This window comes from Paenibacillus riograndensis SBR5, from assembly GCF_000981585.1.
In the GTDB taxonomy this organism is placed as follows: domain Bacteria; phylum Bacillota; class Bacilli; order Paenibacillales; family Paenibacillaceae; genus Paenibacillus_AQ; species Paenibacillus_AQ riograndensis.
Genome location: NZ_LN831776.1, coordinates 1,110,760 through 1,168,430, shown reverse-complemented (window position 1 = coordinate 1,168,430; position 57,671 = coordinate 1,110,760). Strand labels below are relative to the sequence as shown.

General features: G+C 53.1%; 35 protein-coding genes, 15 tRNA genes and 3 rRNA genes (1 of these 53 running past the window's edge). 7 read left to right on the top strand and 46 right to left on the bottom strand.

Features of this window, described 5'->3' with window-relative positions:
• On the top strand, positions 1-916 hold the 3' portion of the coding sequence (gene glgP, locus PRIO_RS05080) for an alpha-glucan family phosphorylase (RefSeq protein ID WP_020426045.1). It extends 701 nt beyond the left edge of the window; the window shows 916 of its 1,617 coding nt (coding positions 702-1,617); the start codon falls outside the window, past its left edge; it ends in the stop codon at positions 914-916.
• A gap of 54 nt (positions 917-970) precedes the next feature.
• On the opposite strand, the gene PRIO_RS33705 is transcribed toward glgP, so the two are convergent.
• The gene (locus PRIO_RS33705) at positions 971-2,209 is read right to left on the bottom strand and encodes a GGDEF domain-containing protein (RefSeq protein WP_020426046.1); all 1,239 of its coding nucleotides are present in this window, start codon (positions 2,207-2,209) and stop codon (positions 971-973) included.
• 206 nt (positions 2,210-2,415) lie between these two features.
• On the opposite strand from PRIO_RS33705, the gene katA reads away from it, so the two are divergent.
• The gene (katA, locus tag PRIO_RS05070) at positions 2,416-3,876 is read left to right on the top strand and encodes a catalase KatA (protein ID WP_020426047.1); all 1,461 of its coding nucleotides are present in this window, start codon (positions 2,416-2,418) and stop codon (positions 3,874-3,876) included.
• 145 nt (positions 3,877-4,021) lie between these two features.
• Here the strand turns inward: katA and PRIO_RS05065 are convergent, their stop codons facing one another.
• The 30 genes from PRIO_RS05065 to PRIO_RS35920 form a co-directional block, all read right to left on the bottom strand.
• Complete coding sequence (locus tag PRIO_RS05065) at positions 4,022-4,975, bottom strand: helix-turn-helix transcriptional regulator (RefSeq protein WP_020426048.1); 954 nt, start codon at positions 4,973-4,975, stop codon at positions 4,022-4,024.
• 419 nt (positions 4,976-5,394) lie between these two features.
• Positions 5,395-5,465: transfer RNA gene (locus tag PRIO_RS05060), tRNA-Gly, on the bottom strand.
• 12 nt (positions 5,466-5,477) lie between these two features.
• Positions 5,478-5,551 (bottom strand) — tRNA-Pro (locus PRIO_RS05055).
• 6 nt (positions 5,552-5,557) lie between these two features.
• Positions 5,558-5,634 (bottom strand) — tRNA-Arg (locus tag PRIO_RS05050).
• 10 nt (positions 5,635-5,644) lie between these two features.
• Positions 5,645-5,719, bottom strand: a tRNA-Gly gene (locus tag PRIO_RS05045).
• 7 nt (positions 5,720-5,726) lie between these two features.
• Positions 5,727-5,810 (bottom strand) — tRNA-Leu (locus tag PRIO_RS05040).
• Between the two features lie 16 nt (positions 5,811-5,826).
• A tRNA-Lys gene (locus tag PRIO_RS05035) sits at positions 5,827-5,902 on the bottom strand.
• A 7-nt stretch (positions 5,903-5,909) separates the two neighbouring features.
• Positions 5,910-5,984: transfer RNA gene (locus PRIO_RS05030), tRNA-Gln, on the bottom strand.
• A 197-nt stretch (positions 5,985-6,181) separates the two neighbouring features.
• Positions 6,182-6,259: transfer RNA gene (locus PRIO_RS05025), tRNA-Asp, on the bottom strand.
• Between the two features lie 75 nt (positions 6,260-6,334).
• Positions 6,335-6,408: transfer RNA gene (locus PRIO_RS05020), tRNA-Met, on the bottom strand.
• Positions 6,409-6,442: 34 nt separating this feature from the next.
• Positions 6,443-6,518, bottom strand: a tRNA-Val gene (locus tag PRIO_RS05015).
• Between the two features lie 31 nt (positions 6,519-6,549).
• Positions 6,550-6,624: transfer RNA gene (locus tag PRIO_RS05010), tRNA-Glu, on the bottom strand.
• A 173-nt stretch (positions 6,625-6,797) separates the two neighbouring features.
• Positions 6,798-6,887, bottom strand: a tRNA-Ser gene (locus tag PRIO_RS05005).
• Between the two features lie 3 nt (positions 6,888-6,890).
• Positions 6,891-6,966: transfer RNA gene (locus PRIO_RS05000), tRNA-Asn, on the bottom strand.
• Between the two features lie 3 nt (positions 6,967-6,969).
• A tRNA-Ile gene (locus PRIO_RS04995) sits at positions 6,970-7,046 on the bottom strand.
• 55 nt (positions 7,047-7,101) lie between these two features.
• Positions 7,102-7,218, bottom strand: a 5S ribosomal RNA gene (rrf, locus tag PRIO_RS04990).
• 79 nt (positions 7,219-7,297) lie between these two features.
• Positions 7,298-10,225: ribosomal RNA gene (locus PRIO_RS04985) — 23S ribosomal RNA — on the bottom strand.
• A 417-nt stretch (positions 10,226-10,642) separates the two neighbouring features.
• Positions 10,643-12,193, bottom strand: a 16S ribosomal RNA gene (locus PRIO_RS04980).
• Together the 16S, 23S and 5S rRNA genes with 14 tRNA genes alongside form the textbook arrangement of a ribosomal RNA operon.
• 786 nt (positions 12,194-12,979) lie before the next feature.
• Positions 12,980-15,733, bottom strand: coding sequence for an alpha-mannosidase (locus PRIO_RS04975; protein ID WP_020427466.1), 2,754 nt, complete (start codon positions 15,731-15,733; stop codon positions 12,980-12,982).
• Between the two features lie 28 nt (positions 15,734-15,761).
• The gene (locus PRIO_RS04970) at positions 15,762-18,935 is read right to left on the bottom strand and encodes an alpha-amylase family protein (RefSeq protein ID WP_020427467.1); all 3,174 of its coding nucleotides are present in this window, start codon (positions 18,933-18,935) and stop codon (positions 15,762-15,764) included.
• A complete protein-coding gene (locus PRIO_RS04965) occupies positions 18,932-20,251 on the bottom strand; it encodes a glycoside hydrolase family 125 protein (RefSeq protein WP_020427468.1) in 1,320 nt (439 codons plus the stop codon). The genes PRIO_RS04970 and PRIO_RS04965 overlap by 4 nt, the downstream gene beginning before the upstream one ends.
• Before the next feature lie 847 nt (positions 20,252-21,098).
• Entirely contained in the window at positions 21,099-24,293 is a 3,195-nt protein-coding gene (locus PRIO_RS04960; protein ID WP_046501309.1) for an alpha-mannosidase, read from the bottom strand.
• Positions 24,280-26,808, bottom strand: a complete 2,529-nt coding sequence (locus PRIO_RS36575; RefSeq protein ID WP_020426135.1) for a glycoside hydrolase family 3 N-terminal domain-containing protein — start codon at positions 26,806-26,808, stop codon at positions 24,280-24,282. The genes PRIO_RS04960 and PRIO_RS36575 overlap by 14 nt, the downstream gene beginning before the upstream one ends.
• A 29-nt stretch (positions 26,809-26,837) precedes the next feature.
• Positions 26,838-27,755: a carbohydrate ABC transporter permease gene (locus tag PRIO_RS04950; protein ID WP_020426136.1), complete on the bottom strand. Its 918-nt coding sequence runs from the start codon at positions 27,753-27,755 to the stop codon at positions 26,838-26,840.
• Positions 27,756-27,778: 23 nt separating this feature from the next.
• Positions 27,779-28,699: an ABC transporter permease gene (locus tag PRIO_RS04945; RefSeq protein WP_039785508.1), complete on the bottom strand. Its 921-nt coding sequence runs from the start codon at positions 28,697-28,699 to the stop codon at positions 27,779-27,781.
• An 84-nt stretch (positions 28,700-28,783) separates the two neighbouring features.
• Positions 28,784-30,280, bottom strand: coding sequence for an ABC transporter substrate-binding protein (locus PRIO_RS04940; protein WP_020426138.1), 1,497 nt, complete (start codon positions 30,278-30,280; stop codon positions 28,784-28,786).
• Between the two features lie 177 nt (positions 30,281-30,457).
• Positions 30,458-31,984: a response regulator transcription factor gene (locus tag PRIO_RS04935; protein WP_020426139.1), complete on the bottom strand. Its 1,527-nt coding sequence runs from the start codon at positions 31,982-31,984 to the stop codon at positions 30,458-30,460.
• Positions 31,977-33,803, bottom strand: a complete 1,827-nt coding sequence (locus PRIO_RS04930) for a sensor histidine kinase (RefSeq protein WP_020426140.1) — start codon at positions 33,801-33,803, stop codon at positions 31,977-31,979. The genes PRIO_RS04935 and PRIO_RS04930 overlap by 8 nt, the downstream gene beginning before the upstream one ends.
• Before the next feature lie 1,082 nt (positions 33,804-34,885).
• Positions 34,886-36,385 (bottom strand): TROVE domain-containing protein, encoded by a 1,500-nt coding sequence (locus PRIO_RS04925; RefSeq protein ID WP_020426141.1) that lies wholly within the window; start codon positions 36,383-36,385, stop codon positions 34,886-34,888.
• Positions 36,386-36,713: 328 nt separating this feature from the next.
• A tRNA-Lys gene (locus PRIO_RS35920) sits at positions 36,714-36,793 on the bottom strand.
• Positions 36,794-36,964: 171 nt separating this feature from the next.
• On the opposite strand from PRIO_RS35920, the gene PRIO_RS04920 reads away from it, so the two are divergent.
• From PRIO_RS04920 to PRIO_RS34675, 3 genes are all read left to right on the top strand, one after another.
• Entirely contained in the window at positions 36,965-38,287 is a 1,323-nt protein-coding gene (locus tag PRIO_RS04920) for a helix-turn-helix transcriptional regulator (RefSeq protein WP_020426143.1), read from the top strand.
• Positions 38,274-39,101 (top strand): WYL domain-containing protein, encoded by an 828-nt coding sequence (locus PRIO_RS04915; RefSeq protein ID WP_020426144.1) that lies wholly within the window; start codon positions 38,274-38,276, stop codon positions 39,099-39,101. The genes PRIO_RS04920 and PRIO_RS04915 overlap by 14 nt, the downstream gene beginning before the upstream one ends.
• Positions 39,102-39,203: 102 nt before the next feature.
• Positions 39,204-39,329, top strand: a complete 126-nt coding sequence (locus tag PRIO_RS34675) for a DUF4023 family protein (protein WP_020426145.1) — start codon at positions 39,204-39,206, stop codon at positions 39,327-39,329.
• A 79-nt stretch (positions 39,330-39,408) separates the two neighbouring features.
• On the opposite strand, the gene PRIO_RS04910 is transcribed toward PRIO_RS34675, so the two are convergent.
• From PRIO_RS04910 to PRIO_RS04900, 3 genes are all read right to left on the bottom strand, one after another.
• A complete protein-coding gene (locus PRIO_RS04910) occupies positions 39,409-40,125 on the bottom strand; it encodes a stalk domain-containing protein (protein ID WP_020426146.1) in 717 nt (238 codons plus the stop codon).
• Between the two features lie 127 nt (positions 40,126-40,252).
• Positions 40,253-40,777 carry a GNAT family N-acetyltransferase gene (locus tag PRIO_RS04905; protein ID WP_020426147.1) on the bottom strand — a complete coding sequence of 175 codons (525 nt, stop codon included), beginning with the start codon at positions 40,775-40,777 and terminating at the stop codon, positions 40,253-40,255.
• Between the two features lie 99 nt (positions 40,778-40,876).
• On the bottom strand, positions 40,877-41,785 hold the full coding sequence (locus tag PRIO_RS04900; RefSeq protein ID WP_020426148.1) for a hypothetical protein: 909 nt from the start codon (positions 41,783-41,785) through the stop codon (positions 40,877-40,879).
• A 330-nt stretch (positions 41,786-42,115) separates the two neighbouring features.
• Between PRIO_RS04900 and PRIO_RS04895 the strand changes: the two genes are divergently transcribed.
• Positions 42,116-43,657, top strand: coding sequence for an acetate--CoA ligase (locus PRIO_RS04895; RefSeq protein WP_046506442.1), 1,542 nt, complete (start codon positions 42,116-42,118; stop codon positions 43,655-43,657).
• 100 nt (positions 43,658-43,757) lie between these two features.
• On the opposite strand, the gene PRIO_RS04890 is transcribed toward PRIO_RS04895, so the two are convergent.
• The 6 genes from PRIO_RS04890 to PRIO_RS04865 form a co-directional block, all read right to left on the bottom strand.
• Positions 43,758-44,642: a CPBP family intramembrane glutamic endopeptidase gene (locus PRIO_RS04890; RefSeq protein ID WP_020426150.1), complete on the bottom strand. Its 885-nt coding sequence runs from the start codon at positions 44,640-44,642 to the stop codon at positions 43,758-43,760.
• Positions 44,643-44,715: 73 nt separating this feature from the next.
• Positions 44,716-45,312 carry a hypothetical protein gene (locus PRIO_RS04885; protein WP_020426151.1) on the bottom strand — a complete coding sequence of 199 codons (597 nt, stop codon included), beginning with the start codon at positions 45,310-45,312 and terminating at the stop codon, positions 44,716-44,718.
• A gap of 90 nt (positions 45,313-45,402) precedes the next feature.
• Positions 45,403-45,843, bottom strand: coding sequence for a HEAT repeat domain-containing protein (locus PRIO_RS04880; RefSeq protein WP_020426152.1), 441 nt, complete (start codon positions 45,841-45,843; stop codon positions 45,403-45,405).
• Between the two features lie 108 nt (positions 45,844-45,951).
• Positions 45,952-46,899 carry a phosphotransferase family protein gene (locus PRIO_RS04875; protein ID WP_020426153.1) on the bottom strand — a complete coding sequence of 316 codons (948 nt, stop codon included), beginning with the start codon at positions 46,897-46,899 and terminating at the stop codon, positions 45,952-45,954.
• 24 nt (positions 46,900-46,923) lie between these two features.
• Positions 46,924-48,159, bottom strand: a complete 1,236-nt coding sequence (locus PRIO_RS04870) for an MFS transporter (RefSeq protein ID WP_020426154.1) — start codon at positions 48,157-48,159, stop codon at positions 46,924-46,926.
• A gap of 420 nt (positions 48,160-48,579) precedes the next feature.
• Positions 48,580-49,362 carry a DUF1186 domain-containing protein gene (locus PRIO_RS04865; protein WP_020426155.1) on the bottom strand — a complete coding sequence of 261 codons (783 nt, stop codon included), beginning with the start codon at positions 49,360-49,362 and terminating at the stop codon, positions 48,580-48,582.
• Positions 49,363-49,628: 266 nt separating this feature from the next.
• Here PRIO_RS04865 and PRIO_RS04860 point away from each other — a divergent pair, with 266 nt between their 5' ends.
• Entirely contained in the window at positions 49,629-50,813 is a 1,185-nt protein-coding gene (locus tag PRIO_RS04860; RefSeq protein WP_020426156.1) for a nucleotidyltransferase domain-containing protein, read from the top strand.
• Positions 50,814-51,849: 1,036 nt separating this feature from the next.
• Here the strand turns inward: PRIO_RS04860 and PRIO_RS04855 are convergent.
• The 6 genes from PRIO_RS04855 to PRIO_RS04830 form a co-directional block, all read right to left on the bottom strand.
• Positions 51,850-53,649 carry an ABC transporter ATP-binding protein gene (locus PRIO_RS04855; protein WP_020426157.1) on the bottom strand — a complete coding sequence of 600 codons (1,800 nt, stop codon included), beginning with the start codon at positions 53,647-53,649 and terminating at the stop codon, positions 51,850-51,852.
• 13 nt (positions 53,650-53,662) lie between these two features.
• Entirely contained in the window at positions 53,663-54,121 is a 459-nt protein-coding gene (locus PRIO_RS04850; protein ID WP_020426158.1) for a lasso peptide biosynthesis B2 protein, read from the bottom strand.
• The gene (locus tag PRIO_RS04845) at positions 54,118-54,423 is read right to left on the bottom strand and encodes a lasso peptide biosynthesis PqqD family chaperone (RefSeq protein WP_020426159.1); all 306 of its coding nucleotides are present in this window, start codon (positions 54,421-54,423) and stop codon (positions 54,118-54,120) included. Before PRIO_RS04845 ends, PRIO_RS04850 begins: the two co-directional genes overlap by 4 nt.
• Positions 54,420-55,361: a hypothetical protein gene (locus PRIO_RS04840; protein ID WP_020426160.1), complete on the bottom strand. Its 942-nt coding sequence runs from the start codon at positions 55,359-55,361 to the stop codon at positions 54,420-54,422. Before PRIO_RS04840 ends, PRIO_RS04845 begins: the two co-directional genes overlap by 4 nt.
• Positions 55,362-55,474: 113 nt before the next feature.
• The gene (locus PRIO_RS35380) at positions 55,475-55,600 is read right to left on the bottom strand and encodes a paeninodin family lasso peptide (protein ID WP_020426161.1); all 126 of its coding nucleotides are present in this window, start codon (positions 55,598-55,600) and stop codon (positions 55,475-55,477) included.
• Positions 55,601-55,629: 29 nt separating this feature from the next.
• The gene (locus PRIO_RS04830) at positions 55,630-57,558 is read right to left on the bottom strand and encodes an asparagine synthase-related protein (RefSeq protein WP_020426162.1); all 1,929 of its coding nucleotides are present in this window, start codon (positions 57,556-57,558) and stop codon (positions 55,630-55,632) included.
• Positions 57,559-57,671: the final 113 nt, after the last annotated feature.

Genomic DNA, 57,671 nt, shown 5'->3' with positions numbered 1-57,671 from the left:
GGAGCGGATCGGCGGCGATCCGTTCAATATGACGGTGGCCGGTCTGCGCCTGTCGCGTATTTCCAATGCAGTAGCCCAGCTCCATGCCGATACTGCAAATAAAATGTGGAAGGAAGTCGCCGGCAGATCGGAGATCATCGGCATCACCAATGCCATTCATACCCCAACCTGGGTGGATGAACGGATGACCCGCGCTTTTGAGGAAGGCGGCGACCTGTGGGCCACTCACAAGGAAATCAAAGGCGAGCTGATCAGCTTCATTGAAGAACGCTCGGGCATCTCGCTGAATGCGGACAATCTGCTCATCGGCTTCTCCCGGCGGGCTGCACCTTACAAACGCAGCGATCTGATTTTCTCCCAGCCGGAGATTATCGAGCCTTATCTGGAGAGCGGACGCATTCAAATCGTCTTCTCCGGCAAAGCCCATCCGCTGGATGACACCGGTAAAAAAATCGTCAGCAACCTCGTGGCGATGATGAAAAAATATCCGAAGAGCGTTGTCTTCCTTGAGAATTACGATATGACGATTGGTGCCATGCTGACACGCGGCTCTGATATCTGGCTCAACAATCCGCGCCGTCCGCTGGAAGCCAGCGGAACCTCCGGCATGAAGGCTGCCATGAACGGCGTGTTGAACTGCTCCATCCTCGACGGCTGGTGGCCGGAAGCCTGCATCGACGGTGAGAACGGCTGGCAGATCGGCGACGGCTTCGAGACTACAGACTTTGCGGTCCTGGATAAGCACGACAGCGATGCCTTGTACGACACCCTTCTGAAACGCGTACTCCCAACCTTCTACAAGGATAAGGATAAATGGGTACAAATGATGCACAAAAGCATCGAAACCACCCGTACCGAGTTCGCGAGCAAACGGATGCTGGAAGAATACTACAACCGGATGTACATCAAAGGTTAACCTGTTAGCCGAAGTCCCGCCTGCAGCTTCTATGGCTGCGGGCGGGGCTTCTTTTTATGTACTGCTGGCGCCGGATACTCTGTTGCGTCCGCCGGTTTTGGCCAAATACAACCCCTTATCGGCGTGTTCCATAAGCTGCGCAATCTCCTCCGGATTTGCAGCTTCGCCTGCGGCTGCGCCAATGCTGACCGTAAGGTGGACGCTAACCTCGGAATACTCATGAGGAACCGCCAACTGCTGAACGCGCGCACGGATTCTTTCACTAAGCTCCATTGCCCCGTCCACTCCGGTATCAAACGCTGCAGCCACAAACTCCTCGCCTCCCAGCCGGGCGGCAAACTGTCCTTCCCCCTTCATTTCCGCTTGAATCGCCTGTGCCACTTCTTTGAGGATCCTGTCCCCTTCAGCATGTCCATAGTTGTCGTTGAACGGCTTGAAATAATCGATATCTATCATGAGAATGGCAACCAGACTGCCAGGTTCTTCATTTTGGCTTAACAATCGCTGCATTTGTTGATCAAAGGCCCGGCGGTTTGGAATTTCCGTCAGCGCATCGGTAAGCGATAACCTCTGCAGCTCCCCGTTTGCCCGGGCCAGCTCCAGATGTACTTTTTCATTACGGATAATTTGCTCCTCCAGCTTCCGGTGGCTGGCTCCCAGCAGAATCCGGTTGTAATAATTGCTGCAGAAGTTCACATACAAAATTCTTGACGCCATCCAGGTAAAAAAAAGGAACACCGTCAGATTGATATAGTGGCCAACCAGCACATCCGAAGACGACTGAAAAAAAGGAAGCCCGATATATAACAGCCCTCCTGAGACTGCATACAGCCGCAGCACCATCTTGTTATTGAAATAAAAAATGACCGAAATCCCCACCAGGTTAATAACAAAAGCCATAACAGCCCCGTAAAGCCGCTGGTCCGACAATGTGACGGCTGTACCCCAGATCACAAATGTATACGCATATACGGTGAACAGCTTCTCATACAACCGGTAGCTGCCCTCCATCAGCTTGGCATCTCTTTCATAGGCGGTGGCTGCAAGCAAAAAAGCCACATTCAGTCCAATCATCAAAACATACATCATAAAGTAAAAGCTGAAGTGAAAGCTGTCATGAAGCTTGGCAATGGATGCTGCCAGATCAGTTACTGCCAAAGCCGATTCAATGCCTATGATGATTCTGGCAAACAGCTTACCCCTGGAAATATTTTCGCTTAACGTAAGCATGCGCAGTTCTCTGCGTTCCTCCTCTGTCAGCGTGAACGGCAGTCTGATCAGTCGGTCCAGCATGTTGTCTCCTCCTCGCCGCATGGGCTGCACGAAACTTCAACAGAATTATTATCGTTCATCCTTAAGCCTGAGCACAACAGAAAAATCAAGCTATTGCAGACTTATTTAAAATAATTCTAAATAAGTATTGATATTTCAAATTTTTTTGATAATATAGTATTTATACTTATTCTAAAATCAAATCCTAATAAGAGGTGGAATTATTCATGAGCGAGAGCCCTAACAAACTTACAACAAGCTGGGGAGCACCTGTAGGTGACAACCAGAACTCCATGACTGCCGGTTCCCGTGGACCAACACTGCTGCAGGATGTTCATTTGCTGGAAAAGCTGGCACATTTCAACCGGGAGCGTGTTCCGGAGCGTGTAGTTCATGCCAAAGGCGCCGGGGCTCATGGTTATTTTGAAGTCACTCAGGATTTATCCAAATATACCAAAGCAGCCTTCTTGTCGGAGGTGGGCAAACGCACGCCGATGTTCATTCGCTTCTCTACAGTAGCCGGGGAGCTGGGGTCTGCCGATACTGTGCGCGATCCCCGCGGCTTTGCCGTGAAATTTTATACCGAAGAAGGCAATTATGATCTGGTCGGCAATAATACGCCTGTCTTTTTTATCCGCGATGCGATTAAATTTCCGGACTTTATTCACACCCAGAAACGCCACCCTCAGACCCATCTCAAAAACCCCAATGCCGTCTGGGATTTCTGGTCCCTTTCGCCAGAGTCGCTGCATCAAGTGACGATTCTGATGTCAGACCGCGGCATACCGGCCACGCTCCGCCACATGCACGGCTTTGGGAGCCACACCTTCAAATGGGTGAATGCCGACGGTGCGGCAGTGTGGGTTAAATATCATTTTAAAACAGAGCAGGGTGTTAAAAATCTCGACGTGAAGCTTGCCGCCCAAATTGCCGGGGAGAACCCGGATTATCACACCGAGGATTTGTTCAATGCGATCGATCAAGGCGATTTCCCTGCCTGGAGACTGTATGTGCAGATTATGCCTGTAGAAGATGCCGATACGTACCGTTTCGATCCCTTCGATGTAACCAAAGTATGGTCGCAGAAGGATTATCCGCTCATTGAAGTAGGCCGCATGGTATTGGACCGCAACCCGGAAAATTACTTCGCGGAGGTGGAGCAGGCTACATTTTCTCCTGGCTCCTTCGTACCGGGAATAGAAGCTTCACCCGACAAAATGCTGCAGGGCCGCCTCTTCGCCTATGGTGATGCCCACCGCTACCGCGTAGGCGCCAACCACAACCAGCTGCCTATTAACCGGCCGGTTGCTGAGGTTAACAATAACCAGCGCGATGGCGCGATGATTCACGGGAACAACGGCGGCGGTTCCGTTTACTACGAGCCGAACAGCTTCGGCGGAGCGGCCGAGTCCCCGGCGCACAAGCCGGCAGCTTTTGACGTCTCGGGGAAAGCCGACAGTGTTCCTTATGATCATGACGATCACTATACCCAGCCCGGTGATCTCTACCGGCTGCTGAGTGAAGAAGAACGTGCACGCCTTGTCCGCAATATCGTTGGTGCCATGACACCTGTTGAGAAGGATGAGATCAAGCTCCGGCAGATCGGCCATTTCTACAAAGCAGATCCTGAATTCGGCCAGCGTGTAGCCGCTGGTCTGGGACTGACAGTACCACAGCAGGGCGAGTAACTCTTTTAGACCTGTTCACGATTACCCCCCGGCCTGATGACCGGGGGGTATTTATGTATGAAATACAGACTCTACGCTATTAATTAGCTTTCCAGCAAGTTCGTATCTGAGATGTATATCGGCCTATGATGCGAATCGGAGCTGCTCACTTTTGATAAAGCCTCATCCACTGCTCCAACTGCACTTTCAGCCCTTCTCTGGCCGAGGCCGGTTCGAGAATTTCCGCGTTCGGCCCATATTGCAGAATCCACTTGGTGAATTCCTTTTCATTATTGACAGTCACTTCAAACAACAGGCTGCCATCATTCTCATCGCTCATCCAGGGATGAACGAACAGCTCCTCTTCTTTAATGTAACGGGCGATTTCGGGATGAAACCGCACCCTGAATTTGATGTTTTTGTTGCCGCGGTCGATGGACCAGGTGTTTTTCAGATATTTTTTTATATTAAAATTCCCTTTATCAAAGCTCCGGTCAGTCACCTCCACCTCCTGAAAACGGCTGATGCGAAAAGTGCGGATCGCCTGCTTCAGATGACAGTACCCAATCAGATAAAAACGCTGGTCCCGCGGAATCAGGTAATACGGATCGATCTCGCGCTGTGTGAGCGCATTGCGGGATTGGGAATGATAGATGGCCCGGATACTCCGCTGCTCCAGAATGGCACCAATAATCGGCTGCAGGAAATTCCGGCTTTTTTTGCGGTATGCAGGTTTGCCCATTTGAATAATATCAGCAATATTTTCAAGTATTCCGTTCTGTTTGGATTTTTCCTTCAGATGGGTGCCCATGACCTTGTCATACGCAGTATGGAATCCTGGGGGGATTTTGTCCTGATTCAGAAATGAGGGTAAAAGAGAGAAGGCCAATGCTTCCTGTTCGGAGAAATCCAGCGGGTAGAGAAAAAACTTTCCCAAAAACTTATAGCCCGTCCCCCTGCCCTCGTTCGTTACAGGTGCAAAATGGCTAATGATCTCCAAATCCCTGTAGACCGTCCTAATGTTCACATCACATCTGATGGCCAGAGCCGAGGCGGTAATTCCGGGATTGGACTGGATGGCGTTAATAATCTTGAAGATTCGAATTACTTTGTCAGTCATTACTGTAAGCTCCTTAATTTCCTGTTATTCATGGTCGTTGTACTCGCCACCATAATAATATCAGTTCCCCCCGCTCCCTGACCGCCAGCAAAAATACAATACAGTGAAAACCATCAATAAAATGAAAAGAAAAAACATATGCATAGACATCTATAGCAAAAACCAGCTATGGCTTTTCAACAAGGCAACTCAAAAACTCAAGTGGAAAAAGTAAACTTAATTCCTACCAATACGGCTTCACTGCCAGTGCTACTTTTTCCCACTATTCCATATTCAGAGGAGCTTTTTAAGCTATTGAAGTAGACTAATTCCACCTCGCTTGCCTGCGGTCCCGCATGATACTACTCTTCCGTTTGCTTACTTCCATCCAACAAAAAAAGAACCCCTGCCCGCTGCAAGGATTCTTTTATTAAGATTTAAGCGGGTGATGGGAATCGAACCCACGCTATCAGCTTGGAAGGCTGAAGTTCTACCATTGAACTACACCCGCACAGGTGTAAAATCGGGATGACACGATTTGAACATGCGACCCCCTGGTCCCAAACCAGGTGCTCTACCAAGCTGAGCTACATCCCGTAATAATGGCGCGCCCTGAGAGATTCGAACTCCCGACCTTTTGATTCGTAGTCAAACGCTCTATCCAGCTGAGCTAAGGGCGCAAAATCTATATGGAGCGGACGACGGGAATCGAACCCGCGACCCTCGCCTTGGCAAGGCGATGCTCTACCGCTGAGCCACGTCCGCAAAAACATGGTGCGCGTGAAGGGACTTGAACCCCCACGTCGTGAAACGCCAGATCCTAAGTCTGGTGCGTCTGCCATTCCGCCACACGCGCACACCTTAGAAAAAAATGGTGAGCCATGAAGGACTCGAACCTTCGACACCCTGATTAAAAGTCAGGTGCTCTACCAACTGAGCTAATGGCTCTCATATATGGCTGGGGATATAGGAATCGAACCTATGAATGACGGAGTCAAAGTCCGTTGCCTTACCGCTTGGCTAATCCCCAACATGAATAATTAGCAAAACTACGGAAAAGTCCGTGCTTCAACGAACCCTTTGATGGATTCTCATCCCTGAAGCAAACTATGATGGCGGAACCGACGGGATACTCTTCACTTCGTTACGAGATTGCGATGTAATCCTTACGAAGCTGATGCTTCAACGAACCCTATAATGGATTCTCATCCCTGAAGTAAATTTTGATGGCGGAACCGACGGGATTCGAACCCGCGATCTCCTGCGTGACAGGCAGGCATGTTAGGCCAACTACACCACGGTTCCAAATTAAGTACTATGGGCTCCCCGGAAAGTAATCGGAATACACTACAAAGCATATCTTTACTTTTTGGGGTTAAATTGCGGGGGCAGGATTTGAACCTGCGGCCTTCGGGTTATGAGCCCGACGAGCTACCGGGCTGCTCCACCCCGCGTCAGTATAAAGCGTATTCTTTTGAAGAAATACTATGGTGGAGGCTGAGGGGTTCGAACCCCCGACCCTCTGCTTGTAAGGCAGATGCTCTCCCAGCTGAGCTAAGCCTCCATATATTTGGTTGTCCTCAAGGGAAAATAATTGGTGACCCGTATGGGATTCGAACCCATGTTACCTCCGTGAAAGGGAGGTGTCTTAACCCCTTGACCAACGGGCCATATCTTCATGCTCCAACGAACCACTGAGGGTTCTCATCCCTATTCAGGGAAGTAACGCTACGGAGAGAGAGGGATACTCTCACTTCGTTCGAGATTGCGAAGTAAACCTAACGAAGCTTATGCTTCAACGAACCACTGAGGGTTCTCATCCCTATTCAGGGAAGTAACGCTACGGAGAGAGAGGGATTCGAACCCTCGAGACGCTTGTGGCGCCTACACGATTTCCAATCGTGCTCCTTCGGCCAAACTCGGACACCTCTCCATATGGCTCCCCGAACAGGACTCGAACCTGTGACAACTCGATTAACAGTCGAGTGCTCTACCAACTGAGCTATCAGGGAAAATGGTGGGCCTTAGTGGACTCGAACCACCGACCTCACCCTTATCAGGGGTGCGCTCTAACCAGCTGAGCTAAAGGCCCTTCTATCTTATGTAGATATTATGGGCAAAAAAAATACCACAGAGTGTGGTTGTCCGCTTGGCGGCGTCCTACTCTCCCAGGACCCTTCGGTCCAAGTACCATCGGCGCTGGAGGGCTTAACGGTCGTGTTCGGGATGGGTACGCGTGGAACCCCTCCGCTATCGCCACCAAACGGGCACTTGCGGTGCAAATGCTTCAGGAATTTGATTGCCTGAAAACTGAATCCGAAACGAAAACTGCATTTTAGTTATTTGGATAAGCCCTCGACCGATTAGTATTGGTCAGCTCCACACGTTGCCGTGCTTCCACCTCCAACCTATCTACCTCGTCGTCTTCAAGGGGTCTTACATGCTGGGAAATCTCATCTTGAGGGGGGCTTCACGCTTAGATGCTTTCAGCGCTTATCCCGTCCGTACGTAGCTACCCAGCCATGCTCCTGGCGGAACAACTGGTGCACCAGCGGTACGTCCATCCCGGTCCTCTCGTACTAAGGACAGCTCCTCTCAAATTTCCTACGCCCACGACAGATAGGGACCGAACTGTCTCACGACGTTCTGAACCCAGCTCGCGTACCGCTTTAATGGGCGAACAGCCCAACCCTTGGGACCTACTTCAGCCCCAGGATGCGATGAGCCGACATCGAGGTGCCAAACCTCCCCGTCGATGTGGACTCTTGGGGGAGATAAGCCTGTTATCCCCAGGGTAGCTTTTATCCGTTGAGCGATGGCCCTTCCATGCGGTACCACCGGATCACTAAGTCCGACTTTCGTCCCTGCTCGACTTGTAGGTCTCGCAGTCAAGCTCCCTTCTGCCTTTGCACTCTTCGAATGATTTCCAACCATTCTGAGGGAACCTTTGAACGCCTCCGTTACTCTTTAGGAGGCGACCGCCCCAGTCAAACTGCCCGCCTGACACGGTCCCCGTACCCGTTTAGGGTACCAGGTTAGAACCTAGATACGATCAGGGTGGTATCCCAACGGCGCCTCCACCGAAGCTTGCGCTCCGGCTTCTACGGCTCCCACCTATCCTGTACAGATCGTACCCAAATTCAATATCAAGCTGCAGTAAAGCTCCATGGGGTCTTTCCGTCTTGTCGCGGGTAACCTGCATCTTCACAGGTATTAAAATTTCACCGGATCTCTCGTTGAGACAGCGCCCAAGTCGTTACGCCATTCGTGCGGGTCAGAATTTACCTGACAAGGAATTTCGCTACCTTAGGACCGTTATAGTTACGGCCGCCGTTTACTGGGGCTTCGGTTCACAGCTTCGGAGTTGCCTCCTAACCGCTCCCCTTAACCTTCCAGCACCGGGCAGGCGTCAGCCCGTATACTTCGCCTTGCGGCTTCGCACAGACCTGTGTTTTTGCTAAACAGTCGCTTGGGCCTTTTCACTGCGGCCCCCTCGGGCTATTCACCCTACCGAGGCACCCCTTCTCCCGAAGTTACGGGGTCATTTTGCCGAGTTCCTTAACGAGAGTTCTTCCGCGCGCCTTAGAATTCTCTTCTCGCCTACCTGTGTCGGTTTGCGGTACGGGCACCTTCTCCTGGCTAGAGGCTTTTCTTGGCAGTGTGAGATCATGACCTTCGCTACTGTAATTTTCGCTCCCCATCACAGCCCAGCCTTACGGTGTGCGGATTTGCCTACACACCAGCCTCACTGCTTGGACGGACATCCATCAGTCCGCGTCACTACCCTCCTGCGTCACCCCATCGCTCATAGCGGATTACGGTGGTACAGTAATTTCAAACTGTTGTCCTTCGACTACGCCTGTCGGCCTCGCCTTAGGTCCCGACTTACCCTGAGCGGACGAGCCTTCCTCAGGAAACCTTGGGCTTTCGGCGGATCAGATTCTCACTGATCTTTTCGTTACTCATACCGGCATTCTCACTTGTATGCGGTCCAGCGCTCCTTACGGTACACCTTCAATCTACATACAACGCTCCCCTACCCCTGATGCAAAGCATCAAGCCATAGCTTCGGTGGTGTGTTTAGCCCCGTTACATTTTCGGCGCAGAGTCACTCGACCAGTGAGCTATTACGCACTCTTTCAATGGTGGCTGCTTCTAAGCCAACATCCTGGTTGTCTGTGCAACTCCACATCCTTTCCCACTTAACACACACTTGGGGACCTTAGCTGATGGTCTGGGCTGTTTCCCTTTTGACAATGGATCTTAGCACTCACTGTCTGACTCCCGGCAAGAAGTCCATGGCATTCGGAGTTTGACTGAGCTTGGTAACCCTTGCGGGCCCCGCACCCAATCAGTGCTCTACCTCCACGACTCCATTCACCGAGGCTAGCCCTAAAGCTATTTCGGGGAGAACCAGCTATCTCCGAGTTCGATTGGAATTTCTCCGCTACCCCCACCTCATCCCCGCACTTTTCAACGTACGTGGGTTCGGGCCTCCAGTGCGTGTTACCGCACCTTCACCCTGGACAGGGGTAGATCACACGGTTTCGGGTCTACGTCCACATACTCAATCGCCCTATTCAGACTCGCTTTCGCTGCGGCTCCGGCTTCTCACCTTAACCTTGCATGTTAAACGTAACTCGCCGGTTCATTCTACAAAAGGCACGCCATCATCCATATAGAGGACTCTGACTTTTTGTAAGCACACGGTTTCAGGTTCTCTTTCACTCCCCTTCCGGGGTGCTTTTCACCTTTCCCTCACGGTACTGTTTCACTATCGGTCGCCAGGTAGTATTTAGCCTTAGCAGATGGTCCTGCCGGATTCATACGGGGTTTCACGTGCCCCGCACTACTCGGGATCCGTCTCGGAGAGAAAGCTATTTGAGCTACAGGGCTTTTACCTCTATCGCGGGCCTTTCCAGACCTCTTCGCCTATACCTTTCCTTTGTAACTCCATGTGAGACGTCCCACAACCCCAAGGAGCAAGCTCCTTGGTTTAGGCTGTTCCGCGTTCGCTCGCCGCTACTGACGGAATCACTATTGTTTTCTCTTCCTCAGGGTACTTAGATGTTTCAGTTCCCCTGGTCTGCCTCTTCACACCCTATGTATTCAGATGTGAGTGACTGCGAATTACCACAGCCGGGTTTCCCCATTCGGACACCCCCGGATCAAAGCTTGCTTACAGCTCCCCGAGGCAGTTTCGTTGTTCGCCACGTCCTTCGTCGGCTCCTGGCGCCTAGGCATCCTCCGTGTGCTCTTATTAGCTTAACCATCACGTAGATCGTTTCGCTTGTTCGCTCCGCTTGAGTTCCGATCCTCTTCACTGCTTACGCAATTCACAAGGGGATTTCCGCCCAAAAGTCGCTGCACAATCGAAAATCTTCGCTTTCAGCATACTAATAACTATTTCAACTTGTTCACACAAGTTTCAGCTAAAAGATGTTCTAAAACGCATTTTCGTTTCGGTATCCAGTTTTCAAGGATCAAGAGTTTCCGGATTTAACTCCGGAAGAAGATCATATCATGTTTCCGAGCGGCTTGGCTACAAGCAAGTTCTGGAAACCAATATGTCCTTTGAGAGCTTAAACTCTCAAAACTGACCAACGAGTGAGTCACAGGCCTAAACCTGAGTTTGGAAGCAAAGCTTCCGATTTGAATGTTCTCATTGCAGAGAACGATTCTCCATAGAAAGGAGGTGATCCAGCCGCACCTTCCGATACGGCTACCTTGTTACGACTTCACCCCAATCATCTACCCCACCTTCGGCGGCTGGCCCCCTTGCGGGTTACCCCACCGACTTCGGGTGTTGTAAACTCTCGTGGTGTGACGGGCGGTGTGTACAAGACCCGGGAACGTATTCACCGCGGCATGCTGATCCGCGATTACTAGCAATTCCGACTTCATGCAGGCGAGTTGCAGCCTGCAATCCGAACTGAGACCGGCTTTGCTGGGATTGGCTCCACCTCGCGGCTTCGCTTCCCGTTGTACCGGCCATTGTAGTACGTGTGTAGCCCAGGTCATAAGGGGCATGATGATTTGACGTCATCCCCACCTTCCTCCGGTTTGTCACCGGCAGTCACTCTAGAGTGCCCAGCCTTACCTGCTGGCAACTAAAGTCAAGGGTTGCGCTCGTTGCGGGACTTAACCCAACATCTCACGACACGAGCTGACGACAACCATGCACCACCTGTCTCAACTTTCCCCGAAGGGCACCTAATGCATCTCTGCTTCGTTAGTTGGATGTCAAGACCTGGTAAGGTTCTTCGCGTTGCTTCGAATTAAACCACATACTCCACTGCTTGTGCGGGTCCCCGTCAATTCCTTTGAGTTTCAGTCTTGCGACCGTACTCCCCAGGCGGAGTGCTTACTGTGTTAACTTCGGCACCAAGGGTATCGAAACCCCTAACACCTAGCACTCATCGTTTACGGCGTGGACTACCAGGGTATCTAATCCTGTTTGCTCCCCACGCTTTCGCGCCTCAGCGTCAGTTACAGCCCAGAAAGTCGCCTTCGCCACTGGTGTTCCTCCACATCTCTACGCATTTCACCGCTACACGTGGAATTCCACTTTCCTCTTCTGTACTCAAGCTGCCCAGTTTCCAGTGCGACCCCAGGTTGAGCCCAAGGTTTAAACACCAGACTTAAGCAGCCGCCTGCGCGCGCTTTACGCCCAATAATTCCGGACAACGCTTGCCCCCTACGTATTACCGCGGCTGCTGGCACGTAGTTAGCCGGGGCTTTCTTCTCAGGTACCGTCACTCCGGTAGCAGTTACTCTACCGGACGTTCTTCCCTGGCAACAGAGCTTTACGATCCGAAAACCTTCATCACTCACGCGGCGTTGCTCCGTCAGGCTTTCGCCCATTGCGGAAGATTCCCTACTGCTGCCTCCCGTAGGAGTCTGGGCCGTGTCTCAGTCCCAGTGTGGCCGTTCACCCTCTCAGGTCGGCTACGCATCGTCGCCTTGGTAGGCCGTTACCCCACCAACTAGCTAATGCGCCGCAGGCCCATCCTTTAGTAGCAGATTGCTCCGCCTTTCATCCCAAACCCAGGAGGGTCAAGGAATTATCCGGTATTAGCTACCGTTTCCGGTAGTTATCCCAGTCTAGAGGGTAGGTTGCCTACGTGTTACTCACCCGTCCGCCGCTAAGCTTACCCCGAAGGATAAACTCCGCTCGACTTGCATGTATTAGGCACGCCGCCAGCGTTCGTCCTGAGCCAGGATCAAACTCTCCAATTGGTATTGAAAAGAGCGATAGCTCATTTTGAATCATCTGACGAGAATTTGCATTCTCTGATGAAATTTCTAAAGCGCGAAACACGCTGTGAAACTCATCTGTTTTGGATCTCACTTACGTGAAATCCCACTCACTCGTTGTTCAGTTTTCAAAGATCAAACTCGTCGTCGGCGATGATTATCTTCTCACCAGCAACTCTTATAATATATCACGTTCGGCCGATTAATGCAAGCTCTTTTTTTTAATTTCTTTTCGAGCTCGGCGTTTAACTTTCATGGCCGGAATAAGAATATACCATGTACAGAGATTCATTGCAAGCATTTTTTAATTCACTCTGTTTCCCGTCAGGTTCGCTATTTTTGTTCAGCAATGAAACTTATCCTAATCACCAGCGTCTAGACTGTATGATGTCCAAGCTCCGATTATTTATGTCTGCTTCCGAAAGAGGTGATCGCTTATGAAGACCCTTCACGACCTCTAGCTTCCCTTCTTAATAAGGAGGGCAGTCCGCCGCTACACATGCGAAACCTCTAATGGCAAATGGTACAGAAAAGTCTACTGCCCTTGGAATATCCGCGATTACAGTTTCTACAAAACGAAGCAGCAGGCGATCCGCGATTGGGAAACGTCTGACTGGGAGCGACATAGAAATCCCACGCTCACTAAGGCTGTTATGGACTGGTATAAGATGTACAAAAGGAAGTAGAAGAGTCAGAGGTAAATCAACAGGATGAATATTTAAAGATCCCCCGGCAGGGAAGCGCCGGGGGATCTTTTGACATATAAGGTTAAGCTCCTAAATGAATCCCGAACGTAGCAATCTCGCAAGGTCCAAGCTCCAGCAGATGCCGGGCATCACCCGAATCCGGCAATGGAGCCGTACTTTCTTCCAGAATGCCTGTGCGGTACAGATGTTCATGAGGCAGCCCCAGTTGTACATCCAGCTGTGCCTGTGAGCCGCTCATGTTATACCAGCGCAGTAGGAGGTCTCCGGTGGTCGCATTCATTTTCATAGAAGAAAATGCGGCTTCTGTGCCTTTCCAGCTCAGTGGTGAATAACCCGAAGTAATGGTGCCGGAGTGGATATCCGTCTGGAAAGTAGTCCACGGAGCCTGAAATTGGTACGCCTGAGCATATGCACCTGAAGTAATACCGTCTCCAGTATGCGGAATCAGCATTAGCTGTACGGTATGCTCGCCGAGGCATTGTGCCTCTGGTGTCGGGAACCAGCCCCAGTCGCCCAGTTCGCCTACGCTGCGAAGCAGGGTAACAGCAATTGTATTACGTCCGTCACGCAGCACCTCATATTCATTCAGGCCGAGATTGGCTACAGTCAGGCCAGCCTCAGCAGTGCTCACATCCACAAAAGACTGCTGATGCTGTGTATTGCTCGGATTCTGCCATTCTGCCGCTGGCTCGTTGTCCCGCTTGGCAATTTCGAACATGGAATCGGCGTGATGCACCGCAGTCTGCAAATCCGTAGGGAACAGCATACGCACACGGTGATCCTTCGCGGTATTGTTGATGGTGGATTCAATATGCAGCCCTTTGCCTTCACGTTCCAGCGAAATCACCGTGCGAAGCTGCAAAATCACCGTCCCGGTGCTGCGCTGTGCCTTGCGCTCCGGATAATAGACCAGCGCCCGCTGTTCTTCGTTCAATCTGGCGTCTGCTGAAGCGGGAATCTCCCAGGCATGTGTAATCTCAATAGCTGCACGAAAAGGGGTATCTTCCAGGACAGCAACCGCTGCATCCAGGCCTTTGGTTGTCAAAGGAAGCTCGCCATCCGGCTGTCTGTACATATATTCGTTGCCGATGTCCCCGGTATTCTCATAGATGCCAAGATCACGGTAGACCGCTCCGCTTTGCTTGTGATGCAGGCTGAAGGAGCCGTCTGCGGCGACTTCAACACGGACTGCTGCATTTTCCAGCACATGCCCGCCGCTCACGAGCGAAGGCGCAGCCGGAGCTGCTGCCGCTTGCTGTGTGGTCCAGGCATAGGCGCGAAGTCCAAGCGCCGGAACTTCAGCCGCTTCAAAGGTAAGCTTGACTCTGCGGCACATGAAAGGCTGGCGGAACTTGTCGTCCGGCAGATCGTAGCCGAATTCTAGACCCAGATCCTCCACGGTGCAGGCAAGTGCCTTACCGCTGTCATCCAGCAATACCCGGCCGGAGAGATCGAATTCCTGCATTCTGCGGGAGGTCTCTTCCAGGCCGTAGCCTTCACGCAGGTACAAGCGGGCGGCATCGAGTTCAATGCTGACAGTGCCCGTGCGGCTCCAGCCTGTAGTGTTCATCACCACAAAAGGAACAGCTTCCGCAGCGCCCGCAAAAACAGAGGTATCAACAGCCCCGGCGATAAATCTGGCGCTGTCTTCAATGATGCTTTCTGCTATGTGGCGGCTTTTATCAAAACGGGTCACCATCTCGCGGTGCACCTCGTCCACACTGCAGCCGCAGATGCTGTCATGCGGATGGTTCTGCATCAGCGTCTTCCAGGCGTAGGTAAACAGATGATGCGGATAGTCTTTGCCGGCAAGCCCCGCGATGGACGCCAGCGGCTCGGCTGCTTTTTCAAGCAGGGCCTGGCCCTTCTGGTTCATCTGCTTCAAATACACACGGGCCGAAGCCGTATTGACAAGCGTGCCCCAGCCGTCGGTCCGCTGGCTCCGCAGCTCGCCTGTAACGGAGGACAGCTCCAGTGTGCCGGACTCCCCTCCCTTTTCCAGTTCAGCATTCAGCGCATCCAGGTAATCCGGGAAGTTCGAATGAACGAACTCCACACCCGGATAAAGCGCCTGCGCAGTGGCAATCGCCTCCGGCAAATCGAGCTGCAGCGGCTGATGGTCACACCCGTTCATGAACAGCAGCTCGCCTGTGGATGCATACTTCTCTGCATCTGCAAGCTTCCGGTCCCAAAACTCCCGCGCAGCAGCTTCGTCCACCGGAACTTCGTTGCCGTTGGAATACCAGTTGGCGAAGAGAATACCAAGAATACGGGAGCCGTCCGGCCCTTCCCAGATCAGCTCGGAGAACGAAGACTCGTAGCCGCCGTCCGATACGGTATTATTAAAGCCGGTAGGCTTCACGCCTCTGCCGAAGAAGGCATTGCGGATGCCGGATTGGAGCATAAGCTGCGGCGTCTGGCCGACGAGGCCGAAGGTATCGGGGAAGTAGCCGATTTTGGACGGCTCGCCGTATTTCAGAGCATCCTGATGGCCGATCTGCATATTGCGCACATTAGCCTCACCGCTCGTAAGAAAAGCATCCTGCAGAATGTACCAAGGGCCAATCAGAATCCGTCCAGCCCGGATATGCTGCTCCAGACGTTGTTTGTTCTCGGGGCGGACCTGGAGGTAATCCTCCAGAATAATCGTCTGGCCATCCAGATAAAAGCTGCGGAAGGCTGTACTGCTGTCTAATTTATCGAGTAACGCATCCACCAGCTGCACCAGACGGACATGATGCTTCTCGTAGGGCAAATACCATTCCCGGTCCCAGTGGGTGTGGGAAACGATATGTGCGGTTTTTTTCTTCGTCATAAGTCCCATCTCTCCCCTTAAATCTTGCTCAGTATGTTGTAACCGCAGTTTCTTCCGCCCTGTACACAGAAGTCAGCTGCCCTTGCTTGTCTGCCGCAAACAGTACGGAACGTTCTTTCTCAAGCCGGAAGCTGTAGCTCACCCCAGTCTGTCGGTCTTTGACTTCAATGTCCGCGTCCCAAGCATATTCCGATACGAAAATGTAAAGCGCTCCTTCGGCAAAATCCAACTTACGCCCGTAGACGCCCGGCATATCGCCCCCGCTGATCCATTCCAGTCCGGCAGAAACGCCTGAGCGTTCCGCCGCATAGCGGTAAAGCTCGGCAATGGGTTCGTCGCGTTCATTCAGTTCCAGCGGAAGCGGGCACCAGATAAGGCGTCCCTTCCCCAGAGGGAGGTCCATTACGGTGTCTCCGGGCTCTGCCGGACGGGCGGCGGCGGTATCCCGCACTTGCACTTCTTTTACCAGTTCAGCAATCCGGCGCTGCCCGTAGGAAACGGCAAAGGTTTTACCGCCAAGCTTCATACGTTCCTCGCGCCGCACATTGCTCAGTTCACGCGTGCCAAGGAGCTCCACAAGACGTTCGGACGGCTGCCAGTAAGCGTTGAGGCCCAGCGTACCCGTCACCAAAAGCACTGCACCAGTGCGTTCCACGAATCCAATCAGTTTGTCCATCGCGCCGTCATCCAGATTATGTGCACTCGGCAGCAAAATCAGTTTCGGCGGCTGGGCTTCCAGCGCTTCCAGGCCATATTCCGAAACTCCACGGAACGGCAGGCGCAGCTGGTAGGACAGAATGCGTGTCAGCCGGGTGGTGGCGTCATAGGCGAGCTTACGGTTAGAAAAATCGTTGGAATACGGGAAAATAACGGCGATATCCTCAAGCTTCCGTCCCGTAAACAAATTCCCCGCCTCCGCTATGAAACGTCCGAAATCATACGAGACATCCGCCTCAGGCTTTTCGGTGCCATCCGCGCGCAGTGCGCCGATCTGCGATTCATTGGCATTATCCATATAAAAGTTGGTGTTCCAGATCCACTGAACCGCTCCCGCTCCACCTGCAGCAAAGGCATAGGCATACTTGCGTTCCAGGATGGAGCGCAGCTCTTCCTCGGTTCTTTTGGCGCGTCCGTCCGGGGTTTCGACATACATAATTCCGGTTTCCTGCACCAGGTTGGGTTTGTTCTCTGTTTTGGCAAAGATCCCGCTCCACAGCAGATTGTCGTTCAGCCACCAACTATGGACGGTTGTGTAATCTACGGCCTGTTCGTAAAAGAACGGCGAAGGTCTTTGCGCGCCCAGCGCTTCGTCCTGGCCTACGGTCACCAGCTGCGCGGGGTTGAGCTCTTTGATTGCTCCATATAACTCCTTGGCCCAAACGTTATGCATGTCCATGGAAAACAGGCAGTAATCGAGCCAGCGGGTTCCGCGTTTCCCGGAATGAATATCCTGGATGCTGAAGTTGATCTCTGCTTGTTCCGGGGGGCGTGCCGATACAAAATCGGGCAGCTCCAGCGGTGTCATGTTCCAGCGCTCCTGAAGAACGGTGATGCTGCCATGACGCTGCTCCAGCCAGGCGGAAAAGGCCTGCTGTTCATGGCTGTCACCCGCAGTGCTCGGTCCGTCCGAGAAGATGCGCGGCGGATCGAACATGGACGGCTCATTAATTAAGTCCCAATCCACATGGGTTGTGTGAACGTGCCGGGCAACAATGGAGCGGATAAACCGTTTTTGGCCCTCTACACTGCGCGGGTCGAGATAAGGATTGCGCCCCTCCCAGGTCTCCGGTGTAAAGGAGAAGAAGGTAAAGGTCACCTGTAGGTCGTGTTTTTTGGCCGTCTGCAGAAAAGCATCAATGGCCCGCATCACCTCTTCGGAGGCATGGCCGTCGACCTGCATGATATTGCGGTAAGCAGTCCAGATGCCGGTGCGGATCCAGTTGATCCCGGCCTTCTTCATCTGTGCCATATCGCGGTTCCATACGGCTGCGTTCGGCAGGAAAAGAAACTTCCGTGCCACATCCGAAGTCATATAAGTCATGCCTACGACCGGCAGCGGACGTCCATTCTTCTGGAAGTAGTCCCTCCCGGCTGTGATAGGCTCGCCTTGCGCAAGCAGTGCGGCATCATAACCCCAGAAGCCCTGGCGCAGCACGCGCTGCTCGCCGTCCTCCGCCTCCGCATGGCAGACCAGATCATACAGGCCCGGTTCAAGCTCTACAGGGATTGGCAGACGGAAAAAGTTCATTTCCGTGCCGGCCATGATCCCGCTGCTGTGCTCGAAGCAAGGGGAGGCCGCTCCGTCCTTCTGCAAGGTAAACTGAAGCTGCCAGTTTTCCTGTCCCGCCCCGGTGCGGCTTAACCGCTGGCTTTGCAGGCTGATCATTGGCCGCTCGCCCTGCTCATAGGAGGCGTAGTTCGGCTTCAGCCACAGCTCGGTGACGCCTTTGGCGGCAAAGGCCGCGCAGGCCGCGAGCAGCTTCAGGCCTTCGTCCCCGCAGTGCTCAGGCGTAAGCTTCTGGCCGATGAAGATCCAGCGCGCTCCGGCGAAGGGGCCGCCGACATGCTCCCACAGCACAGCGGGAGCAGATACCTCACGGCCTTCCGCCGAGATGCCCTTCAGCAGCGGATAGATCCGGGTATCCATGGGGCCGCTTGCGCCCATTTGCTCCGGCAGATCGCTGCTTTTGGTCACGTGCGGCACCAGATTCCAGGTGTCCGCCGGTGCGAGCAGCCTCTCGCGGCCTGCGAACAGAGGGATGTCCGCAAGGGCGGCGTGAGCCTGGACACGCCCGCCGTCCACCCGCAGCGCTTCATGAATATGAAGCTGCCGGTGGTAGGCGGTCTGCTCGGCTTCCGCCTGCCAGACGCCATTGTCGCGGCGCATCGGAACCTTGAACGGTGCGCCGCCGATGTTCAGCAGTCCGCCGCCGCGCTGAAGGTAGGCCAGGATGGAGCCCCAGGCCTCCTTCGGAAAATAGGGGGCGTGCAGGTTGATGAAACATGCGCCAGGCCCGGCGGCATCCAATGCCGCTGCCAGCCGCTCCGCATCGGCAGTATGGACAGCATGGGCACCTTGGGCGCTGGCGGCGCCATGCTGTAATTCACCAAGGCGCTGAGCCTGTTCCTGTATCCGTCCGGCGGATGCAGAATAGCCGGGGAACAACGGGTCGCTGAACAGAATCACATTGCCCGCACTCACAGCTGGCCATCCTTCATCATCCGGTACACCAGCTGGGAGAACAGGCTGTTTGACCAGGCGAACCAGCTGCGGGTGAACACGGACGGGTCATCGGCATGGAAGCCTTCGTGCATGAAGCCGGTATCCGCATCTGTGTTTTCCAGCAGGGCGACCAGTTCCAGCTTTTCTTCCACAGATTGTGCGGTAATTCCCTGCATGGACAGGGCCATATGCCAGATATAATCCTTCGGTGTATGCGGGCTGCCGATGCCTTTGGCTGCTGTTCCTTCATAATAGAAAGGATTTTCTTTACTGAGCGCAAACCTTCTGGTGTTCTGATAGATCAGATCATCCGCAGTGGTATAGCCCAGATACGGAATGGAGATCAGCCCGGGGGTTCCGGCATCATCCATCAGGCAGTAATTGCCGAAGCCGTCTGTCTCATAGGCATAAATCGGCCCGAACTCAGGGTGACGGTAAATTCCGTACAGCTTGATCCCGTAGTCGACCTCGAATTCCAGCTCTTTCAGTTCAGCCAGCAGATCCATGTCCCGGAATACCCACTCGGCGAACTCCTGCATCTGGCGCAGGGCTACAACAGCAAACATATTGCCGGGGATATTGTAGTGGAAATCGCAGGCATCATCGCTGGAGCGGAAGCCGGACCAGATCATTCCTGTATAGTTCACCGGCATGCCGAGGCCCTTGTTGCGCAGCGAGTCCTCAGGAATGCCGTTGTTGCGGGTGAAGCGGTAAGGCGACTGCTCGAAGTGGCGCTGCTCTCTGCGGAACAAATCAATTATCGTACGCAAAGCAGACTTGAACTCCGCATTGAAAAAATCGGTAACACCGGTTTCCTTCCAGTAGGTATAAGCCAGCCGCACAACGAAGCAAAGCGAGTCAATCTCAAACTTCCGCTCCCAGACCCACGGGGACATCTCCGTGACATCGGTGGTGTTCCAGTGCCAGTCATTGGCCGACTCATTAAAAGCATTGGCGTAAGGATCAATGTGGATGTACTGGATATGACGTTTGATCAGGCCGCCGATGATGCGCTGGAGGTCCGGGTCATTTTTGGCTAAGGGGACATAATGAATGACCTGCTCCACAGAGTCGCGCAGCCAGGAAGCCGGGATATCTCCGGTAATGATAAAGGTCGTACCGTCATCAAGCAGCTTGGTGGTCGTCTCCAGAGTATTGGGAAAACAGTTTTTGAACAGCTGCAACAGCTTCGGACGGTGGGCCAGCTTCTTTTCGGCTTCAGCCAGTACCTCCTGTACGGCTTGCGGCAGCGTAAGCTCCGGCATTGGGATTTTCGGTAGTCTGAATTGTTCCAAGGAAGGTACACTCCTTATGTTCATGTAGGTAGAATAGTCATGTAAACTTTACAAACCGGGGAGCCGAGACAGATCAACTGACACGTTCTATGGCCCCCCCCGGCTTAAAGTTGGGTTGCAGGGTGCAGGTACAGCTGGAGTTGCGGTTGCAGTTACAGTTGCAGTTACAGTTACAGTTACAGTTACAGTTACAGTTACAGTTACAGTTACAGTTACAGGTGCAGGTGCAGGTGCAGGTGCGGTTACGGTTGCGATGGCAGCTACGAATGCGGTTGCGGTTCAGTTACCGTTACTGCTGCGGCTACAGCTACGAATGCGGTTGCGGTTGTGGTTGCGGTTCTGACTGCGACTGTGGTTAATCCGCTATGCTAAGTGGAAAAACTCCCACTATTTATTACTGTTGGCCCCTCTATAAATGAATAGTGGGAAAAAGTAAACTTAATCCGCCCTCCCAGGCTAATTAACAATCAATTTCACCGAATTAGGTGGAGTAATTCCCACTAATTGCTGGTGGGCAGCGGTTTTCGGGCAAAATAGATGGAGAAATTCCACTTAGCCACTTACGGGTACACTTGTAGACACACTTGTTGGCAAACTTATAGGCACACTTGTAGACACACTTATAGGCACACTTATGGGCACACTTATGGGCACACTTGTAGGTACACTTGTAGGTACACTTAGCTATTTATGGACGCACTTATAGGCACACTTAGTCACACTTAGGCACTCTTAGCCACTTATGGGCATACTTAGCTACTTATGGACGCACTTATAGTCACACTTAGGCACTCTTAGCCACTTATAGGCACACTTGGGCACCTTATGAGCAAGGCAAAGTATGAGTTTACCGAATGTAAATAGTCTTGATCTCAAACGGAGCAAAATTCAGCTCGAATTCACCTTCGTGGTGGATTACAGGCTCCAGTTCCGCTTCCAGAGCATTCGATATATAAATTTCGCTAAAAGGCTGATTCCAGGCCAGCTTCACGGTTTCGCGCCCGCCGGAGGATTCATAGAGCCGCAGGACACTGCCGCGCCCATCCTCAGCAGGCTTCACTGTATCCAGCACAACATGCTGCCCGTCAAAGCGGATAAAAGATCCGGTGGACGGCAGCTGTCCAGTCGTCTTCCCATCAGCGGCGATGGCCGGAACCTCATGATTCAGCTCTGCGGCCTTGCGCAGCGTATGCGCACTGCGCCAATCCCCGGTGTGAGGATAGAGTGCATATGTGAAGTCATGGGCACCCTGGTCCGCAACCTTATCCGGCCATTTCGGCGCACGCAGCAGAGACAGGCGGATGGTGCTGCCTTGAATATCGTAGCCGTATTTGCAGTCATTGAGCAGGCTGACGCCGTAGCCATGTTCGGATACATCGGCAAAACGGTGCCCGCAGACCTCATATTGCGCCTGCTCCCAGCTGGTATTGCGGTGCGTCGGACGCTCCAGCGCCCCAAAAGGAATCTCGTAGGTCGCTTTGTCTGCAACCACATCGACCGGAAATCCGACCTTCAGCAGCTTGTGGGCTTCGTTCCAGTCCACATGTGTTTTAAAATCGATCCGCCGGTCATGGGCATACAGGATCAAATCCTGTGTGATTTCGGATTGGCCCAGCTTCCAGCGGAATCTCAGCACATCCTGGACTTTGCCGGAGTGAAGCACATACTTCTCCACCAGTTCGGCCTCACCGGCGGGCTGGGCTTCATAACGGCTGTCAATGTCCCAGGCATCCCAGAGCGTCGGACGGTCGTGGAAGAAGTGGAACCGGTTGGCGCGACCGCCCGGCTGCACGACTTCACGGCCTGCCGATTTGTCGAACAGGCTGGTAATTTCGCCCCGTTCATTGAAGGCAAGACGATAATGCGGTGTTTCCCAGCTGTCGTTCAGCTCCCTTCTTTCCGGCATGCTGCCCGTCACGGCCTCATCGACTTGTCTAAGCCATACCGTCTTATAACCAAAGCCCGGAATGGACGGGACATGAATATAAGCAGTGACTTGGCCTGTAGCTTGTTCTGTAGCTCGTTCTATAGATTGTTCTGTTGCTTGTTCTTCACCTTGTTCTGCACCTTGCTCTGCCGCTTCATCCCTAGCGGACAGATCGGCAGCAAGATCCAGATGCAGCGGACTTCCGGCCTCGTCATAAGCCGCCCAGGTCCGGCCTTCCGGCAAGTGAACCGGGACTACGGCATCCCGTTCCCAGCCAAGGCTGTTGAACAGCACGTAAGGTATACCTTCGCCTGCTGCTGCCACTTGGGCTGTCAAGGCTTCCAGCCCCGGCTGGAGCGACGATTCCCCAAGGGCGAAGACCTCGCGGTATTCCTTCTCTGAGGTTTCATAGGCTTCGGTGATGGCCGAGCCGGGAATAATGTCGTGGAACTGGTTGAGCAGCACCAGCTTCCAGCCTTTATGCAGCTGTCCGGCAATGCTGCGCTGCAGCTCTGGCGCTATGGACGAACCTGCCAGCGTCTGCCACAGCTCCGCCTCACGGTACAGAATCTCCGCCTTGCGGTTATTCCGTTTGTTGCGCCCGTGTGTGGTATACGTGCCCCGGTGCAGCTCCAGGTACAAATCACCGCGCCATTCCGGCAGCTGCGGCTGCCGCTCCCCGATGCCGGAGAAGAACCCGGCAGCATTGCTGAACGTGCTGGCAGGCTGGCCGACCATCAGCTCCGCACGGCGGATGTATTCCAGCATCTCGCGGGTCACCCCTCCGCCGCCGTCGCCATGGCCGTAGAGCAGCATCTGCTCGTTGTGGATATTCTTTTCACGGAAGGATTGCCAGTGATCGTGGACATCCTTCGGCAGGGTATTCTCGTTCACCCCATGGTTGAGATAAGACAGCATGGAGGTGCCGTCAATGCCGACCCAATGGAACAGATCGTAGGGGAACACATTGGTGTCGTTCCAGCCGAGCTTCGTGGTCATGAAATACCGCACGCCGCCATGCCGCAAGATCTGCGGAAGCGATGCGCAGTAGCCGAAGGTATCCGGCAGCCATTCAATGTCCGAGGTTTTGCCGAATTCCTCCAGGTAGAACCGCTGGCCGTAGAGCATCTGGCGCATCAGCGACTCACCGCTCGGAATGTTCAGATCCGGCTCCACCCACATGCCGCCGACCAGCTCCCAGCGACCTTCGCGGATTCTCTCTTTGACCTTGGCGTACAGAACCGGATCGTTGTCCTTGAGATATTGGAACAGCTGCGGCTGGCTCTGGGCAAATTGATATTCCGGGTATTCCTCCATTAGGGCGTTCACGGTTGAGAAGGTGCGGCTGGTCTTCCGCACAGTCTCCCGTGCAGGCCACAGCCAGGCAATGTCGATATGCGACTGGCCGACCATATGAATGGTGCCTTCCGCGTTTCCGCCAATGCCTGCAATGTCTGCGCGCAGCTTCTTTTCAAGGGCGGCGACGGCACTCCCTTCACGGACGGCAGTCTCATCCATATTCAAAAATCCATCGATTACACGGTACAAGGCTTCAAGCATCCGGGTCCGGCGCATGTCCGCTTCCGGCAGCAGAACGGCCGCATCGCGGACGATTACAGCGCTGTACATCAAGCTCTGTACCGCTTCATTCACCAGTACAAGCATTGTACGGATCGCCCGGACCGGCGGCTGGATCACCGCCTGCTGGTTCAACGGGTCCACCGGCTCCGGGATCGGATCGAACAATTCGATCTCCAGCTCCAGCGGTCTTCCGTCCGGGGATGGTTCAAGGGCCGCAAAGGTGTGGTTCCGGTCCAGTCCCTGGCGTGACTCTCCGTTCACCCGCAGCAGCCCCTCGCCTCCCGACTCAAAAATCAGGCCCGCCCGCTGACCGGCCCATTCCGCAGGTACCGCAAGTGTACGCCGAAAAAAGTAAGTGGTTCCTTGAACGCTTGGAAACAGGGTGAAATCCCCGCCCTCGGTATACGGCCGCATTCCGTCGTATTGCCCCGGCACGGTATACACCCCAGCCTGAATATCCCAACCCTCAAGCTTCTGCTGTTCCAGCCATTGCCGCTCGGACAGCTCACGGATAAATCTTCTAATCCGTTCCATGTGTACCCTCCATGACATTTAAGTCTTGTTCCAGCACATCGTTAACATGGCTGCCCACCAGTATCTTGAAGGCTCCCGGTTCTACAACAGGCTGATAGTCCGGGCCGATATACTGCAGCTGCTCCGCGCCGATTTCAAATTCCACAATTTGCGCTTCGCCCGGAGACAGCGTGATTTTGCGGAAGCCCTTCAATTCCTTGGCGGGTCTTGTAACCTTGCTGGCAACATCTGAGATATACAGCTGAACTACTTCAGCTCCGGTAAGTTCACCTGTATTCTCTACCCGCACGGTTACTGTTGCGGTTTCGTCCGCAGTGATTGCCTGCGGCTCTACCTTGAGCTCAGAGTAGCTGAAGCTTGTATAGCTCAGTCCGAACCCGAACGGGTAACGCGGCTGCGAATCCGCTTCAAGATATCTTTTGCCGCGCGAGCGTTTGCCGTTGTAGTACACCGGTAGCTGGCCTGCATCCTTCGGCCAGGAAATCGTCAGCCGGCCTGAAGGATTCACGTCCCCGAACAGAATATCCGCCACCGCATGGCCGCCCTCCTGACCAGGGTACCAGGCTTCCAGAATCGCGTGGGCATGTTCTTCAATCCATGGCTCGCTGACGGGACGGCCGTTGATATAGACCACGACAAGCGGTTTGCCCAGCTTATGAATCTCCTGCGCCAGTTCCAGCTGCACCCCTGAAAGGGCCAGGGAGATCCGGTCAATGCCTTCCCCGCAGTCCATATCGCTCCAGGAATGCTCCGTCACCTTCGAGGCGCCAGTCTTCAGATCAATCGTGCCTTCGCCGAAATCGCGGGCGCTTGATCCGCCGAGCACCATCACCACGGTATCGGCCTGCTCTGCGCAGGCGAGCGCTGCTTCGAAGCCTTCTCTGGAGTCGCCTTTGATCCGGCAGCCCGGGGCGTACAGCACCCGCTCCGCCCCCAGCTTGCTGCGCACACCGTCCAGTACGGTTACGATGCTGGAGCGCTGCTGCGGCGAGGTATAGTCGCCCAGCTGATTGTAAGGCGCATCGGCGTTCGGTCCGATCACGGCAACCTTGCCGGAGCCGCCGATGCCGCTGCTCTCGCCTATGCCGGTGGCACTGCCACTGCTGTCGCTTGTGCCAGTGGCGTTGCTGTTGCCTGTGCCAGTGCCGCTACCGTCGGTTCCTCCGCTGTCGCCTATGCCGATGGCGCTGCCGCCGATGCCGCTGCTCTCGCCTATGCCAGTGGCGCTGCCGTCTTTGCCGCTGCTGCTGGTGCTTCCGGCGCTGCCGGTACCTCCTTTGCCGCCGGATAGCGGCAGCGTGCCGCCCTCATTCTTCAGCAGAATGATGCTCTCAGCAGCCAGCCTGCGGGCAAGCTCCCGGTGCTTCACGCTGCCGATGAACTGTTCGGCCGCATCCGGGTCGGCGTACGGCTGCTCGAACAGGCCAAGCTTGAACTTCAGCTCCAGCACCCGCTGCACCGCGCGGTCCAATATCCCCTCCGCGAGCTTGCCGGTGCGGACGGCATTCACCAGATGCTTGCCGAACATCGCGCCGGACATCTCCATATCAATGCCTGAAGAAATGGCCTGCACCGAGGCATCCAGTCCATCCTCGGCTACATCATGGCCGGCAGCCAGCATCTCAATCGCTCCGCAGTCTGTGATCACCAGACCATCAAACCCCCACGCTCCACGGAGAATATCTTCCATGAGTGCAGTATTCGTCGTACAGGGTACGCCGTCGATTTCATTGTAGGCCGGCATAATGGAAACAGCGCCCGCTTCAACCGCCTTCTTGAACGGCAGCAGATCGACTTCAAGCAGCTCACGCCAGCCCATATGCACCGGCCCGGCATTGCGGCCGCCCTCGGAGCTGCCGTAGCCGACGAAATGCTTCAGTGTTGCGCCTACACTCTCCTGACTGCTCAGTGATTCACCCTGCAGCCCCTCGACAGAGGCGGCAGCCATCTCGCTGATCAGATAGGCATCCTCGCCAAAGCACTCCTCCGTGCGGCCCCAACGGGGATCGCGCACGACATCCAGCACAGGCGAATAGGTCACTGTCCCGCCCTGGCTCCGCGTCTCCAGGGCCACCGCCCGGCACATTTCCCGGTACAGGTCCACATTCCATGCGCTTCCGAGCGACAGCGGAACCGGGAACACGGTAGCTCCAATCGCCATATGGCCGTGCGAGCATTCTTCTCCGATCAGGATCGGAATCCCCAGCCGGGAATTCTCGATGGCATAACGCTGCAGGGCGTTCACCGCTTCCGCCCCCTGGCGCGGGGACAGCCCGCTGGCCAGCGTCACTCCGGTCCACGGGTCGGCGCGAAGCATACCATATAGCGAGCCGATGCCCGTCTCCGCCACCTGGCGTTTGAAATCTTCCGTCAGTGTAATTTCTCCATCTGTATGTTCATAGGCCTGCCAGCCGAAGGGCTGAACCAGCTGTGCGGCCTTTTCTTCCAAGGTCATCAGTCCCAGCAGATGCTCTGCCCGTTCTGCGGACGGTCTGCTTGGATCTTTATATGTCATTCTCTGCACTCCCTCTCTCTGCTAACGTATTATTCCTTCACGGCTCCTACCGTAAGACCCTGGATGAAATAACGCTGGAAGAATGGATAGGCAAAAATAATCGGTCCGGTCGCCAGCACCACCATCGCCATCCGCGAGGTATCCTGCGGCATGGAGCGGAGCGCTTCAAGGCTGAGTGAGCTGTTGGAGGAGTTCTGCATAATAAACTGCATGCTGGTCTCGATCCTCATCAGCATGGACTGCAGCGGCACCAGATTCGGATCATCGATGTAGAGCAGCGCGTTGAACCAGTCATTCCAGTAGCCCAGCGTACTGAACAGGGCAATCGTGGCCAGGCCCGGCAAGGAGAGCGGCAGCACCAGTGTCAGGAAAATGCGGAATTCACCCGCGCCGTCGATTTTACCGGATTCAATGAGGGCATCCGGAACGCTGGTGCTGTAGAAGGTCCGCAGGATCATAATGTAAAAAGCGTTGACCGCCAGCGGCATCACGAGCGCCCAGATCGTATCCTTCAGACCCAGAAACTGGGTGACAATGATATAAGTCGGAACGAGCCCGCCATTGAACAGCATGGTGAAAAAAGCAAAAAACGCAAAAAAATTGCGGTATCTGAAGCTTTTACGCGAAATGGCATAGGCATAAAAAGAAATAAACAGCAGGCTGATCAAGGTGCCGAGCAAGGTCACAAGGATGGTCACCCCGTAGGAACGCAGCAGCATATCCCCGGACTCGAATACATACCGGTACGCTGCCAGACTCCATTTGGCCGGAAACAGACTGTACCCGTCTCTCGCCAGGGTCCCTTCATCCGTGAAGGAAATGATCACGACAAAGATAAAAGGAAATACGCACAGGAAAGCAAAAATACCGGCAAACAGATTAAACAGCACGTTCCAGGTTTTGGAGAGCTTATGGAAATCACGTTCTTTTTTGACTAATGTGGACATCTGGTTCACTCCTTTCGCCCTGACTAGAATAAGGCGCTGTCCTTATTGAATTTACGCACGATATAGTTCGAGGTAATGACAAGCACGAAGCCGACCACGGATTGATACAGGCCCGCTGCAGTACTCATGCCAATTTCGCCTGTAGATTTGAGGCCTTGGTAGACATAGGTATCGATAACGTTCGTAACACTGTAGAGCGTCCCGGAGTTGCGGGGCACCTGGTAGAACAGGCCGAAGTCGGCATAAAAGATTTTCCCGATAGCCAGCAGGGTCATAATCGTAATAATCGGGCTGAGCAGCGGCAGCGTGATATTCTTGATCTGCTGGAATTTGCCTGCACCGTCAATCATCGCCGCTTCATACAGCGATTTGTCGATCCCCATAATAGCCGCCAGATAGACTACGCTGTTATAACCCAGCGCCTTCCACAGATATACCAGGACGAGGATCACCGGCCAGTATTTTTTCTCGGAATACCAATTGATCGGTTCTGCCCCAAAATAGCTCAGGATCTGGTTCAGCACACCGCTCTCGGAGCTGAGAAAGCTGAAGGCAAAGTAGCCGACCACAACCCAGGACAGAAAATACGGCAGGAACATGCCGGTCTGATAGACCTTCGCCAGCTTCTTGTTGGCAATCTCTGCGAGCACAATCGCCATGGCCACCGACAATACCAGCCCCAGCAATATAAAGACTGCATTGTATAAAAGCGTGTTGCGGGTGATGACATACGCGTCATTCGTGGTGAACAGGAACTTGAAGTTGTCCCAGCCTACCCACTTGCTGTTGATAATACTGGCCCAAAAGCCGTCCCGGCTGTAGCGGTATTCTTTAAAAGCGATAACCGTCCCCACCATCGGCAGATAGGAGAAAAAGAGGAACCACAGCGCGCCCGGCAGAACCATGAGCAGCATAACTTTGTTATTGATGATATTTCGGATCATTTTCACGGGTGAGCCCTCCTAAACTGTAAAAGAAAGACCGGGCAAAGGGCTTGGCACCCGCCCGGTCTTCCTTAAGGGAATGAATTATTTGTTGTTCGCAGCTTTCCAGGCGTCGATTTGGGTTTGTGCTTCTGCGATGATTTTATCGAGTCCGGCAGCTTTGAATTTCTCAATTGCTTTTGGCAGGTATTCGTTAGGATCTACGGTTCCCGTCATAAGCGGTGCCCAGAATTCTTCCTTCACGTTCTGCACAGCGGCAATTTCACTCGTTACCTTGGAGGTATCAAAGTTGAAGCCGAGCAGCGGAGCATTGATGCCCGCTTCGTTGAATTTCTTGAACTGCTCCCATTTGTCCGCAGGGTCGCCTTCATTCAAGTAAGTGATCATGACATTGCCCAGGGAGAAGGTCGGCATGTCATAATTTTTGGCTTCCGGCAGGAACTTCACAGTGTTGTCGTTGACTTTTTCATAGTGCACGCCTTCAATACCGGAATCGACCATGTTGCGCAGGACCGGATCAGTGTTCAGCAGGTTCAGGAATTCCATGGCTTTCTCCGGATGCTCGGAGTTGGCGGAAATGGCCTGCATCGATCCCATAACGGACCAGTTGTAAATATAGGATTTGCCTGCTGGCGAGGAGACTACAGGATAGCCGTAGCTGGCTGACCAGAGATTGTCAGCCATTGGCTGTGTAGAGGCGCGGTCCATGAACCATTTGCCGGATTTATAAAGGTCATCTACGGAGGTAGTCGTCGCTACTTCTGACGACAGGTAACCGGCCTTGTAATATTTGTGTACGGTTTCAAGATTCGCTTTCAGCTCTGGAGTTTCCAGAATATTGACGATTTTATAGTCCTTGGTGTCCAGATAAACGGCCATCGGCATTTTTTCAATAATATAGTCAAACGGCATTACCGGCATGAAATCCTTCACCATCGCATATGGCGTGATGCCCGGTTCGTTTTCTTTGATGGTTTTGAGCATAGGCTCAATGCTTTCCAGAGTGGTTGCGCTGCTGATGTCAAGCTTATACTTGTCCACAAGCTCTTTGTTGAAGCGCCATACTTCCTGGGCCGGAAGCTCTTTGTTGGCAGGGATGGCATAGTTGTGTCCGTCTACCTTGGAGCCTTCCAGGAAGGCAGGGTCGATGGCATCCTTGATGCCTTTGCCGTACTGATCGATCAGGCTGTCAATTTCGAGAAATGCGCCTTTGCGGGCATTTTGCACATAATCCAGGGCCCAGGAGCTCGTAAACATGATATCCATAGGCTCGCCGGAGGCTACCTTAACCTGCATTTTTTGTGAGTAATCGCCGAAGTCGATCATGTTGATTTTCAGGGTTGCATTGATTTTCTCTTTGGTATATTTGTTGATTTCAGCCACGACCGTGTCCAGGTCCTTCTGCGGCGCACCGATGGTGTACCAGATCAGCTCAACCGGTTTCTCCGACTTGCCTTCCGAGCCTGAAGCAGATTCATTGGTTCCGGCATTGTTGTTCGAACCGCCGCATGCGCTGAGCAGCACCGAGAATGCCATCATGGATGTTACTAACAGGGATAACCGTTTGCTTTTCTTGCTCATTCTTTATAACCTCCCCTTTTGTTCACCTTGAAACTGCAGAAATCTCCAAAGCCCTTGCCAGCCTCTGTCCTTTCAAGGATTATCTTAACTTTAGTTGATGTAAGCATTTTCAGACAGAAGCTAAACTAAATATAATCATGTAGAAAATAAAGAAAAGAACTTGCCGGCGTACAGCCGCTACACAAGTCCTTTGTATTCAGTAGGGGAAATTCCCACATATTTTTTGAATTGCTTATAGAAATATCCCGTTTCCCAATAGCCTACATTCCTGGCAATCTCGTGGACCTTTGAGGAGGTTCCCCGCAGCTGTTCCTTGGCCTTCTCAATCCGGTAACGGTTGATATATTCGGTGAAGGTATCGCCCACCTCTTTGCTGAACAGCTGCCCCAGGTATACCGGGTGAATGTTGAACTGTGCCCCGAGCGTCTTCAGCGAAATATCCTCGGCGTAGGATTCATGGATAAAATTAAGCACCTGCTGCACGACCGGGCTTTTCACATCGCGGATCAGCAGATCAATCGTAAGCGCGGCAGCTTCCTTCAGAATATGAATCCATTCATGAATCGAGGTTGTCTCGCGGAGTCTGCGGAAGCCCTCCTGGTATATCTCCGGCTCTTCGCTGTGCCTGATTTCCTTCACCTGCATCTTGAAGCGGATCATCCATTCCATCGAGAAATCCTGCAGGATCTCCGGGGTTACGCCTTCCATATGCCGGAGCTGCTCGAACCGCTCGTCAATCCGCTGCAGCAGCCCTTCCTTATCCTTGGCCAGAATCAGCTTCTGCATCTGCTCCCAGTTCAGCGTAACCTCGCGGCCGCCCGCTTCACTGCGGTGCTCAATCTCCTCATAGCAGATCACGGTCCGTTCCGGAAAAAGCATGAAATATTCCTGGGCTTTTTTGGCCTGGGTATAGCTTAGTGCGGCTCCCCCTTCCGTCTCCACGACAGAACCCAGTGAGAAGCGCAGCGGGTGAAAGGACGGCAGCTGCATAGCCAGCCGCTCATGGCAGCGGTCAACCTCCTCCTTGCCGCGCTGGTATTCACTTAAGCCATGCAGCAGCACCGTATCCCCTTCCATATCCTGAAAAAGAATGGCAGACCTGCTGTCCCCAAGCGCATCCGAAACCGCCTTCAAAAACTCCCCGCCGACAGCCGCTTTCCCCGGCCGCAGGAGTGCCGCCAGCAGCAGCGGCTTGTCCAGCTGTATGCCGAGCAGCTCCGAGCGCTCCCGGAATTCATTCGCCCCAATCTGTTCCCGGAGCCAGCGGTGCATAATGTTGTCTCTTAATATAGAAATGCTCTGTGCATTCAGCTCATCTTCCACTCTGCTCATATGAAGCTTCTCCACGGTATTGCTCAGTGTAGCCTTGAATTCCTCCAGATTGATCGGCTTGAGCAGATAATTTTCAATGCCGAGCGTCATTCCTTCCTTGAGATAGCCAAATTCATCATACCCGCTGAGGATAATCACCTTCATCCCCGGCTGCAGCTTGCGGACGGCACGGATCAGATCCAGCCCGTTCATCAGCGGCATGGAGATGTCGGTGATCAGAATATCCGCGCGGAGCGAGGTCAGAGCTTCCAGCGCTTCCTGCCCATTCTCCGCCCTGCCCACAATCTCCATGCCCATTCCGGCCCAATCGACAATATCATACAGACCCTCAATGATAAAGGGCTCATCATCTACAATGAATACCTTATACATAGGTTGGCTCCTCCTCACCCAGATCCGGGAAACATACAGTCACAGTCGTTCCCTTGCCTTCTTCACTATCAACCGCTAACCCGTGCGGTTCCCCATACAGCAGCTTCATCCGCTCATTAATGCTCCGCAGGCCAAAGGACTCTGAAGAGCTGTCCTTATCCAGCAGATCGTGCTGAATCTGCTCCAGCCGCTCCTGCTTGATGCCACGGCCGTTATCAGTAACCACGGCGCGCAGAATCACACCTTCCTTCGCCAGATGAATCGAGATATGGTTATCGCTGCGGTCTGTCCGCATACCGTGAAGGATATAATTCTCAACAATAGGCTGGAGCGACATTTTTAGTACAACCCGTCCTTCCAGTTCCTTGGGGCAATGCAGCTCATAAGAAAATTTGTCCTTATACCGGATGCGGAACAGCTCCAGATACAGCCGGCAGGCTTCCAGCTCGTCTTTCATAGTGTGCTTCGCCTTCGGATGGACATAGCTTTTGAATAAAACGGATAAGCTGTAGATCATCTCTCCGACATCCGCCGCCCCCTGTGAAATAGCGCGCATGCGGATAACTTCCAGCGTGTTGTAGAGAAAATGCGGATTGACCCTGGCTTCAAGCGCCGAAATCTCGCTGTGCTTCTGCTTGATCTCTGCCTTAAACACCCTGTCGATGTACAGGTTCAGCTCGTCCAGCATATCGTTGAAGCTTTTGGAAATCTGGCCCAGCTCATCTTCCTTCACATCCGCGATACGGGCATCGAGATCTCCGTTCTTTACCTTGCGGGTAAAGCGGATAATGTTATGCGCCCGGGTGGCAAAATTACTGATGAACAGCGACGGGGTAATCACCGCGAACAGGATGCAGATCAGGCAAATGATCACAATCATGTTGCGCAGGCCTCTGTAAGTTGCGGCAAGCTCCCGCTCCGGCACCGCACTGAGCACGGTAAAACCGCCTTGCGTATGCGTCAGCTTCGTAATCAGCATGCCGTTCACTTTTTCACCATCCGCATAGATGGCTTCGATCTGCTCGGGATATGGATATTTCTTGCCATAGAATGTCCCGGAGCTGTCAAACAATACATCATTGTCCGCCGACAGCACGATAATATCGCCTTTGAAATCATCCTTGTAATCCCCCATGCTCTTCCAGATATGATCTGCATCGTAGAAGACCAGCAGCTGGCCGATATTGCGCAATGACTGCTTATCATTGATAGGCACACGGATGGAAAACATGGGGGAATCGGAGAGGGAGATGGTTTTGCGGACCCAGATATTCGGCAGCGTCACACTGCTGGCTTCCTCCAGGTACAATGCATCCGGCACCAGGGAATGCGCCGCGTTGGTGGAGATAATATTGAAATTCTCCCGGTCATTGAATACGTACAGCTGCTGTTTTACAGAACTGTAGAGCAGCAGCCTGCGGATATCGGGATCATCCTCCAGCTGGTTGCGGAAAAACTGCACGCTGTCCGTGGTAGTGCTCGTCTCATTGAGATACCGGTCGAGCCGGTAGGTGACATAATCCTGGTAGGGATGCTCCAGCAGGTAGGATGTATTGGCCGTGAGTTCACTGTCCCGGTACACATCGCGCATCATCGTCTGCACGGCATTGTATTTGTGCTGCATATAGTCATTTACGCTCTCCACGGTCCGTTTCTGGATTTCCAGCTGTCTTTGCACAACGGATTGCGACATCAGAAGGAACATCAGGTAGGAGAATGTAATGGTCGTAACCACAGCTATAATGGAGAAGATCAGAATGATCTTCATAAACAGATTGTTCTTCAAATGCTTTTTGTACCATTTCCCCGGGAACAGCATGATGTCCTATTCCTCCTACTCATGCAGCCGCGTGTTTAAATTCCAACACCTAAGCCTTATATTTTAACCAGATTGCCACATTATATCACGCAGGGAGAGACGGCCGGGCTGTTCTTGTACAAGGACGGCGCCTGTTCATTCAAATAGTAAGATCATTGTTGACGCGACTCCGGGGCTTATGCCGGAACAAAGGTCTGCTTATGAAAAATACAGCCCGCCCGGTGTATCGGCTCTTTCGGACAGACCGCAGGTTGTTCAGACTCCGGAAAAAGTCCTGGCCTTAAGGAATGAACCATGCCCGGGGCCAGGGGGAGGCCTAGGGCGGGAGGCTAGGGCGGGAAGCTAGGGTGCGCTCAACAACGGCATTTTTGCCGTTGTTTCCCACAGGTCCGGCCGCGGTGCGCCCAACAACGGCATTTTTGCCGTTGTTTCCCCCAGGCCCGGCCGTGGCGCGCCCAACAACGGCATTTTTGCCGTTGTTTCCCCCAGGCCCGGCCGCGGCGCGCCCAACAACGGCATTTCTGTTGTTATTCAGTCCACTCCGGACAGGGGACGTTGGTTCAATATGTCAGATAGTTTATACGTTGAGTTGAGTTTTCCCCGCTATATTGCTGCTCCTACGTTCCATCATTCTATTTCAACAATAAGATAAGGCCAGATGTGTAAACAGGGTGAAATCTAAAGGTTTACTATACAAATTAAAGATTAAGGCTTTCACCCCATCTAAAAAAGACAAACAAGTGGAAAAAGGGTAACTAATTCAGCTCATTTCGCTCCTGACGAAGGAATATGACCCCATTAAGTTTCCTTTTTCCACTTAAATCTCATAATTATTGATTTTTGGGAAAAATAGGCTCCCTTTTTCCAACTAGCACTGCTCACCTGCTTCTTCGCAAGCACTAGTTGGAAAAGGCTATCGAATCCGGCTGATTTCCACCCTTTTGAGTGAATTCGCCGAATTCCGTCTACTTATCCCCAACTTTATACACATCTTATCCACAAGGAAGGGAAATCATAATTTCCTGAATAACAAAAAAAGCGCCGGAGGAGCGGCTTGCTCTTCCAACGCTTACAGCCTTACCTTATAATTCCATCGCCGCCACCCGCTCTGTCATTGACCCATATCCTTGCACTGACTGGGCGATATAGGATAACACGGTGTCACTCCAGCCATAGACATAATAGGTCTGCTCATCCTGCTCAGGCACCATGGCATGACGGTAAGGTGCGATATCGACGACAAATGCCTTAACATCGGGATTCAACTTCTTACGGTACAGCTTGAGCTGCTGGTAGAACGGGCTGCCGCTGTTCTGCTGCTCATCGGTGATGATGATGATCTGATCCACCTTGGTGCGATGCTCCAGCAGCTTGCGGACCGGTGCGCCGGTATCGGTTCCTCCACGGGCATGTATACGTTCGGCCTGCCCGAGAATGCTGTCCCGCCGGGAAGGCTTGGCATCCGCAACGGCGGTGTCGAAGAGCCAGAACAGCGACTTCCCTTGGGTTTTCTTATAGAGAGCCAGCGCAAATACCGAACCAATCTCCAAGTACTCCCCCTGCATCGAGCCGGAAATATCGAGAAATATCGCGGTTCGTCCTCCCATGTCTGGCAGGTTGTCAAAAGTCAGGTCAACAGCTTCCCTCAGCGCATCCCGAAGCTCGGGCTCGCTGACCTGACGGAACGCCGTGGCAAAACGGAAAGGCAGAATTCTTGCCTTGCGCAGTGCATCCTGGTCCACCAGCCTGCCCACAACATAATCCAAGTTCTTCTGATCTGCAAGCACGCCGGACCGCAAGAGCGTATTCAAATGGCGGAGCAGCGCAAACGTCGGCATCTGGTACAGGATGGCATTCCAGACTTCCTGTGAAGGTTTGATCGCCCCCGTTACGGCTGAGTAAGGAAGCTTGCCCCGCTCGATCCAGGCGATCTGCTCCTCGGCAGACCCGGCCTGCTTCAGCTTCTCCATGGCTTCCACCTGAGGCAGAAGCGCCAGATTAGCCTCCTGGCCGCGCAAGTAACGGAACAAGGCCTGCTGCTTGAGATCGGCCGGCTTCGGATGAGCCGTGGCAATGGCATCGCCGAGACTGTAGCCACGGCCACGGCCGCGGCCATTGTATTTCAGCGCCCAGTATTCGCTGATTCCCGCCAGGAACAGATTGACCTGCCGCTTCACCGCACGGCCCCCCTCCCCGCGTCCCAATCCTTGCAGGATCGTCAGGAAATCGGACAGGTCTGACGGGATTTGCACAACCTTCTTGAAGACTTTAGCGAACACATCCGGACGGGTGCCGGACAGCACCGCCAGCCCGAACAGCGGCTGAAGTCTCATGAACCCTTCGCTGCGGGCATAGATCAGCGCTTTAGCCATAAACTCCGGCTGTTCAAGGGCCATTTGCTCATGCAGCTCCGCCGCATTATCTAGAAGCTCCTGCTGGTCGGCATAGAACGTGTTACTCATTGTGTTAGTTAAAAGCATCTGCAGATACTGCTCTTCCACAGAACGCGTATAAGCAGGATACCCTTCCTGGTTCCGGGCATTTGGCTTCTTGGAACTAAACAGCTTGGAAGCAAAGCTCATATTCATAACCTCCTAAATTCAATGCCGGTGAGGAAAAGGCGGGACAGGTGTCTTGCAGGAGTCGAACCTGCCGTATTGCCCAGGGTAATTCATTGGTCACGTTGGAGTGTGAAGTAACCCGACCCGGCGCCTCACCGGCTTGATGGTTTGCACAAAGCGAGGAATAGAGTTGAAAAGGCCTGTCAGTGCCATCAGGCACTGTCAATTCTATTCCCTTAATAGTCGAAGGATCCCTTTCAGACGCCTCGCTTTGCGTCTAGCCTGATCCTCCGAGGAAAACAAGATTGGACAGGCACAGACTGCTCTACCACTGAGCTATTCCTTCTATTGAAGAAAGCTGGAGTCGAACCAGCGACAGGTCGCTTAAAAGGCGAAGTACCCCGTCCGTGCGCCTCGGAGAATCTTTTCAAGTCAGCTCCGCTTTGCAGCTTTGGCTTTCTTGTATTCATCTTCGCTTATTTTCTTCCCGGCGAACATGGCGGAAGTATTACGACTACAGAGAAACTTCTCCATTTTCTCCATTTGCCTCCGCTGGTACAATAGAAGTTAGCTGTCTATTACGTATGATCGGAGGCTGCCATGGCCAAGGAAAGCTTTGATAAGGAAATCCAGTTTCTGCGGATGCTGGTATTGACCAGCGGTGCTTACAGCCGCCAGCAGTTTGCCGAACGTCTCGGCATCTCGGTCCATACCTTCGATAAAACCCTGAAGAAGCTGAAGGAAGTCGCTAACACTCTGCTGGAACAGCCGCCGGAAGCACAAGGCCAAGTCTTCACCGATGCGTTCCGGTCTAATTACTATGAATCCGCCGATCCTCTGCTGCTGTTTCTTTTTCAGGCCAAGTCACTCAAGGAAACCGAAAGTCTGAGAATCTCACGGATTCTTGCTGCCCTGAACGACAGTCAAGAGCTGAGCATGAGAGATCTGCTGGACATTTGCTGCAGCGGACTGGACCTGGACAGCGCTTTTCCCGATGAAAAAACGATCCGCGGCGATCTGAAATATTTGGAGGAAGTAGGGGCGATTGTCAAAGGGGCAGGTCCGCGCCCTTACCGCTACCGGCTCAACAATGATCTGGTTAGGCAATTGTCCAGGGAGGAACTGCTGGATCTGTTCGACTTCGTGGATATTATGGCCAATACCCAGCTGCCCTCTGTCCAAGGCTATTTGCTGCGCGACAGTCTGAAAAAAGAGCTGGTCCGGCAGGATGAGGAGAAGCAGGCGATTGAGCCTTTTCTATATAAATACCATTATTATTCCAGAATTCTGGATGAAGCCCACTTGTCTGTACTGCTCTCAGCGATCAGGGGCCGCCGCAAAGTTCAGTTTCTCTACTTCTCACCAAAAGCCAGCACCAGCTATGCCTCCCAAAACACCAATCCCCTTTTCGAGCGTGAATCCAGCGGCCGAACTGAAACAGCGCTGCCGCTCAAGATCGTCTACGATCATCAGTACGGCAGATGGTATTTACTCACCCATAGCAAACACCAGGGTATCCGTAAATACCGGCTGGAAGGCATGATGCAAATTGAAGCAGGTGAGACCGTTGCCGAAGAGTTGTTCTTGGCCGAAAAATCTGCTCTGGAGCAGAAAATCTCCACCAGCTGGCTGATCGACACCGGGCGTCCCGTTACTGTCCGTGCCAAATTCCTCAATCCGCAGCGCAGGGACTCCGCCCGTAATTTTGTGAAGGAGCGTGTGCTGCTGCAAGGGCAGTGGGGGACGATTACAGAGGAAGCTCTGCACTTTTTCATCTATGAAATCACTGTGAACGGAACGACAGAAATCAAACCCTGGCTGCGCAGCTTTGGCTCAAGCTGTGAAGTGCTGGCTCCAAGACAGCTCCGTGAGGAGCTGGTGGCCGAATGGAAGGAGATTCTGGACTACTATGAATCCTTTTGAGAAAATCTTTAATTACCGCGTCATCTCCCGTATGGAGGATACCGGTGTCTTTCTCTCAACTTCACATGAACGCTCCTGGCTGAAGCTGATGCTGGGCCATCCGTCTGCGGCCGAAGCGTTTTCCGGGGTGACGCTTGATAAGCTGAGGTCGCTGGTGGAGCAGGAAGAGGCTATGGAGATCGCAGAGGATTTGATCCATAAGGCTCCGACCACAGAGGTACAGGTCTATCATCCGCTGGTGCGCGTGCTGCGCCGCAGTATTCAGCATCACCAAGGCATTCAGGTGAGTTTTGGCCTGACCAACGGGCAACCCGGACCGGAGCAGTCCGGTCTCCCCTACCGCCTGGAATATTCCATGGTCAAAAGGGAATGGTATCTGCTGTGGTACAGCTGGACACGCCGCGACTTTATGAGCATCCGGCTCCAAAAAATAGCAGCAGTATGCGAAATCCCGGCCTCTCCTGAGCTTGTCCGCACGACTCAAGCTGAGATTCAGCGAATTCTGGAAAGCCGCAGACAGAGCGTCGTGATTGAAGTTCTCCCCGGCTACAACAAGGAATTGTCGCGGATTCTCTACGCCTTTTCCTGCTTTGAGAAGGAAGTCCGGTATGATGAGGAAAAGGACACCTATTTCATCTCCTTAACCTATCTGGGCAATGAAGGGGAATATGTCCTGTCCAAAATGCGCTTTTTGGGCAAACGGGTAAGGATCGTGGAAGGGAGCTGGCTAAAAAAACGCATGCGGGAATCCGCTTTGAAGGCACTGGCCCTTTATCAAGCCTCCCCGGATCAGACACGGCCAGGCCAGGAATGATCCTCCGCAAAAGTGGACACAGTAACAGCAGGTCTGAGAAATACGGTTCACAAAAATTAAAGTGCATGCTGTCGCAGCTTATAAACTTTTAGGAGGATGTCAATGGACACTCACGAGTTCGTGGAAAAGTTTCAGGAGAACATGAAAAAGGCGGAGAAAAACAAGCGCCGCGGCAAAGGCTCACCGGAAGCCAAACTGGCCACCAAGCAGCACGGCACGAATAAATAGTCCAACGCACAAGGGGATGCCCGCAAGCCGGTCGGCTTGGACGGACATCCCCTTTTCATCGTACTGTGCAGCAATTTGGTTATTTGCTTAGTTTGGCTACACCTGCCGCTACTTGTTCAAGCTGGGCTTTGCTCAGCGTTTTGTCCGGCGAGCTGAGAGTAACATAACGGTCATCCAGCTTAAAGGTCAGCATCGGGATATCCGAAGGCGTATACCATTTGCCGGCAGCCCCGGTCGAAAGCTTTACTGTCGTGCCATCGTACTCATAAGCGTAATCCCGTGGCGAGATATCCACGCTCATATGGCTGAAGAGGAATCTGACGCCATCGGAGCCTCCGGCCACCTTCTGGAAGCTGTCCCCACTGGTCATTTGCAGCGGCGCATAGGCAGTTTCGAAGCCCTGGAAGGCGGAAAATGCCTTGGTGATGGCTTCTTTTTGGGCGGCACTGTATTGAACGGCAGCTAATGTGACCGCTGAACCGTTACCCGGCGTCGTTGTTCCCGCTCCAGAACCCAGTACAACCTGATTGGTTGAAGGATCGAAGGTTACCGGCACCTTGAGCGCATCCGCCATCGCACGGACAGGCAGGTAAGTTGTATCATTATACGTGATTGGCGCAAGCTTCTTTCCATTATTGTCTACCGGTGTGTACGCGGCTCCGTTTACTTTGAACCCGATGCTGTGGTTGAGGTAGGCGCTGATCTTCTGCAGATTGGTCCCTGCATACACCCCCGCTGAGCCGGTGACTGCCATTCCGAATACCATGGTTGCTATGATCATTTTTTTGCTTTTCATTATTATCGTCTCCTTATAGGTTCGTTTGTTGTAGGTCCCTTGCTATAGTTCATTTAATCATGAACTTGTTTCCAACTTGTATCGTGATTGTAAAGAAGTACATCCAACGATTAAGCAGAATCCGCAGTTAACGGGGGCGGCCAGGATGCGGTATGTTATAGACTTCGCTGTAGAGGATATCCCGGAACCGCCGGAATTCCTGCTGCGCTGCCGGACGGGGATAAGTCATGATCAGCAGCGGCAGCTCCGCCTGCCCTTTCCGCAGTGGGGGCTGCACATAATCAAAGGGATTCAGGTGAAAACCCAGCCGTTCATAAAAGCCGATTCTGCGCGCTGCCAGCTCATTCACCGGCGGCTCCACCTCCAGCACAACGGGTTTGTCCGAGTGAACGAGATAATCCTGCATCAGCTTTTTGCCGATGCCGCCCCCGCGGATGTCCGGGTTGACTGCAAGATGCTCAACAAACCTCAGCTCCGGGAACTCCCATGCGGCCAGAAAAGCCAGGATGCGGTTATCCGCACCGCGCTCGGTGTACAGCCGGTAGCGGGGAAGGCTCAGCAATCCCTTTTGTCCGCTATAGGTTCTATACTCATTGTCAGGAAAGGAAGCTTCCATAATTGCATATATCTCGTCAAACGCTGTAGAGTTCATAGTCTTTCCCTTCTTTCTGGATCGTTGCCGCTTCTTGGCTCAGGGTCCTAATATATTTTACCCTTAATTGGGCTTGGGCTTGGTAAAATCGCGGGGAGGTTAGCCCTGCTGCAGCTTCACCTCATAAGACTGATTATGAAAGCTGAACTTAAGCTGGCTGCCCTTCAGAGAGAACTTGTGCAATTTCTCCTTACGTTTATCCGCCATGGAGTATACATACACCTCATAGGTATAGCTTCCATCTGCATTGCCAGGGATTTGGCTAACCGAAACATACAGCTTCTCCTGTTCTTCTATTCCCCAAAAGTAGAGATAGCCGCCGGCTGCGTGGAACGAAAGAATCTCGGCGGGCTGTGCAGAATCGCCAATCTTCATCGCCCATGCCTGGCTCTTAAGCGCCTGGGCACCGCCCCGAAACATCGTATACGTATGGTATATGACATAATCACCAACCCCCCGCAGGCTGCCCAGCTTCGTATATTCATTAGACTTCTCCGGCAGAGGCTGTGTAAAAAGCTTCCTGGCTGCGGAGATGCCCAACTGCGGATTGGCCGGGTCACTGAGATAGAGACTGAAAGGTTCAAGCGGAATCCATACCGGATTGCTTCCCTCCCTTTCCAGCTTCGGCGCAGGGGACCAGACAATGCCCTTGGCAGTTACTGTGGCGAAGTTATACCGCTCCGTTCCCGGAATTCCGGCAGGAAAAACATAAGATTTCCCCTGCAGATCAATCGAGACTGAATGCCGTACTTCCGGAAGACTGGCTGAACTGGCCGGGGCAGCGGAAGATGGGACGGCGGAATTCCCCTGTGCTGCGGGTTCGGCAGAGGCTGCCGGAGTGGGGAGAGCATTGGAGCTAGACATGCCCTGTGAGCCAATTCGAGCGGCTGAAGCCTCTGCTGCAGGATGAACAGTGCCCGCCTGACCGCCACTACAGGCCGCCGTTAAGGCTATTGCTAGCAAGCCGGCAAGCCCTGCTGCCAGCCGGAAGGTTTCTTTTCGATGCATAGCGGATGATCTCTCCTCCTTAATGACTGTCTGACTGTCTGTACACTGATTCCACTATTATAGATGGCTGCTACGGACAAGTGGTTTCAACTTTGTATGATTCCATTCCTCCTTGAAACAGGCGGCTGTTCTTTCGTGTACTCCTTCAAAGGTACTTGAGGAACCGTACACAGAACATTCTCTACTATGATTCCTCCAGTTTAGCATCTGGTACTAGGATAACGTGCTATACTATACCTATTGAAAAAAACCATCACGTTTACATTAGGAGAGATTCATTTGGACAATCAGCAGTGGATTGCACCTGAATTCTACAATCTCACTTCGGAAATGGAGCATCATCCAGCCGATAGGATTGCGCTGAAGTGGCTGCAGGAGAACGGAAATTACGAAGAAATCACTTACGGTGACCTCATGAAGCAGGCCAACCGCCTGGCGGGCGGATTGTCCGGGCTGGGCCTTACGCAGGGCGACCGTGTGCTCGTTATGGTCCCGCGCCGTATTATTGCCTACGTTATTTATCTGGCCTGCCTGAAGCTGGGGCTTGCCGTCATCCCTTCCTCCGAAATGCTGCGGGCCAAGGATTTGGCCTACCGGCTACGCCATTCCGAAGCCAGAGCCGTCATTGTCTGGTCTGAAGTGACCGGGGAAGTTAATAAAATCACCGGGGATCTGCCTGCGCTCGATTACCGTCTCGCTGTTGGCGGCAAGGAAGAAGAGCTTGGCAGCGGATGGGCCGGCCTGGAGGGCCTGATGGAAGGCCAGCCGGAATCCTTCCCAGCCGTTGCCAGCCGCCGCGACGATATCGCCATTCTGGCATATACCTCAGGCACCACGGGTAATCCCAAAGCTGTGGTACACACGCACGGCTGGGGATATGCTCATCTTAAAATTGTGTCGTCCCTGTGGCTGGATATCCGGGAATCCGATACAGTCTGGGCCACAGCCGCACCGGGCTGGCAGAAATGGATCTGGAGTCCTTTCCTGACCGTTCTCGGCAACGGCGCAACCGGCTTTGTCTACAATGGGCCGTTCCACCCCGACCGTTTTTTGCAGCTGCTCCAGGATCAAGGCATCCAGGTATTGTGCTGCACGCCGACCGAGTACCGCCTGATGGCCAAAACTGAAGGTCTGGCGCGTTATGATCTGTCGAAGCTGCGCTGCGCCGTATCTGCAGGCGAGCCGCTGAACCAGGAGGTCATCAACACCTTCCGGGAGCATTTTGACATTACCATCCGGGACGGCTACGGGCAGACGGAGAGCACACTGATCATCGCGGCGCTCAAGGATCAGCCGATCCGGGTCGGCTCCATGGGCAAATCCATCGCTCCAGGCATTGTCGAGGTCATTGACGGGGAGGGAAACCCCCTGCCTGCGGGCGTCGTAGGAGATATTGCCGTACACTTAAGCATGCCAGCCTTGTTCAAGAACTACTACAAGGACCCTGAACGCAAGGTGAACTGCTCCCATGGGGAATATTTTGTCACCGGAGACCGGGCACGCAAGGATGAGGACGGCTATTTCTGGTTCGAAGGCCGGGGCGACGATATCATCATCAGCTCAGGCTATACCATCGGGCCGTTTGAAGTGGAAGAAGCCCTGATGAAACATGCACTGGTCAAGGAATGCGCCGTGGTAGCAAGCCCTGACGAAATTCGCGGCTCGGTGGTTAAAGCCTTTGTTGTATTGAAGGACCACAGTGCCGGTACACCTGAACTGGTAAAAGAGCTGCAGTCCCATGTCAAAGAATGGACCGCGCCTTACAAATACCCGCGCAAAATCGAATTTATTGCGGATCTCCCCAAAACGGCCTCCGGCAAGATCCGGCGCGTGGAATTGCGGGACCAGGAAAAGAAGGCTGCACAGGAATAACAGCTGCGGAAGACACGGAGAATACTCAATAAAACGGGTGCCATCCTTCTGGATGACACCCGTTTTATTCCTTCTGGCTTATATTTCTGAATGGCTCTAATTAACGAATTGAAATTTTCGTCTGCTGCGTTCGTCCGCGCTGCTTCATCACAGGCACAAGCAGCAAGCCTGCACAGATTAATCCAAGCAGGATTGTCGTCAGGATGCTCGCCTCCAGACCGAAGCTTCCGCCAGTAATCCAGTCCGGCCCTTCCAGCATCACGGAGTATAGTCCCTGCTGGATGTTTCCGCTGACTGAGACACCGAACCCATAGCCCTGAACCAGGTTCCAGGAGAGATGCAGTGCCATTGCAAAATACAGATTCCCTGCCCGAAGGGTCGCCCACGAAAAAATCAAGGCAATCAGCACAATATTCAAGGCACTGATCCAGTTATAGCCTGGATTGGCCATATGGGCCGCCGAGAATAAGACAGAGGTTATAACTACAGCCCACACAGTTCCCAGACGGCTGGTCAGCAAATGCTGGATGTATCCCCTGAATAAAGCCTCTTCGCAGATTCCCGCTATACATGCAGTGAGCACCAGGCCGGGCAGGTCCAATTGACTGAACCGGGGCGTCCATCCCTCATTCTGAAAGACCGCATTCCCCAGCGCCCATAGGACCATAACAATAATAGCCATTAACAGAGCACCGCTCAGGAGCCCTTGCGCGAACCGCTTCACATCCGGCCGTGTCAGGCCTATAGTGCTGAGCGGCTGCCGCCGGATAACACGTACTATGAAACAAACGACGATCAGCATGTAAAGCCCGCTTGATTTGAATACCTGTACCCAGCCATCCGGATCAAACAGCTGTCTGGAATTCACCCGCAGAGATAAACCAAAGGACATCAGCATGGTAAGCATAAAAATAGCTGCGGCTACAAGCAGAAGCTCCCACCCCGCCCGCAGCTGGCGCTTTCTATTGCGGAATATGTAATGCATCCCGTTCACCTTCCCTAATTAATCTGACCATTAGACAGTTTAAAAGGGATGGAGCACTGCAAGATCTGCAAAATTACTCCGACCAATAGTTTGCCGACGGATTCAGTGCTGCCCCAACTTCCCCTTCCAGCACCAGATCGCAGTCCAGATAACCTTCCTCATCCAAAAAATAAACTTCCTGCTTGTAGAATTCACACAGAGTCTCCAGGAACTTCTCCGGGGAATCGTACATCACAACCAGGTCGCCGTAGTCATGCAGCAGATCGCAGATCCGCTCTGTTCCGTCCTCACTTTGGTAATAACAGATAAAATCACTTCCGTAATTGGTCAGAACGGGCAGTACAGTTCCGCCGCCGCTGTAGCCCTTTTCCTCCAGAATACTTTCCAGCACCTTAACTTCCTGCGCATACTCCTGAATATGAATCAGCCGGTAGCCCGGAATGAACTCAATCAGACTAGGTTCTTCTTCATCGCTGCTTGTACCGGAAACCTGGCTGTAAATGGCCTGCAAAAGCTGCGGCGCATCCGGCACGATGTCGCTGACCGCAGGCTGCCCCTCTCCTTGTCCGCTCCCTAAGCTGGCGGTATAATCGGGGCGCAACCGGGCAGACAGTTCAAGATATTCCTGAAATAATCGTATTAATGATTCAGTAGCTGAAGATTTATACATATGATCTCCTTTGTTTGATTGGATTTGGGTATCGCCAAAAAAAGCGGAGCGATAGGGAATCTTCCCCGTCTCTCCGCTCTATTGCATAACCTATTTAGTGGCCGAAGCCCATAATTTGTGCAGCCAGGCGTCAAAATTCTCGCCCTTTTCGCCTTCATAGGCGTCGTAGACGTCAATCCGCATCTTCTTCAGCTTCTCCTTGAACTCTTCATACGAATGGTCCCGCGGAAGACTCTTCTTGATGCGCAGCACAATCTTGGAAATGCCTCTGAACAGCTCCGCCTTGTTCTTCGACGGCACTGTAACCTCTTCACCGAAGGCCTTCAATTTCTCGTATGCAGCTTCTTGGACGGTATATACAGGATCGCTGACCATCAGGCGATTCAGAATATCAATAATTTGTTTGTGGTTGAAGCGGCCAAGCTCCTCCACGGCCTCAAGACGCGCTCTCCAATCGGCGGAGCGTCCGGCAGCCTTCTTCAGTTCCTCGTAATTCTCCGGCAGCCCGTTGTTCAATTCTTCATTATTCAAACGTTACAATCCCCTTCTTGGTTAAATCTGCTGGTTGTATCGCAGGCCCGGGATTATGAACCAACCAAGGCGCAGCTTATAAATGCAATTCTACCGTACCGGACTCCTTCATTTCAATCTTTTGGACAAAATATTACTTCCGGTTCCCGGATACCACCAGGGAATAGATCTCCGGAAACCATCATAATCCTTCAGCGCAAGGCGGCAGCGGTCCATCATGTCCTGAATATCGGCTGCGCCGTAGGGAATCGACCACTTGATGGAATACAGCGAAGTATACGCCACGTACAGTGCCTGTCTTTTCCAAAAGGCCTCCGGCGGCGGTCCGCCGAAATAGCCCTCCAGCTTACCTGCCGCAAACGGGATGCTCCGCTCTCTGTCGAAGATCTGCAGCTTGTAGAATTCCTCCGCATAATCCCCGATATCCCAGCGGTTGAAATCGATCACACCAATCTTTCCTTCAGGGGTGTAGAGCAAATTGCCGACATGGAAGTCGCCGTGATGGTACACCTTCTCCACGTTATGGATCAGGCCGATATTCTCTCTGACAAAGGCGATCACTTGCTGGTCCCCCTCCAGGTGATAGGGACAGTCTTCGTATTCCCTGATTCTTGAGAGGATTTTGGATTGCATGTCTGCTTCCCAATGAGGCAGCTCCTCTTCAACCGGGATCATGTGCATCTGCTTCAATATTCTTCCGGCCTCTGCACCCAGGCGGTACTGTTCCTCCGGCGGCAGTCCAGGCAGACACTCCTCCAGCGGGACGCCATCCACCCATGTAAGCAGCATATAAACGGACTGCTCCCCGTCTTCGCCTAGACCGCATAATCCAAAATCGACAGCCCGGGACATCGGAAAATCCAGCCCGTTAAACCGCTGAATGCCTTCATATTCCTGCTGTTTGCGGTGATACGTATTGCCTGCCGAGAGCCTTAGCAGCAGCCTGCGCCCCGCCTGGTCCTGAACGAAGAACTTCCGGTCACTCGACCAGCCTTTCAGCACAGGCTCGACCGTTGTCCACGACTCTGCTCCCGGTATTCCGCTTATATCATCCATAATTATGTTCTGCCTCCTTGTATTTCACTGCTTCACGTCCGCTTCCGCCGGCACAGGTTCACCCGCTTTTACCAGCACTTTGCTGCCCAATAGGAAAAAGCCCTGAATGAACATGAGCAGCCCCGTGAGCATTAGCATCCATTCAATTTTCAGCACATCGGCCAGCGGTCCGAAGATCAGCATCCCGAGCGGCATCATGGAGCTTGAGATCATGCCCAGCACGCCGAATACCCTGCCCAGATAATCCGGCTCCACCTTTTCCTGCAGCAGCACGGTGGAAGGGGTATTGAAGAATGGCATCGCCAGACCAACCAGCCCCATAAAGAGCAGGTAAATCCAAAACACGGGAATAACGCCCAGTGCAAACGTGAATACTCCAATAGCGAGTGAAGACATCGTCATCGTATACACTCTGTTGCGGAAGCCCTGCCAGCCGGCCAGGATCAGACCGCCAAGCATCATCCCGATGGAGAACGCGATTTCGATCGCCGTAAGCCGCCAAATATCATCGCCAAAGGTCCGTGTGACCTGCAGCGGGGTCAAAAAAGCAACCGGGGCAGCCAATACAAGGAAAAAGGCCATAAACATAAAAAACGTACGGATATAGTTATGCTGCTTAATATAGCTGAAGCCCAGCCGCATGTCGTTGAAATAGCTCAGGGTCTGTTCTCCGGCAGCCTTGGCATGCAGCGGCACCTTCACAAAGAGCAGCATCGCAGCCACCGCCAGCGCCGCCGTAATCACGTCGATGAAAAAGATTACCTCGATGGAAGCCACGGTGAGAAGCGCGCCGCTCAGCATCGGGGACAGCAGCATAATTAGGGCTTGAATGCTCCCATTGGTTCCGTTTACCTTCGTAAGGTGCTCCTCCGGCACGAGCTGGGGCAGTATTGCACCTACAGCCGGTGTCTGCACCGCAGTTCCGAGTGCTCGCACCGCAGACACCACAAACAGCAGCCACATCTCGTCATAGCCCATCAGGAACAGCAGCGCCAGAACCAGCGTCGCAGCCGCAATGCAGGAGTCGGAGAGGATAATCAGCAGCTTGCGGCTGTACCGGTCTGCCCATACTCCGGCAAACGGAGACAGCAGAAACGTCGGCACAAACCCGCAAATAATCGAAATCGTCATCATAAGACCGGACTGGGTATTCAGTGTGATATACCAGAGGATCGCATACTGTACCAATGAAGAGCCGAATAAAGAAACTGTCTGGCTGGTCAGAAAGAGCACAATGTTCTTTTTCCAGTTCGAAGGCATGGGCAGAGGAACACTCCTATCTCCGGATATTTTGCAGTTATCTTAGCATAGATTGGGGAGTTTTGGAAAAGGAAAAGGCTCTTCCGGACTTCAGGATATAAGAGGCTGACCAGGGTATGTGTAACGAGTGTTGAGGTTGCGGTGTGAACTTAAGATCTTTACATTAGGGACTTCGTCGGGACTACGCAGAATGTTTGGACTTCCGGCCGCTGCCCATCTGCAGATTTCTTCAATTGATACCGCGGTTGAAATCCGCAGACTGCCTATGCTGAAGACAGCAAGCTTTCCTACGGAAAGCTTTTAAGCGGACGCATTCGCTCCGTAAGTATCCAAACTTCCCCTCCATCCCTTTTCTTAGTACCGTCTCTTCATCGCCCCCAGTTCTCCTTCTCTTGTCGAGCCTGGGGGCAATGGGCTATTTCATCCTCCTATTTCCCGCAGCATTTCTATTTTCCCTGAGCTTTCCGGTTGGAAGCACACCCAGTTTTCCATCTCGGCATGGATATCATTAATGTATTGATAAGACTCTTGGGTACTTTTGCGCTGCATCGCTTCGGCTTGACTCATTTGCAGGGTGGCCTTCACCTCATCCAGAAGGATGACATAGGGGTCAAGTGCCTCATCTTCATACAGCTTTTCAATATCTGCGTATACTTCTTCGGGATACAAATCAACTGCATCGCACACAATTTCCGCATAAAAATAGTAATCAGAATCCACACGTTTACTTGTCAGCAGCTCTTTCACATAGCTTATTGCCGTCTCCCTTAAGATTTGGCCCTCATATACGAGGATAGTAAGCGCCCGAAGCCCTTGCCCCCGGGCATATTCACTGGCTTCTCCATTTTCGATCAGCCTCTTCAACAAAGAAAGGTCGCCATCATAGACGGATGCCAGCATTCTTCCTCCGGCATCCGTCAGAATGTCGTCGAAGATCATATCTAATAATTCCTCCGGGAGCGAGAACAGCTCAACCAGAATAGGGAATAATGCCGTGACACGGAACTGCGAAAGCAGATAAGCAGAGTACATAAAATCTAAGCGCGCCGGGTCCTCCGCCAACTGAGGATGTGCCTGAAGTTCACGCATAATCTCCAGCAGATGGGGAATGGCCTCCTCTTTTCTGCTAATGATCTCCTCCAGCTCTTCGCGGGGAAACCGGCGATCCTTGTTGTATTTAATAGAATCTAATAGATGTTGCATATTGATCCCTCCAGGGAAAAGATATTTTGCCTATCTTAGTATTTCTAAGTACTTTTCCTAGTCTATCAACCACGCTGCCTGCGTCAATAGTCTATCTGTAATGTTATATACTTTCTAGAGGGATTCCGCAGGAATTCAGGATGTTAAATTTGGCATCAGCCGGGAAATTGACAAATTTCGGGTTTCGATGGTACGCTCACAGTGCGTTCTTTAAACCGAACATTTTTTTGAAGGAAGCTGTACAAATCCAAGTAAGGAGATTTCCTATGACTGACGGGTATGCCCTGGATAAAAAAAGCTTTTCCAAGGAACTGAGGCTTCTTCTTGAAGTGCTCAAAACTGATGACATCGATGAAACGGCAAAACGGAATCCGCAATTATTCACGGATATCGACTGGGAGCTATGGGTACGGTTGTCCCTGCATCATCGTGTATTTCCTTATATATATCCTAAGCTTAGCCGGATGCGTGAAGAGCATGTGCCGTCTGCGGTTACCCAGCGCCTGAAATGGGAGTACCGGAAAAACACCGTTCAGATGCTCCAGCTCAGCGGGGAAATGGGCTATCTCGGGGAAGAGCTTTCCAAGCTGCAAATACGTTCCCTGTTCCTGAAAGGACCGGTGCTTGCCCAGGAGCTGTATGGCGACATTTCTCTGCGGACCTCCCGTGACCTTGATTTTCTGGTGCCGATGGCACAACTGGCCGAAACCGAAGCGCTGCTGGTCCGTCTCGGCTATGTGAAGGAGGAAGACTTCGAAAGTATACTGGGGGACTGGAAATGGCGGGAGCATCATACCACGTTCAATCATCCGGACAAAGGAATTAAGGTGGAGGTGCATTGGCGCCTAAGCCCCGGCCCTTCCAAGGAACCGGAGTTCGACGAGCTGTGGAAATGTGCGCGGACCAGCAGCCACTTCGGGCAGAATGTTCATTATTTGGGCAGCGAAGACCTGTTTCTTTTTCTGGCGGCCCATGGCGCACGCCACGGCTGGTCGAGGCTAAGATGGCTGCTGGATATCCGTCAGCTGCTGCTGCAAAAGCCCGACTCCGGCAAACTGGCCGGACTCATACAGCAGTATAATTACGCCGATGTTGGCGGCCAGACGCTGCTTCTGGCTGCCGATCTGCTGGCAGCGCCGGTTGAGCCCGCTCTGGAGGGCTTCACGAAGCGGCCTAAGGCCCGGCGGATTGCCCAGCTGGCGCTTTTCTATGTGGCGCGCATGATCAATCTCCATAACCCTCCCCTAGAGCCTGAGGCCGAGCGGCATTACAAATATTATCAGCCGGCAATTCTGACGCGCTGGCATCAGTTTTTGTATGTAGCCGGCTTCCTGTACCCTTATGCGGTGGATGCCAAGACACTGCCGCTGCCAAAGCCGCTGCATGTGCTTTATTTCCCTTTGCGCCCCTTTTTATGGACCTGGCGCAAGGTGAGCGGCCAGGAGAAGTAGGAGGCTTCAGGGTAGAAGGCTGGAGCGGCCTGGCCTTCGTGGCTTCGCAGCTCAGGAGAGCGGGCGACTGGCCTTCGTGGCTTCGAGGCCGGGTGGGCGGGACTTACTCCGCTGTCAATCGCCTCGATGCCCTTAGTAAGTGGGTGAATTGCACTTTGTACAGTTAAAACTTCACTTTATTGAGGCAGCGAGGCTTTAACTGCATTCTGTACACTTACATAGGCTGATACCGACTAATCGGCCTCATTTCATCGTTTTTAATTGCACAAACTACAACTATACCTTGAAATAAGCCTTTACAGCTTATTCTAACTGTATAAAATACAACTATAGCGGAAGGCAGGCGACTGGCGCGTGGAAATCGGCACGCGGATCGCGGAAAATGCAGCCAGGCGCACGCCCCCGCCGCATCTATTGCAGAATGTGCAGCCAGGCGCACGCTCCTGCTGCATCTATTGCAGAATGTGCAGCAGATTTCTGCTTTCTGCACGCAAAAAAGGATTCTATTGCACTTCGTGCAGCAGAATCCTTTACTTTTGCCTTTTTGAGGCCATTTGCCCTCATTTGATTGTACAAAGTGCAATAGAATGCAGTTTCTGCTCCTTTGGAGCGGAATCTATTGCACGAAATGCAATCAAAGAGCCCAACTAAGCCGAACCTCTAATATTGGTAACATACCTTACTCTTCCAATACCCCGCACTGTACCCAGCCTACTCAGTACTCACAAGACTCCGCACTATACCAAACTTATTTAGTTAGTCACAACACTTCACAATGCCTAGCTCACTCAGCACTCACAACACTCCGCACCATGCCTAACTTACTCAGCACTCACAAGACCTCACACTGTACCTAGCTTACTTAGCACTCACAACACTCCGCACTATGCCTAGCTCACTCAGCACTCACAAGACTCCGCACCATGCCTAACTTACTTAGCACTCACAACACTACGCACTGTACCTAGCTTACTTAGCACTCACAAGACTGCTAACTAGTACCGCCTAATTCCACCTAACTCCAGATCGCAATAGGCTACATCGCCTCTTCCTGGCTGCTGAGCAGGCGGTTGAACATGCCGCCTTTTTCGGAGGCCAGGCCACTATACACTCCCTGCTGGATGACCCGGCCCTGGTCGATGACCAGGATCTGGTCGGCGCCCCGGATGGTCGACAGGCGGTGCGCAATGACGATGACCGTAACTGTTGCTTTCAGGCGCTCCAGCGCCTCCTGAATCCGCTTCTCGTTCTCGGTATCCAGCGCACTCGTCGCTTCGTCCAGCACCAGAATCGACGGCTTGCGGATAATCGCCCGCGCCAGCACGAGGCGCTGCCGTTCTCCGCCGGAGAGGCGGACGCCGCGGTCGCCAAGCAGCGTATCGAGTCCTTGCGGCAGCTTGCGGACGAAGTCAGCCGACGAGGCGAACTCCAGCGCCTCCCAGAGCTCAGCCTCGCTCGCATCCGGCTTGATCATCGTCAGATTATCACGGATCGTCGCGTTGTACAGAAACGGGTCCTGCGCTACATAGCCGATGGAACGCCGGTAAGGCAGAAGCCTCTCCCCTGTAACCGGCTCTCCGTCTGCCAGAATCTCGCCCGATTCCGGCTGCATCAGTCCCATGAGCAGGTCCACCAGTGTGCTTTTTCCGGCACCTGAACGTCCCACAATGGCTGTCATGCGGTTCGCCGGGATCACCACGTCCACACCGCGCAGTGAATAATTCTCCTCCTGCGGGTTGTAGCGGAAATTCACATCACGCGCTTCGAGACCATGCTTCAATGCCATTGGAGCAGGCACAACACCGGATTCACCGTGCGCGCCATGCTCCGCAGCCTGCAGACATTCCTCCTGCAGCTGCTGCAGTATCTTGAAGGAAGGCAGCACGGAAGCAAGCTGCTCCAGCAGGGTCTGAAGGGAGGAGAAGGTTGGCCATAGACGGGCGAACACCAGAATGACCAGGAGCAGATAAGGCCCCTCCACATGCAGGAAGCGGAACGACACGAAGATGAACATCGCAATCAGCAGCGTGGACGACATTTTGTACAGCAGTTGGGAATTCGTGCGCAGCCGCGTATAATCCAGCTGCTCTTTTTTGACCTCATCGGTGAATTCATGCATCCAGCTCAGCCGGGAGCCCTCCAGATTGTTGCTTTTGATATCCTTGATGCCGTTCAATTGATCCGTAATCCCGGCCAGATACTGCTTGCCCAGCTCGGAACTGCGGCTGCCCAGCCTCTTCGCCTTGCGGATGAAACGACGGGAGAATACGGACAACAGAACGGCGCAGACCAGGACGGCCAGAGTCATTTGGGGAGACAGCCAGAACGCAAAGCCGATCTGTACCAGCGTGAACAGCAGCGAAGTCAGGAACTGCAAAAAGCTGCTGATTCCCGCAAGCACCCTCGCGAGCTCAGTCGTCATTACATTGATGAGGTCCGAAGTACGCTTTTTCAGAAAAAAAGACCACTCGGCCCGCAGCAGGGCGCCGTACACTTCATATCGCAGCTGCCGGCTGTAGCTCTGCTGAATGTCCACGTTCCGGATGGCGACAAAACGGGAGATCAGATTCTGGCAGAGTACAATGAGCACATACGCGCCAAGCACCAGCGCTAGCGCAGAGGTCTGCGGCAGCTCCGATATGAAATCTAACATAGGGAGATCGATGCCTGCTGCGTTCCCGCCAAGCTGAATCCCGGCCATGCCCAGCATGGGCACCAGCAGCAGTACGGCAGAGCTCTCCAGCAGGCCGCTGATCACCATACCGAGCAGATTCAGATATAATTTGACTCCGGACAAGCGCTGAAGCTGCCGGATGTAATACATTATCGCTTGCATGGACCCACCTCGATCAATCGGCATGTAACACTTTGGCGAATTTCTCCACCACTACAAAGCCCTTCATAGCATCATCGCCCGAGACATAATAAGACCCGCTGCGCAGCCAGGCATGGGCAATCATCCGGCCCTGCTTGTCCTTGGCAACCCCCATGTACAAAGTGCTTTCAATCCCGCGTTTTTCAAGCATTTTGAGTCCCGCTACCGCTCTGACCATGCAAGTGCTTTTCCAGGGCGTAAAGCGGCTCATGACACGGATCGCCTTGGTGACATGCCGGATGCGGGCGGCATCGCCCTCCTTGGATATCATAGGCGTTTCCTGCGCCTGTATGCCCAGCTGCGGAGCTGTTTTGGCGAACGGGAACAACAGTTGGATCCGAACGAGAAAAAGCCTCCAAAGCGCCTCGGGAATGAGCGCCAAGGCGGCTTTATCTACCGTCAGCAGCAGGCGTATGCGCCGTAAGGTAATCATGGCTTACTTACAATACCCGCAAGATCCTCATCCAGCAGGCTCTGCAAAAAAGCAAATACATCCTGGCGGGCAATCTCCTCCGGAACCTCAAAAGTCTCCCGGATAATCTCCACCACCCGGCCAGCGGTTACAGGCGACGCCAGCGCCGTCCAGATTTCTCCGCCAACCTCACCCAGGTTGTAGTACTTGCCGTTTTTTACATTCAGCATAACCTTTTCGCCGTCCATATCGCTGGCAATATTCCCCTCACGCTGTACCAGCAGGGATTCGAGGGACAAGACATCCGCCGTATTCATATTCATGAGTTCATCTCCTTCACTTGTTGCTGCTGCAATGCTTCAAGAATAAGCGACGTTTGCTGCGGAGCGCTGAAGCCCTGCTCAGGCCGGGTCAGCCGGTACATAGGCAGCCGGCCCACAAAAGAAGCCAGCATGCCGAAATGCCACTCGCGGATTCCGATCCGGTCCACAATCGCTCTTTGATAGGTATGATGGTACAACGTGTGAAACCGCTCCAGGCCTTGAATCGGCTGCAGGCTGACCGGAGCCTCCGGGGCCGCAGATAATTCGAACAACCCTGCAAGCTGCAGAGGTTCACCGTGGAAGCGGTCATGCACCGGTACGGCAAACTTGGTTTCCCGCTCAAACAGCGGACGGTAGAGGGACGAATTCATTCCCAAATAGTCCAGGCTCTGCTGCCACAGCTTCTGCTGCGGATAACCTGGAACGGCAAATGGATAGCCATTGTGCACCATAACGGGAATAACGTCGTCACTGATCAGCGGATTTCCCTGATCCATCAAATAGGAGGCCAGCGTGGATTTGCCTGCCCCTGAACGCCCAACCAGTGCATAGGCCTTGCCATCAATAACAAGCGCGCTGCCGTGAAGCGGAAGAATCTGTTTCTGCATCAGCAGAATCCCCATGCAGCTTCCCAGAATGAAGAGACGGATACAATCCGGATCTGCACCGGGTGCCGGTGATACTGTAATCGTATTGCCGTCCTCAATAGCAAAGATGGCTGTATCCTTAGACTCGAACATGACCTCATGCCCGGATACCCCAAGACTCGGCGTGATCTTCGGAATAGCTTCCCAGCGTTCTTTCAAATCTCCCTGAATCACCGATACACTGCCAATAAGCCCAGGCTCACCGGTAAGCGGAAGTTCCGGCAACGGGAATTCGCTGTGGATGTGCAGACCAAATGCTTTGTAAGCCAAACCTTGAACGGTACTCGCCATGCGATTCACTCCATATCTTCGATTTGCCCGGGTTCGGGAGACTGCTGTAAAAGGATAGCCCTGGTCCCCCTCAGCAAGCCTAGGGAGACGAGGGCCAGGCGAACAAAATCATCCTAGGAGTAGTGTTGTACTTCATCCGGATCATCTTGGAACGCGTCGACGATAGCAACACCAGGTCCAGCCATAGTCATTTTCACATCGAGTACTTCCAATGCAGGCTTGCTGTATTCCTTTTTCATATTTTCACCCCCTTTCAAGCATTCCCTCATCAGGACAAACGCTTCAGAAAACGGTAAAACACAAGTCCACGTGTCAGAAGGCGAAAATCCGAGTTGAAAATCATATTTGGTGCGGGCTCACTACCCAGCCGGTCCAAACATCCGGCGAGCCCGGTATTGTTGAGGTAAGCAGAGGTGCGGGGGTCTTGGATCATCTCTCTAAGCTCCTGAATAAAAGCGTCCCACTTCGGAAGCATCCGGTAAATCCCGTCCGCCCCCTGGACACCGCGCCGTTTCCGGTTCAGACGCACCTCGTCCGGCAGCAGCCCCTTCATCGCTCTGCGGATCAGCGAGCGGTCCACCCCCTGCTGCACATACTGGCTTTCCGGCACGGACAGGCAGAAACGGATAACCCGCAGATCATTCGTGGGATCACGATCCCACACCCGGTATTTCAGTGACAGCTTTGTCGCTATCGTCCCATTCACATTCCAGACATGCGGCTGTTCAAAATGCTTGCGCCGGATATCGTAGATGGTCTGGGAAGAGCCACTGTTAATCCCCAGCGCCTTAAGCCGTTCGTCCACATCTGTACGCCTTGCGAAATCAGGGTGAATCAGATCAGGCGGAGCTTCGTGCTTAGCCGGCAGCAGCCCGGTCAGCGACGGGAAGGCTTTTTTGCCGACAATTTGAAATACTTTTCTGCGGTTTGCCCCCATCGACTCATTGTACTTCCGGTTTTCCCGGTAAAAGGAGATCCAGCGGAATTCACGAATCAGCTTGGCCTGATAATCCAGTGCAGGGCCCCAAGAAATGGTCCAGTTGCCTCTCTGTCCGCTGAGCAGCACGCCAATGTTCTTCATTTGCGCCTGCTCAAAGATCCCTTTGAGCCAATAGGAATTTTCAATAAATTTATAAGGCATCTCCATAATATCCAGCCACTCATCAATTTCACTGTAAGGGCTCAGATCGGGAAAATTCAAAAAGTTAGGCTGAATATTCCCGACATAATCGATGGTTTCCTGGATATAGGGACGCTCGTCGGCGATACGTTTGCCGATGTTGAAATCGACAAAGTTATCCACCGGATAAGAACTGAAGGTATGCAGCGGCTGGCCCTGGCGGCGAAGCTCTCCAGCGGCGAAGCTGACTACCGATCCGGAATCGAGGCCTCCGCTAAGGTTGGCTCCAACCGCGCGAAACGTCCGGAGCCTGTCCCGGACCGCTTGCCCGAACACCTCACGGAAGGCTTCCTCATACTCCTGATCTGACCGCAGGCGCAGCTCGGGCGGAGCCTGCAGTGTACAGTAGCGGGAGAATAGGATATTACCGCCGCTTACGGAAATCGAATGGGACGGCGGCAGTTGTTCGATGGACTGATAGACTGTGGAGTACTGGTCCGAAACATCGGTCCGCGTATGGATCGCCAGGAACTCGGAGGCCCACCGCTCATTCAGTGTCCGGTCTGCCCCCGGCATCGACAGGAGCGGATGAATGACAGTACAAAAAGATAACAGCCCGCCGGACCGGAGAAAGTACAACGTGCGGTTCCCCGAGAAGTCTCTGGCCCCGAACAGCGCCCGCTTCCGTTCATCCCAGATCATAAAGGCAAAGTCACCGACCAGATAGACCGGTGCCTGCTCGCCCCATTTCTCATAGGCCAGCAAAATAAGCAGACTGTCCGGCATAGAGACTCTATCCCCGCGCGGCACCTGAAGCCGTTCGAACAACTCTTCACGGTTATCAATAATAGCGTCGGCCGTAATAGCCAGCTTCCGCATAGAATCATAGTAAGGAAGCGTCTCTCCGAGGGATTGTGGCGTGACCCACTGCGACAGGCAGCCCAGGAATACATCCGTGCTCTGCCATGTCCTGATCTCATCGGCCGGATAGCGGCTGAGCTGCTGCATAAGATCAGGTCCCTGCTTAGGGTCCAGAGGTTGATGCTGTAAATGATAGATTCCCGCAATCGCGCTCATGGCAAGCCCCCACCTGGTTCAAAAGCCTTCTTCGGGTGCTGAAAAGCACCGATTAGAGCTTTTTTACTGGTTCTTAATTAAGAACGTTTCTTTATATATAAGATAACGCCCTT

Excerpts from the sequence above, each read along its gene's own strand:
- PRIO_RS04930 (WP_020426140.1), bottom strand. The coding sequence starts at position 33,803 with ATGCTGTTCCCGGGGAAATGGTACAAAAAGCATTTGAAGAACAATCTG.
- PRIO_RS04935 (WP_020426139.1), bottom strand. The coding sequence starts at position 31,984 with ATGTATAAGGTATTCATTGTAGATGATGAGCCCTTTATCATTGAGGGT.
- PRIO_RS05065 (WP_020426048.1), bottom strand. The coding sequence starts at position 4,975 with ATGACTGACAAAGTAATTCGAATCTTCAAGATTATTAACGCCATCCAG.
- PRIO_RS04855 (WP_020426157.1), bottom strand. The coding sequence starts at position 53,649 with ATGCAAGCGATAATGTATTACATCCGGCAGCTTCAGCGCTTGTCCGGA.
- PRIO_RS04875 (WP_020426153.1), bottom strand. The coding sequence starts at position 46,899 with ATGGATGATATAAGCGGAATACCGGGAGCAGAGTCGTGGACAACGGTC.
- PRIO_RS04905 (WP_020426147.1), bottom strand. The coding sequence starts at position 40,777 with ATGAACTCTACAGCGTTTGACGAGATATATGCAATTATGGAAGCTTCC.
- PRIO_RS04915 (WP_020426144.1), top strand. The coding sequence starts at position 38,274 with ATGAATCCTTTTGAGAAAATCTTTAATTACCGCGTCATCTCCCGTATG.
- PRIO_RS04975 (WP_020427466.1), bottom strand. The coding sequence starts at position 15,733 with ATGACGAAGAAAAAAACCGCACATATCGTTTCCCACACCCACTGGGAC.
- PRIO_RS04945 (WP_039785508.1), bottom strand. The coding sequence starts at position 28,699 with ATGATCCGAAATATCATCAATAACAAAGTTATGCTGCTCATGGTTCTG.
- PRIO_RS04900 (WP_020426148.1), bottom strand. The coding sequence starts at position 41,785 with ATGCATCGAAAAGAAACCTTCCGGCTGGCAGCAGGGCTTGCCGGCTTG.
- PRIO_RS04885 (WP_020426151.1), bottom strand. The coding sequence starts at position 45,312 with ATGTATAAATCTTCAGCTACTGAATCATTAATACGATTATTTCAGGAA.
- PRIO_RS04865 (WP_020426155.1), bottom strand. The coding sequence starts at position 49,362 with ATGCAACATCTATTAGATTCTATTAAATACAACAAGGATCGCCGGTTT.
- PRIO_RS04870 (WP_020426154.1), bottom strand. The coding sequence starts at position 48,159 with ATGCCTTCGAACTGGAAAAAGAACATTGTGCTCTTTCTGACCAGCCAG.
- PRIO_RS36575 (WP_020426135.1), bottom strand. The coding sequence starts at position 26,808 with ATGACATATAAAGATCCAAGCAGACCGTCCGCAGAACGGGCAGAGCAT.
- PRIO_RS04910 (WP_020426146.1), bottom strand. The coding sequence starts at position 40,125 with ATGAAAAGCAAAAAAATGATCATAGCAACCATGGTATTCGGAATGGCA.
- PRIO_RS04950 (WP_020426136.1), bottom strand. The coding sequence starts at position 27,755 with ATGTCCACATTAGTCAAAAAAGAACGTGATTTCCATAAGCTCTCCAAA.
- PRIO_RS04895 (WP_046506442.1), top strand. The coding sequence starts at position 42,116 with ATGGAGCATCATCCAGCCGATAGGATTGCGCTGAAGTGGCTGCAGGAG.
- PRIO_RS35380 (WP_020426161.1), bottom strand. The coding sequence starts at position 55,600 with ATGAAAAAGGAATACAGCAAGCCTGCATTGGAAGTACTCGATGTGAAA.
- katA (WP_020426047.1), top strand. The coding sequence starts at position 2,416 with ATGAGCGAGAGCCCTAACAAACTTACAACAAGCTGGGGAGCACCTGTA.
- PRIO_RS04920 (WP_020426143.1), top strand. The coding sequence starts at position 36,965 with ATGGCCAAGGAAAGCTTTGATAAGGAAATCCAGTTTCTGCGGATGCTG.
- PRIO_RS04845 (WP_020426159.1), bottom strand. The coding sequence starts at position 54,423 with ATGAATATGAATACGGCGGATGTCTTGTCCCTCGAATCCCTGCTGGTA.
- PRIO_RS04890 (WP_020426150.1), bottom strand. The coding sequence starts at position 44,642 with ATGCATTACATATTCCGCAATAGAAAGCGCCAGCTGCGGGCGGGGTGG.
- PRIO_RS04940 (WP_020426138.1), bottom strand. The coding sequence starts at position 30,280 with ATGAGCAAGAAAAGCAAACGGTTATCCCTGTTAGTAACATCCATGATG.
- PRIO_RS04850 (WP_020426158.1), bottom strand. The coding sequence starts at position 54,121 with ATGATTACCTTACGGCGCATACGCCTGCTGCTGACGGTAGATAAAGCC.
- PRIO_RS33705 (WP_020426046.1), bottom strand. The coding sequence starts at position 2,209 with ATGCTGGACCGACTGATCAGACTGCCGTTCACGCTGACAGAGGAGGAA.
- PRIO_RS04925 (WP_020426141.1), bottom strand. The coding sequence starts at position 36,385 with ATGAGCTTTGCTTCCAAGCTGTTTAGTTCCAAGAAGCCAAATGCCCGG.
- PRIO_RS04960 (WP_046501309.1), bottom strand. The coding sequence starts at position 24,293 with ATGGAACGGATTAGAAGATTTATCCGTGAGCTGTCCGAGCGGCAATGG.
- PRIO_RS34675 (WP_020426145.1), top strand. The coding sequence starts at position 39,204 with ATGGACACTCACGAGTTCGTGGAAAAGTTTCAGGAGAACATGAAAAAG.
- PRIO_RS04860 (WP_020426156.1), top strand. The coding sequence starts at position 49,629 with ATGACTGACGGGTATGCCCTGGATAAAAAAAGCTTTTCCAAGGAACTG.
- PRIO_RS04830 (WP_020426162.1), bottom strand. The coding sequence starts at position 57,558 with ATGAGCGCGATTGCGGGAATCTATCATTTACAGCATCAACCTCTGGAC.
- PRIO_RS04840 (WP_020426160.1), bottom strand. The coding sequence starts at position 55,361 with ATGGCGAGTACCGTTCAAGGTTTGGCTTACAAAGCATTTGGTCTGCAC.